Origin of the sequence: Massilia sp. CCM 8734 (assembly GCF_011682155.1) — a bacterium.
In the GTDB taxonomy this organism is placed as follows: Bacteria; Pseudomonadota; Gammaproteobacteria; order Burkholderiales; family Burkholderiaceae_D; genus Telluria_A; species Telluria_A rubra.
Map to the genome: position 1 here is coordinate 1 of NZ_WHJI01000055.1, position 41,849 is coordinate 41,849.

35 protein-coding genes are annotated in these 41,849 nt (G+C 64.6%); 15 read left to right on the forward strand and 20 right to left on the reverse strand.

The genetic code is table 11. The features are described 5' to 3' along the window. Positions 1-121: 121 nt before the first annotated feature. The 5 genes from F2P46_RS31875 to F2P46_RS31895 form a co-directional block, all read right to left on the reverse strand. Positions 122-1,267, reverse strand: coding sequence for a glycosyltransferase family 4 protein (locus tag F2P46_RS31875; RefSeq protein ID WP_166898025.1), 1,146 nt, complete (start codon positions 1,265-1,267; stop codon positions 122-124). 31 nt (positions 1,268-1,298) lie between these two features. Beyond that, entirely contained in the window at positions 1,299-2,432 is a 1,134-nt protein-coding gene (locus F2P46_RS31880; protein ID WP_368737983.1) for a glycosyltransferase family 4 protein, read from the reverse strand. Continuing rightward, on the reverse strand, positions 2,429-3,373 hold the full coding sequence (locus F2P46_RS31885; RefSeq protein ID WP_166898026.1) for a GDP-mannose 4,6-dehydratase: 945 nt from the start codon (positions 3,371-3,373) through the stop codon (positions 2,429-2,431). Before F2P46_RS31885 ends, F2P46_RS31880 begins: the two co-directional genes overlap by 4 nt. 1 nt (position 3,374) lies before the next feature. Then, positions 3,375-4,421, reverse strand: a complete 1,047-nt coding sequence (gene gmd, locus F2P46_RS31890; protein WP_166898027.1) for a GDP-mannose 4,6-dehydratase — start codon at positions 4,419-4,421, stop codon at positions 3,375-3,377. Between the two features lie 322 nt (positions 4,422-4,743). Continuing rightward, the gene (locus F2P46_RS31895; protein WP_166898028.1) at positions 4,744-7,056 is read right to left on the reverse strand and encodes an NADP-dependent malic enzyme; all 2,313 of its coding nucleotides are present in this window, start codon (positions 7,054-7,056) and stop codon (positions 4,744-4,746) included. A 310-nt stretch (positions 7,057-7,366) separates the two neighbouring features. On the opposite strand from F2P46_RS31895, the gene F2P46_RS31900 reads away from it, so the two are divergent. Continuing rightward, positions 7,367-8,572 (forward strand): hypothetical protein, encoded by a 1,206-nt coding sequence (locus F2P46_RS31900; RefSeq protein ID WP_166898029.1) that lies wholly within the window; start codon positions 7,367-7,369, stop codon positions 8,570-8,572. A 188-nt stretch (positions 8,573-8,760) separates the two neighbouring features. Continuing rightward, the gene (thiL, locus tag F2P46_RS31905) at positions 8,761-9,729 is read left to right on the forward strand and encodes a thiamine-phosphate kinase (protein ID WP_166898075.1); all 969 of its coding nucleotides are present in this window, start codon (positions 8,761-8,763) and stop codon (positions 9,727-9,729) included. A 78-nt stretch (positions 9,730-9,807) separates the two neighbouring features. Here thiL and F2P46_RS31910 read toward each other — a convergent pair whose 3' ends face one another. Genes F2P46_RS31910 through F2P46_RS31920 form a run of 3 tightly spaced genes read right to left on the reverse strand, consistent with a single transcriptional unit; the run spans position 9,808 to position 14,986 of the window. Beyond that, positions 9,808-12,393, reverse strand: coding sequence for an EAL domain-containing protein (locus F2P46_RS31910; RefSeq protein ID WP_166898030.1), 2,586 nt, complete (start codon positions 12,391-12,393; stop codon positions 9,808-9,810). Beyond that, positions 12,390-14,417 (reverse strand): ATP-binding protein, encoded by a 2,028-nt coding sequence (locus F2P46_RS31915; RefSeq protein WP_166898031.1) that lies wholly within the window; start codon positions 14,415-14,417, stop codon positions 12,390-12,392. The genes F2P46_RS31910 and F2P46_RS31915 overlap by 4 nt, the downstream gene beginning before the upstream one ends. Further along, positions 14,414-14,986: a YfiR family protein gene (locus tag F2P46_RS31920; protein WP_166898033.1), complete on the reverse strand. Its 573-nt coding sequence runs from the start codon at positions 14,984-14,986 to the stop codon at positions 14,414-14,416. The genes F2P46_RS31915 and F2P46_RS31920 overlap by 4 nt, the downstream gene beginning before the upstream one ends. A 305-nt stretch (positions 14,987-15,291) precedes the next feature. On the opposite strand from F2P46_RS31920, the gene F2P46_RS31925 reads away from it, so the two are divergent. The 7 genes from F2P46_RS31925 (at position 15,292) to F2P46_RS31955 (ending at position 25,141) form a co-directional block, all read left to right on the forward strand. After that, on the forward strand, positions 15,292-15,798 hold the full coding sequence (locus F2P46_RS31925) for a CinA family protein (RefSeq protein ID WP_166898035.1): 507 nt from the start codon (positions 15,292-15,294) through the stop codon (positions 15,796-15,798). 110 nt (positions 15,799-15,908) lie between these two features. After that, the gene (locus F2P46_RS31930; RefSeq protein WP_166898037.1) at positions 15,909-16,640 is read left to right on the forward strand and encodes a hypothetical protein; all 732 of its coding nucleotides are present in this window, start codon (positions 15,909-15,911) and stop codon (positions 16,638-16,640) included. 6 nt (positions 16,641-16,646) lie between these two features. Then, positions 16,647-17,162: a hypothetical protein gene (locus F2P46_RS31935; protein ID WP_166898038.1), complete on the forward strand. Its 516-nt coding sequence runs from the start codon at positions 16,647-16,649 to the stop codon at positions 17,160-17,162. A gap of 68 nt (positions 17,163-17,230) precedes the next feature. Beyond that, positions 17,231-17,548, forward strand: a complete 318-nt coding sequence (locus F2P46_RS31940; protein WP_166898040.1) for a helix-turn-helix transcriptional regulator — start codon at positions 17,231-17,233, stop codon at positions 17,546-17,548. Next, positions 17,545-18,570: a cation diffusion facilitator family transporter gene (locus tag F2P46_RS31945; protein ID WP_166898042.1), complete on the forward strand. Its 1,026-nt coding sequence runs from the start codon at positions 17,545-17,547 to the stop codon at positions 18,568-18,570. Before F2P46_RS31940 ends, F2P46_RS31945 begins: the two co-directional genes overlap by 4 nt. 179 nt (positions 18,571-18,749) lie before the next feature. Further along, positions 18,750-24,209 carry a PAS domain S-box protein gene (locus F2P46_RS31950; protein WP_166898043.1) on the forward strand — a complete coding sequence of 1,820 codons (5,460 nt, stop codon included), beginning with the start codon at positions 18,750-18,752 and terminating at the stop codon, positions 24,207-24,209. Next, positions 24,206-25,141, forward strand: coding sequence for a diguanylate cyclase (locus F2P46_RS31955; protein ID WP_166898045.1), 936 nt, complete (start codon positions 24,206-24,208; stop codon positions 25,139-25,141). Before F2P46_RS31950 ends, F2P46_RS31955 begins: the two co-directional genes overlap by 4 nt. 68 nt (positions 25,142-25,209) lie before the next feature. On the opposite strand, the gene F2P46_RS31960 is transcribed toward F2P46_RS31955, so the two are convergent. From F2P46_RS31960 to F2P46_RS31985, 6 genes are read right to left on the reverse strand one after another with little or no spacing between them, the layout of a single operon-like run. Next, positions 25,210-25,701 (reverse strand): hypothetical protein, encoded by a 492-nt coding sequence (locus F2P46_RS31960; RefSeq protein ID WP_166898046.1) that lies wholly within the window; start codon positions 25,699-25,701, stop codon positions 25,210-25,212. Next, positions 25,698-26,351 carry an SMI1/KNR4 family protein gene (locus F2P46_RS31965; protein ID WP_166898048.1) on the reverse strand — a complete coding sequence of 218 codons (654 nt, stop codon included), beginning with the start codon at positions 26,349-26,351 and terminating at the stop codon, positions 25,698-25,700. The genes F2P46_RS31960 and F2P46_RS31965 overlap by 4 nt, the downstream gene beginning before the upstream one ends. Further along, entirely contained in the window at positions 26,348-26,947 is a 600-nt protein-coding gene (locus F2P46_RS31970) for a hypothetical protein (protein WP_166898050.1), read from the reverse strand. Before F2P46_RS31970 ends, F2P46_RS31965 begins: the two co-directional genes overlap by 4 nt. A 45-nt stretch (positions 26,948-26,992) precedes the next feature. Continuing rightward, positions 26,993-27,925, reverse strand: coding sequence for a cysteine synthase A (gene cysK / locus F2P46_RS31975; RefSeq protein WP_166898051.1), 933 nt, complete (start codon positions 27,923-27,925; stop codon positions 26,993-26,995). Positions 27,926-27,953: 28 nt separating this feature from the next. Then, positions 27,954-28,532 (reverse strand): FKBP-type peptidyl-prolyl cis-trans isomerase, encoded by a 579-nt coding sequence (locus F2P46_RS31980; RefSeq protein WP_229509542.1) that lies wholly within the window; start codon positions 28,530-28,532, stop codon positions 27,954-27,956. Positions 28,533-28,592: 60 nt separating this feature from the next. After that, positions 28,593-29,444 carry a ThiF family adenylyltransferase gene (locus tag F2P46_RS31985; protein WP_166898053.1) on the reverse strand — a complete coding sequence of 284 codons (852 nt, stop codon included), beginning with the start codon at positions 29,442-29,444 and terminating at the stop codon, positions 28,593-28,595. A 248-nt stretch (positions 29,445-29,692) separates the two neighbouring features. Here F2P46_RS31985 and pdxH point away from each other — a divergent pair, with 248 nt between their 5' ends. Next, positions 29,693-30,907 (forward strand): pyridoxamine 5'-phosphate oxidase, encoded by a 1,215-nt coding sequence (pdxH, locus tag F2P46_RS31990; protein WP_166898055.1) that lies wholly within the window; start codon positions 29,693-29,695, stop codon positions 30,905-30,907. Positions 30,908-30,957: 50 nt separating this feature from the next. Beyond that, positions 30,958-32,193, forward strand: coding sequence for a cyclopropane-fatty-acyl-phospholipid synthase family protein (locus tag F2P46_RS31995; RefSeq protein WP_166898056.1), 1,236 nt, complete (start codon positions 30,958-30,960; stop codon positions 32,191-32,193). A 75-nt stretch (positions 32,194-32,268) separates the two neighbouring features. Here F2P46_RS31995 and F2P46_RS32000 read toward each other — a convergent pair whose 3' ends face one another. The 5 genes from F2P46_RS32000 to msrA form a co-directional block, all read right to left on the reverse strand. Then, the gene (locus tag F2P46_RS32000) at positions 32,269-32,625 is read right to left on the reverse strand and encodes a hypothetical protein (RefSeq protein WP_166898058.1); all 357 of its coding nucleotides are present in this window, start codon (positions 32,623-32,625) and stop codon (positions 32,269-32,271) included. A gap of 141 nt (positions 32,626-32,766) precedes the next feature. Then, complete coding sequence (locus tag F2P46_RS32005; RefSeq protein ID WP_208296859.1) at positions 32,767-33,270, reverse strand: hypothetical protein; 504 nt, start codon at positions 33,268-33,270, stop codon at positions 32,767-32,769. Positions 33,271-33,785: 515 nt separating this feature from the next. Beyond that, complete coding sequence (locus tag F2P46_RS32010) at positions 33,786-36,098, reverse strand: ATP-binding protein (RefSeq protein ID WP_229509543.1); 2,313 nt, start codon at positions 36,096-36,098, stop codon at positions 33,786-33,788. Between the two features lie 6 nt (positions 36,099-36,104). Then, positions 36,105-37,154: an HD domain-containing phosphohydrolase gene (locus tag F2P46_RS32015; protein WP_166898061.1), complete on the reverse strand. Its 1,050-nt coding sequence runs from the start codon at positions 37,152-37,154 to the stop codon at positions 36,105-36,107. 25 nt (positions 37,155-37,179) lie between these two features. Next, entirely contained in the window at positions 37,180-37,719 is a 540-nt protein-coding gene (gene msrA, locus F2P46_RS32020; protein ID WP_166898063.1) for a peptide-methionine (S)-S-oxide reductase MsrA, read from the reverse strand. A 143-nt stretch (positions 37,720-37,862) separates the two neighbouring features. Between msrA and F2P46_RS32025 the strand changes: the two genes are divergently transcribed. Both F2P46_RS32025 and F2P46_RS32030 read left to right on the forward strand, forming a co-directional pair. Further along, complete coding sequence (locus tag F2P46_RS32025) at positions 37,863-38,372, forward strand: flavin reductase family protein (protein ID WP_166898065.1); 510 nt, start codon at positions 37,863-37,865, stop codon at positions 38,370-38,372. A gap of 98 nt (positions 38,373-38,470) precedes the next feature. Then, positions 38,471-39,667, forward strand: a complete 1,197-nt coding sequence (locus F2P46_RS32030) for an acyl-CoA dehydrogenase (protein ID WP_166898066.1) — start codon at positions 38,471-38,473, stop codon at positions 39,665-39,667. Positions 39,668-39,757: 90 nt separating this feature from the next. Here F2P46_RS32030 and F2P46_RS32035 read toward each other — a convergent pair whose 3' ends face one another. After that, positions 39,758-40,066, reverse strand: coding sequence for a hypothetical protein (locus F2P46_RS32035; RefSeq protein ID WP_166898068.1), 309 nt, complete (start codon positions 40,064-40,066; stop codon positions 39,758-39,760). A 251-nt stretch (positions 40,067-40,317) separates the two neighbouring features. Here F2P46_RS32035 and F2P46_RS32040 point away from each other — a divergent pair, with 251 nt between their 5' ends. Both F2P46_RS32040 and F2P46_RS32045 read left to right on the forward strand, forming a co-directional pair. Then, positions 40,318-40,629, forward strand: a complete 312-nt coding sequence (locus F2P46_RS32040; RefSeq protein ID WP_166898070.1) for a hypothetical protein — start codon at positions 40,318-40,320, stop codon at positions 40,627-40,629. 61 nt (positions 40,630-40,690) lie between these two features. After that, a complete protein-coding gene (locus F2P46_RS32045; protein ID WP_166898072.1) occupies positions 40,691-40,891 on the forward strand; it encodes a hypothetical protein in 201 nt (66 codons plus the stop codon). Positions 40,892-41,849 lie beyond the last annotated feature (958 nt).

Below are 41,849 nucleotides of genomic sequence, written 5' to 3' on the forward strand. Positions count from 1 at the left end.
TGGGACGGTCCATATTTCGCCGCTTTCTCGGCCAATAGCTCGCTATTGGCACTGCGAAATCGTCAAAATCTGGCCTCGCCCAGCTATTTTTTCGCTTCGACTCCCCAAGTCCGACAGGCTGCTAGGCCTGCACCTGGGCCAGCGCCACCGTTGCGTGCCGCGCCACCAGTTCGTGATACAGCGCGGTATAACTCTTGGCCATCTGCTCGGCGGTAAACAACTCCCAGTAGCGCGCTTCGGCGCGCTTGCCCATCGCTTGCGCCAGTTCCGGGTTGTCCCACAGCTTGCGCATGGCCTCGCCGAAGGCTTGCGGATCGCTCGGTGGCACCACCAGGCCCGTTTCGGCATCGATATTGATATACGTCGTGCCCGTGCCGATCTCGCTCGAAATCATGGGTTTACCGTACATCGCCCCTTCCAGCAGTGAAATGCCAAACGCTTCCGAGCGCAAATGCGAAGGGAACACCAGCGCGTAGCACAAGGTCAGGAGCGCCACTTTGTCGGCCTCGTCGAGCGCGCCGACGAACAGCACATGCGTCAAGCCGAGCCGTTCGGCGTGCGCCTTGAGCTCGTTCTCGATCGGACCGGCGCCAACGATCACCACCGGATAATCGGTATTGGCAACCGCATCGAGCAAAATATGCAGGCCCTTGTAATAGCGCAGCACGCCGACGAACAAAAAGAAACGCTCGCCGATCCGGGTGCGCCATTTGTCCATGCGGGCCTGGTCCGGCTCGGGATAAATAGTCTTGTCGAGCCCGTAAGTGATCACGCGTGTCTTGTCGCGATAACGGTCCAGCACGGCAGACGAGGCCATGTAGTTCGGCGAGGTGGCGACAATGGTGTCCACACTTTGCAAAAAGCGGTGCTTGAGCGGCTGGTACAGGCGCAGCAATTGTTTCTGGCGCACGATGTCGGAGTGGTAGGTCACCAGGCTCGGCTTCTTGATGCGCGAAATAAAGTGCGCCAGGTCCATGAACGGCCACGGAAAATGATAATGCACCACGTCCGCATCTTCCGCCATGCGCGCCAGTTCGCGGAAGGCGGCCACCGAAAACCCGGTCGATGAAATTTCGAAGTCGAGCGGCAGCAGGCGCACCTTGTGGCCTTCGAACTCGACGTCGCGCTTTTCTTTCTGGCGCGTCAGGGTCAGCACTTCATTGCGCACGCCCAGGCGGCCGGTGCCGACGCACATTTGCCGGATGACCTGCTCGACGCCACCCACCGATTCCGGGAAATAGGTTTTATAGAAATGTAGGACACGCATAGTTTCGCAAATGGCAAAGGTCGACGTCAGATTATTGGGAAAGGACGGCACGATACACGGCGGCGGTCTGCAGCGCGGTGTCGTGCCAGGTCAACTGGGCTGCGCGAGCGCGGCCCGCCGCAATGCATTGCTGCCGCAGCGCGTCGTCGCGCGCCAGCGCCTGCATCGCTGCGGCGATCTCGCCAGTGTTGCCCGGATCGACGTCAAGCGCCGCGCCCCGGGTGACTTCAGGCAAGGAACTGCTATTCGAGGCCACCACCGGCACCCCCGACGCAAACGCCTCGAGCACGGGAATACCGAAACCTTCGTACAAGGATGGAAACACAAACACCCCCGCGCCCGCATACACATGGCGCAAGTCGTCGGCGCCGGTCAGCTGGTTCAGCCACACCACCTGCTCGCCATCCTGCTGCGCCGCGGCGATGCGCGCGATCAGTTCTTCGCAGCGCCAGCCGGCGCCGCCCACAATGACCAGCTGGCGTTCGGCGCGCAGCGCATCCGGCAAACTCAAATACGCACTGAGCAAGCGCTCGACGTTCTTGCGCGGCTGCAAAGTACCGACAAACAAAAAATAGCCCGCACGCAAGCCGTTCCGCCGCAGGGTCTGCGCCACGGCGGCCGCATCGGGCGCTTGCAGCCACGCCGCGTCGACGCCGTTGGGCACCACGCTGATGCGCTTTTCATCGACCCCGAAGCATTCGACCAGTTCACCGATCGCAAAGTTCGACACCGCGATCACATGTTGTGCCTTGCGCGCCGCTTTTTGCTGCATCCAGTTCTTGGCGCGCCGCATGCCGGGGCTGCACCACTGCGGATACTTGATCGGCAGCGCATCGTGCAGGGTCGCCACCACCGGGCAATCCATGCGCACGATACGGTAATCGGTCGCGTGAAACAGATCGGCCGGCATGTGCACCCGGTGCGCTGCCGGCGTGAGCAGGTCGGTCAGGCTGGCCGCTTCGAACGATTGCGGCAGGGGCCGGCCCACCTTGACGTCCGTAGCGTCGCCGCGCGCACGCGGATACGAGTAAGCGGCCACATCGCAGCCGGCGCCCGGCAAGTGCTGCAGCAGCGCCTGGGTGTAGACGCCGATCCCGTCCAGCCGTCCGCCGGTCAGGCCCGGTTCGATCATGGTCGTTCCCAGGCCGACGCGCAGGCGGCTCACGCCTGGTACATCCAGCGCAGCGTGTCGGCCAGCGGAATCGGGGACAGGCCGCCGATCGCGCCGCGCAGTTTTTCATTATTGCCCATCAGGACCAGCACATCCTTGGCGCGCACGAAGGCCGGATTGACCTTGACCTCGATCCGGTAGCCGGCGATCGACTCCATCAGCGTGATGACCTCGCCCAGCGAGTGCGCCTGGCCCGAGCAGATATTGAAGGCCTGGCCGGCCACGTCGGCCACCAACAGGCGGCGGTAACTGTCGGCCACCATGCGCACATCGGAAAAATCGCGCGCGATGGCCTGGTTGCCCAGTTCGATGACGGGTGCGGCCTTGCGGAAATGCGCGACGATCTTGGGCAGCAGGAAGTTCTCGTCCTGGCCGACACCGGTATAGTTGAAGGGCCGCGCGATGATGATCGGCAGCTTGTCGCTCCACAACTGCGCCATGTGTTCCATGGCCAGCTTGCTGACGGCGTAATCGTTGGCCGGTGCGGGCGCGAGCGACTCGTCGATCTGGCCGGCGCTGGCGTTGCCGTAGACATTGGCCGACGAGGCCAGCAGCACCGCCGATGGCTGGTGGCGCTGGGCGGCCAGCGCTTCGAGCAGGTTGCGGGTGCCGACGATGTTGACGCGGTAAATCAGCTCGGCGTTGGCATGCGCGACGAACGCGATGCCTGCCAGGTGCACCACGACATCGGGCCGCACCTGTTCGACCATGGCGGCCACGCCGGCGCGGTCGAGCAGGTCGACCGCGAACACATCGGTGTCAAGGAGGCTCTCGCCATGGCCCGGCACCACGGTGCCGAACACGCGATAGCCGGCGGCGGCCAGTTCGCGCGCCACGTAGCGTCCCGTGAAGCCGTGCAGGCCGGTGATCAGGGCACGCTTGCCCTGCCCTCTAGCGCCGGGCGCGGGAGACGTTTCCGTGACCATGGCCGTCATATCAGAACGAAAAACCCTGTTCGTTGCGGCGCATGTCGGCCTCGACCATCATCTGGCACAACTGCTCCAGGGTGGTTTTCGGCGCCCAACCGAGCTCGCGCAAGGCCTTGCCCGGATCGCCGATGAGCAATTCCACTTCGGACGGACGGTAGAACTTGGGACTGATGCGCACCAGCAGCTTGCCGGTATGGGCGCAATGGCCGGTCTCGGCCTCGCCCTTGCCCTTGTACTCGACATCGATGCCGGCGCCCTTGAACGCCATGGTGACGAAGTCGCGCACGGTTTCGGTACGGTTGGTGGCCAGGATGAAGGTGTCAGGCTGTTCGGCCTGCAGGATGCGCCACATGCCTTCCACGTATTCCTTGGCATAACCCCAGTCGCGCTTGGCGTCGAGGTTGCCCAGTTCCAGCACGTCGAGCTTGTTGAGGACGATCTTGGCGACCGAATCGGTAATCTTGCGGGTAACGAATTCACGGCCGCGCAGTGGCGATTCGTGATTGAACAGGATGCCGCTGGAACCGAAAATGCCATACGACTCGCGGTAATTGACCGTCATCCAGTGGGCGTACAGCTTGGCCACACCGTACGGGCTGCGCGGGTAGAACGGGGTATCTTCGACTTGCGGGATGGCCTGGACCTTGCCGAACATTTCGGAGGTCGATGCCTGGTAGAAGCGCGCTTTCGGGTTGACGATGCGGATCGCTTCGAGCAGGTTAACTGCGCCCAGGCCGGTAATGCTTGCGGTAGCGACCGGCTGTTCGAACGACACACCGACGAAACTCTGGGCCGCCAGGTTGTACACCTCGTCCGGCTCGGCGGTCTGCATCAGGCGAATACTGGAGGACAAGTCGGTCAGGTCGTATTCGACGAGGCGCAGGTTCGGATGCGCCTGGATGCCGAGCTCTTCGATACGCCAGAAGTTCACCGAACTCGTGCGACGATAGGTCCCGGTGACCTCGTAGCCCTTTTCAAGCAACAACTGCGCAAGGTAGGCGCCGTCTTGCCCGGTGATTCCGGTAATCAGGGCTTTTTTTGTTGTTTTTTGCATAATTCGTGATATTCGTGTGTAGTTGGAGTGCCGTAATCTGCACGTCCGACTCGCAGTTAACAACTCAGCATTGTAACAGAATCGTTTTGACTATTCTTTACGCAAAAGGCTTTCGTGCAATATGAACAACGACTTGCGTAGATATTATGCCTGTTTTCTACGCAGAAGGGCAGCGTCTTACGGATTGTTACGCCTATCTTGAGCTGTAATGAAATGTAGTAATACACCTCATTCCGCGCCAGTGTTACTACAAAAAACGGCCGCGATCCGTGAAGATGGCGGCCGTCCTTGGCGCAAAACGAAGCGCGGCCTTAGCTGCCGATCAGCGCTCCGACACCGCATCGACCACGCACAGCGCGGTCATGTTGACGATGCGGCGCACGGTGGCCGACGGGGTCAGGATGTGCACCGGCTTGGCGCAGCCGAGCAGCACCGGGCCGATCGCGATGCCGTTGCCGGCCGCCGTCTTGAGCAGGTTGTAGGCGATGTTGGCGCTGTCGATATTGGGCATCACCAGCAGGTTCGCTTCGCCCTGCAAGGTCGAGTGCGGCATCATCTGCTTGCGCAGCTTGGCATCGAGCGCCACGTCGCCGTGCATCTCGCCATCGACTTCCAGCTGCGGCGCCTTTTGCTGCACCAGCGCCAGCGCCGCGCGCATCTTCTGGGCCGAGGCGCTGTTGGCCGAACCGAAGTTCGAGTGCGACAACAAGGCCGCGCGCGGAATCAGGCCGAAGCGGCTCATCTCGTCGGCCGCCATGATGGTGATCTCGGCCAGTTGCTCGGCGCTCGGATTTTCGTTGACATGGGTGTCGACGATCGCCATCTGGCGTTCCGGCAAGATCAGGAAGTTCATCGCCGCATACACATTGGCGCCGTCGCGCTTGCCCAATACCTGGTCGATATAGTGCAGGTGCAAGTTGGTGGTGCCGAAGGTGCCGCAGATCATGCCGTCGGCGTCGCCCTTGTGGATCATCATCGCGCCGATCAGGCTGTGGCGGCGGCGCATTTCCAGCTTGGCGTATTCCTGGGTCACGCCTTTACGCATGGTCATCGCGTAATACGTCTGCCAGTAATCGCGGTAGCGGTCTTCGTGGTCCGGGTTGATGACGTCGAAATGCTCGCCCTGCTTCAAGCGCAGGCCGAATTTGACGATGCGCTGCTCCAGCACGCTCGGACGGCCGACCAGGATCGGACGCGCCAGTTTCTCGTCGACCACCACTTGCACCGCGCGCAGCACGCGCTCTTCTTCGCCCTCGGCGTAGACGATGCGCTTGAGTTCCGGCGGGGCCGCCTTGGCCACCGCGAACAGCGGCTTCATGAAGGTGCCGCTGCGGTACACGAACTGCTGCAGGCTGTCGGCGTAGGCTTCCAGGTTGGCGATCGGGCGCGTCGCCACGCCCGACTCGAACGCGGCCTTGGCCACGGCCGGGGCGATGTGGATCAACAGGCGCGGATCGAACGGCATCGGGATCAGGTATTCCGGGCCGAACGAGAGATTGCTGATGCCGTAGGTGGTAGCCACCACGTCCGACTGCTCGGCGTGGGCCAGGTCGGCAATCGCATGCACGACTGCAATTTCCATCTCGCGCGTGATGGTGGTGGCGCCGCAATCGAGGGCGCCGCGGAAAATGTACGGGAAGCACAGCACATTGTTCACCTGGTTCGGATAGTCCGAACGCCCGGTGGCGATGATGGCGTCGCCGCGCACGGCCTTCACGTCTTCCGGCAGGATTTCCGGGGTCGGGTTGGCCAGCGCCAGGATCAGCGGATTGGCCGCCATGGCCTTGACCATGTCCTGTTTGAGCACGCCGCCGGCGGACAGGCCCAGGAAAATATCGGCGCCCGGCATGACTTCGGCCAGGGTGCGCAACGGGGTGTCCTGGGCGAAACGCTCCTTGTCCGGGTCCATCAGTTCGACGCGGCCCTTGTAGACCACGCCGGCCAGGTCGGTCACATAGATGTTCTCGATCGGGAAACCGAGGTCGACGATCAGTTCCAGGCAGGCCAGCGCGGCCGCGCCCGCGCCCGACACCACCAGCTTGCACTCGCGGATATCCTTGCCGACGACCTTGATGCCGTTCAGGATGGCGGCGCCGACGATGATCGCGGTACCGTGCTGGTCATCGTGGAAGACGGGAATCTTCATGCGGCTGCGCAACTGGCGTTCGATATAGAAGCACTCGGGCGCCTTGATATCTTCCAGGTTGATGCCACCGAAAGTCGGCTCCAGCGAGGCGATGATGTCGACCAGCTTGTCCGGGTCTTGCTCGTTGATCTCGATATCGAAGACATCGATGCCGGCGAACTTCTTGAACAGCACGCCCTTGCCTTCCATCACCGGTTTGGACGCCAGCGGACCGATATTGCCCAAGCCCAGCACGGCGGTGCCGTTGGTGATGACCGCCACCAGATTGCCGCGCGCCGTGTATTTATAGGCGTTGCCCGGATCCTTGACGATCTCTTCGCACGGCGCGGCCACGCCCGGCGAATACGCCAGGGCCAGGTCGCGCTGGTTGAGTAACTGCTTGGTGGGGGTGACGCTGATCTTGCCGGGGCGGGGGCACTCGTGATACTCGAGCGCGGCGAGGCGCAATTGTTGGCGCAGTTCTTCCTTCTTCTCTGGTGACGAATCCATGCTGGTACGGCCTTCCTGTGTACTGTCGGGGACTGACGATTTTATCAGACGTGATCTTTCAACAAGGTACGTATTTTCACCAAGCTCGGGTCAATTGCCGTAAAACATGCCGTTTTTGCGGCAAAAAAAACGAAGCGAACGCTCGCTCGGCGTCACAAGGCGGTACAGATTGCCGACAGTTGATACAAATCCTAGACATAAACGCAATAGACCCCGGCACGCTCCCGGACCGAGAATGCCACATCGCGGCACTGCCGGCCGGAACCTCCGTCCGTGCGCGGCGCGCCCCAACCTGTCCGGAGACAATGCCATGAACGACTTCCAGAAATGCCTTCCCGCCGGCCTGATCGCCGCCACCCTGCTTACCGCCTGCGGCGGCGGCGGTGGCGACGCGGGCAAGCCCGCCCCGCTGCCGACGCCCGACCCGGTGGCCCGGGTCGACATCCTGATGAGTAACGAGCGCGGCATGAAGGCCGTCACCATCGACGACAAGAACGCCTATGTTGCGCTGACCAATACCGAAGCCGAGGGCACCTCGGTGATCGCCACCGCGCGCGGCGTGAGCGCCAGGTCGGCCTGGCAAAACGTGGCCCTGGGCGAATGCAAGCTGCCGGCCAGCGCGCAGGTCGAAGTGCGGCGCGCGGCCGACCTGAAGCAGGTGGATGGCAAGACCGTGCTGGTGCAGCCCGCCTGGGGCAGCGCCGACGAACACACTTTATGCGAGCTCGACCAGGCCAAGATGACCTTCGTTCCCAAGGACAAAGACTTCCGCATCTGCTACGCGACCTATTGCGAACGCATGGAGGTCAATGACATCAAGGCAGTCGGCAAGCGCTGGTTCGCCAACGGCGGCGCCGGCCAGAACGTGCAGGTCTCGAACGACCAGGGCCTGAGCTGGAAGCCCATCATGGGCAGCATGGACAGCATGAGCTGCACCCACCAGGCCTTCGAGGTGGCCGGTGGTCGCCTGCTGACCGGCGGCGAATGCCCGCTCGACATGGCCTACGTGCGCGCCTACAGCATGAACGCCGACAATTCCGCGCTGGCGTCCATGGTCCCGGTGCCGATCAGCGTGCCCGAGCTGGAAAACCGCAATGTGCACCTGATCACCAGCTTGGGCAAGAGCGAGCGCGTGTTCATCGGCGTCGAAGGCGGCCTGTTGCGCAGCGACGACAGCGGCAAGAGCTACAAGTTCGTGCTCAAGCAGCCCTTGTCGGGCGGGACCGGCTATCCCTACATCACCAAGCTGCTCTCGCCGGCGGGCAAGCCGAACGTGATCGTCGCCGCCGGTTTCGACAAGGCGCATGGCCTGCCCTACCTGGCGTGGTCGAACGACAACGGCGACAAATGGACCGACCTGTCGAGCCTGCTGCCGGGGTACAAGCGCACGGGGGCCGACGCCACCAGCGAAGTAACCTCGATCGCGGAAGACGCCCAGGGACGCATCCTGGTGACGGTCAATGAAGAGTTCAAGAAAAAGGGGCGCCTGCTCGAAGTTACCTTGGGCAAGCTGTAAGCACCACCCCCGGTGTCAGGTCTGACAAACGGACACGAGCTGGACTTTACTGAAAACCAATGGCTGGGTTCGTGTCCGAATGTCAGACCTGACACCGGGATGGGATGGCTGGGTTCGTGTCCGAATGTCAGACCTGACACCGGGGTGGGGGCACACCGGGGGCGGAGAATGCCGGAGTACAATTGCGCATGCTCTCCGAATTCGACCTTATCAAGCAATATTTCAAACGTTCCCGGCCAGGCCGGGCCGCGCTCGGCATCGGCGACGATTGCGCGCTGCTGGCGCCCGCCCCCGGCATGCAGATGGCCATTTCGTCCGACATGCTGGTCGAGGGCCGCCATTTCTTCGCCGGCGCCGATGCGCGCATGCTGGGCCACAAATGCCTGGCCGTGAATCTGTCGGACCTGGCGGCAATGGGCGCGCGGCCGGTCGCCTTTACGCTGGCGCTGGCGCTGCCGGCAGCCGACCCGGCGTGGCTCGGCGAATTTGCCGCCGGCCTGTTTGCGCTGGCCGACCTGCATGACTGTGAACTGATCGGCGGCGACACCACCAAAGGCCCGCTCACGATCTGCATCACCATCTTCGGCGAACTGGCGCCCGGCCACGCGTTGCGGCGCGCCGCGGCCGTCGCCGGCGACGATCTCTGGATCTCGGGCACCCTGGGCGACGCTCGACTGGCGCTGGCCGGGTACCGCAAGGAAGTGGCACTCGATGATGCCGCGCAGCTGCTGGCGGGCGCGCGCATGCACGCGCCGGCGCCGCGCGTGGCGCTTGGCCTGGCCCTGGCCGGCGCGCGCCTGGCTCACGCGGCGATCGATATCTCCGATGGGCTGGTGGGCGATCTCGGACACATCCTGGCCGCGTCGAAGGTCGGCGCTACATTGGATGTGGATGCGCTGCCGGCCGGGCCGGCGCTGGCCGCGCAGGCGCAGGCGCTGCGGCGCCAGTTCTGCGCCGCCGGCGGTGACGATTACGAGTTGTGTTTTAGCGCCGCGCCGGCGCAGCGCGAGGCGATCCTGGCCGCCGGCCTCGCCAGCGGCGCCGCCGTCACGCGCGTGGGGACCATCGATGCGGCGCCGGGCCTGCGTCTGGTCGATGCGCGCGGCCAGGCGCTCGACTTGCAATTGGCCGGGTTCGACCACTTCGCCAGCGCCTGATTTAGTACCTCCGTCGTTCCCGCGCAGGCGGGAACGACGGAGCTAAAGTCAAGCCAAGCGCAAACATGCTTAGTCTCCCTACTGCGCCGCCACCTGCCCGGCATCGACAAAGTGCGCATTATGCGGATCGTCCTTCGGCCCGTTCATCAGCCAGTAATGATGAAACGCCAGCCGCACGTTGTCGCGCAACTGCGTCTCGTCCCACGGCTTGGTGTAGAAGCGGTAGATCGCCCCCCGGTTGATCGAGTCGAGCACCGCTTCGAGCCCGGTGTAGCCGGATAAGATTATCCGGATCGTGTCCGGATAGAGCTCCTTGACCTTGCTCAAAAACTCGGTCCCGCTCATCCCCGGCATGCGCTGGTCGCACACGATCACCTGCACCGTGTGCAGCGCCAATTGCTCGAATCCTTCGGCCGGCGACACCGCCGTCAAGATCCGGTAGTTATCGCGCTTGAACAAGCGGTGCAGCGCCGAGAGCACATTGACATCGTCATCGACGATCAACAAGGTCTGGCGGTGATTGTCGGGCGACTCCGGCTCCTGCGGCTGCGTCAGGTTGGCCAGCACCATGGCGCCGAACTCCTTGACCGGCAACGGGCGGCTGAAATGAAAGCCCTGCACTTCGTCGCAGCGATGGCGCCGCAGGTAAGCCATCTGCGCCGCTGTTTCCACCCCTTCGGCGATGACCTGCATGTGCAGCGAGTGCGCCATGCCGATGATGGCCAGCGCGATGGCCGCGTCGTCCGGGTTGACCGTCACCTCGCGCACAAAAGCGATGTCGATCTTGAGTTTGTCGATCGGGAAGCGCTTCAGGTACGCCAGGCTCGAATAACCGGTCCCGAAGTCGTCGATGGCGATCGTGATGCCGAGCTGCTTGAGGTTGCCCAGCACCTTGATCGTATGCTCGGCGTTGGACATCAGCGCGCTTTCGGTCAGCTCCAGTTCCAGCAGCGACGGGTCGATCCCGTGCTTGCCGATGGCGGCGCGGATGTCGCCTTCCAGGTCGCCCTCGACGAACTGGCGGCTCGACACATTGACCGCCACCCGCACGTCGCCGGTCTCGCCGGCCGACCACTGCGCGATCTGGCGGCAGGCTTCTTCGATCACCCATGCGCCGACGCGCACGATCAAGCCGGTTTCTTCCATCACCGGCACGAATTCGGCCGGGAACACGAGGCCGAAGCCGGGCCGGTTCCAGCGCAGCAGCGCTTCGGCGCCGGCGATGCGGCCGGTGCGCAAATTGACCTTGGGCTGGTAGTACAGCAAAAACTCGCCATGCTCGAGCGCGTGGCGCAGCGCCAGTTCGAGGTCGAGCCGGGCCAGCACCTGCACGTTCATCCCGGCGGTGAAGAAGCGGTAGCCGTCGCGCCCCGCCTCCTTGGCGCGGCCCATGGCCGTGTCGGCATATTTGATCAGCGTTTCGGGATCGAGGGCGTCGTCCGGATACATGGCGATGCCGATACTGGCCGTAAGACCCGCCTGGCGGCCGTGCAGGTCGAACGGCGCGCGCAGGGTGTCGCGCACTTCGTTGGCCACGTTGACGGCGTCCTGCTGGTTGCGCGTCATGGTGAGGATCAGCGCGAATTCGTCGCCGCCCAGGCGCCCGACCGTGTCGCGGATGCGCACGCACTGCACCAGGCGCGTGCTGAACTGGCGCAGCAATTCGTCGCCCAGCGCCGAGCCGAGCGAATCGTTGATGGTCTTGAAGCGGTCGAGCGCGATGAACAGCACCACGATGCGCCAGTGCTTGTCCTGCGCCAGCTCGATCGCTTCGCGCAAGGTCTGGTAGAACAGGGTGCGGTTGGGCAGGCCGGTCAGGCTGTCGTAGCTGGCCAGGTGCTTGAGGCGCTGGCGCGCGGCCAGCCGTTCGCTGATGTCGCGCGCGACCGCGATCAGCATGCGCGTGCCGCCCACGTTCTGGGTCTGCCAGTAGATTTCGACCGCCACTTCGCGCAGGTCGGCGCGCGTGAGCTGGTCTTCGACCAGGTCCGGGTAGCGCAGCGCGTCGCGCGCAGGATCGGCCTGGCAGGCCAGCTGGCCGCGCGCGGCCAGGCCGTACACGGTGGGGTCGAGGCGCAGCAGTTCGTCGCGCTGGTAGCCAAGCATGCGGCAGGCGCCGTCGTTGACGTCGACCACCTTCATGGCGCCGATGTCGATCAGGAAGATGGCGTCGTCGGTGGCGTCCATGGCGCTGCGAAAGCGCTGCAGTTCGGCGGTGCGCTCGCGTACCGTTTGTTCGAGCAGGATGCCGTAGTTCTTCGATTCGCGGTGCAGCAGGCGCACCTCGAGCATGTTGCGGATGCGCGTGAGCACCTCGACCGGGTCGAAGGGTTTACCGACAAAGTCGCGCGCGCCGGCGTCGAGCGCGGCCAGCTTCTTGTCCGGTTCGGCCGTCACCACCAGCACCGGCAGGTAGGCTTCGGTTTCCATGGGCGCCAGCGCCTCCATCACCTGGAAGCCGTTCATGCCCGGCATGTGCAGGTCGAGGATGATCAGGTCGTAGCGGTGCTTCATGTGCAGCGCCGCCACCTCGCGCGGGTCGGTGGTGCTGCTGACGTTGGTGTAGCCGGTGGTCGTGAGCAGGTACTCGAGCAGCTGGACGTTGACCATCTGGTCGTCGACGATCAGGATGGCGGCGTGATGGATGTCTTCGAGGGCTGTCATGGATTTCGCGCTTTCTGCGCAAGCTGCCGCATGTCGGCGAATGCGAGGGTGGTGTCGATCGCCTCGTTGAATTCGTCAATGTTGATCGGTTTGGTGAGGTAACGCGCAAAGCCGCTGGCCAGCCCGCGCTCGACGTCGCGCGGCATCGCGCTGGCGGTCAGCGCGATGACGGGAATGTGGGCTGTGCGCGGGTCGCTGCGCAACTCCTTGAGGGCGTCGGCGCCGCTCACGCAGGGCAGGTTCAGGTCCATCAAAATCACGTCCGGCAGGTGCGCCTTGGCCATTTCGATGCCGAGGTGGCCATCGGGCGCGGTGAGCAAATGCAGGTCGGGCCGGTAGCGCACGATCTCCTGCACCAGCTTCAGGTTGGCCGGGTTGTCTTCGACGTACAGCAAGGTGTGGTCGGCGCGCGGCGCGCTCGCTTCCTTGGGCTCGAGCGCCAGCACGGTCGCCTCGACCACCACCGACGGCACCGGCTGGGTCAGTCCCAGCTCGATCCAGAACACGGTGCCCACGCCGACACTGCTCGAGACGCCGATTTCGCCGCCCATCAGTTCGACCAGGCGGCGCGTGACGACCAGGCCGATGCCGGTGCCTTCTTCGCTGCCGTTTTCCTGGCCCAGGCGGTTAAACGGCTGGAACAGCGAATCGATCTGCTCGGGACGCAGGCCCATGCCGGTATCCTGCACCGACAGGCGTACGCGGTTGGCGGTGACGACGCTGCAGTCGCACACCACCGCGCCCATCTCGCGGTTGTACTTGATGGCGTTCGACAGCAAATTGAGCAGCACCTGCTTGAGGCGCGTGCGGTCGGCCTGCACCACGGCGGGCGGCGCGTCCGGGAACAGCATGCGGATCTTGCGCTGCTGCGCCAGCGGTTCGGTCATGTTGCGGCACTCGACCAGCATGTCGGCCAGCGCCACCGGTTCCATCGACAAGGTCACGGTGCCCGATTCGACCTTGGCCAGGTCGAGGATTTCGTTGATCAGGGTAAGCAGGTGGCGCCCCGACTTGAGAATGTGGCCGGCGAACTCCTTCTTTTGCGGCAAGGTGGACGGCAGCGATTCGGAGGTCAATATCTGGGCGAAGCCGAGAATGGCGTTGAGCGGCGTGCGCAGTTCGTGGCTCATCGACGACAAGAAGGCCGACTTGGCCTGGTTGGCGTTCTTGGCCGCGGACATGGCCACTTCCAGTTCGGCGTTGGTCAGTTCGAGCTGCATGGTGCGTTCGTGCACCCGCACTTCGAGGCGCTCGTTGAGGTCCATGATTTCCTGCTGGGCGCGGGCGCGTTCCTCGGCTTCGCGCGCAATCGCATGGTGCGACGTTTCGAGCGCGCCGGTGCGCTGTTCGATTTCGCCCAGCATGGCGTTGAAGGAGTCCACCAGTTCGCCCGCTTCGTCGTCGCTGATGCGCGGGGCGCGCCGCGAGTAGTCGCGCGTGCTGACCACTTCGCGCGCGGTTTCGGTGAGCGCCACGATCGGCGCGGTGACGATGCGCCCGAGCCGGCGCGTCATCAGCCAGGCGATCAGCATGGCCAGCGCGATCACGCCGGCGGCGATGCTCAGGTAGTCGACCGCGCGCGCGACCAGCGTGTATTCGGCGCGCAGGTAGACAGTGCCGAGCAGTTCGCCGTTTTCGACCACGCGCCGGTACAGCAGCAGGTCGTCGCCGGAGACGCGCAGGTCGTCGGTCTGCGGGCTGACCGGGAAGGCCTGCTGTTCGCCCGGCGCGCGGTAGGAGGCGAACAGCGCGCCCTTGGCGTCGTAGATGGCGCCGGCCCGCACCGACGGGCGGATGCGCAGCAGCGCCAGGTTTTCGGTGGCCAGGCGGGCGTCATCGAACGTCAGCGCGGCCGAGGTCATGTGGCCGAGCAGTTCGGCCTGGGTCGCCATGTCGCCCAGCAGGGCCTTGTGGTAGTTGCGCAGGTCGTAGGCGATCACGGTGCCGATCGACACCAGCAGCGCCGCCAGGGTGGTGAACATGACCACCGTGACCAGTTTTTCGCGGATCGAGCGCACGATCATGTGGCCCCCTGCACACGGTTGGCGGCGGCCAGCATGCGGGCGCTGATGCGCAGGCGGCTGGAGTTGACCTGGCCGAGGGCGACGTCGAAGCGCAGCCGGTCCTGGGCCACGACGAAGGCGATCATGCAGCCGAGCGCGATGCCGTCCTCGGCGTCGGAGACGGTCAGCACCGACTGGCCGCGCGCGGCGGCCAGCATGTCGATCACGGCGGCGCGTTCGCCGGCGCCGATGAAGAGGATGTGGACGCCGCCGACGGGGTCGCCGCGGCGCAGTTTGCGCACCTGCACGGCGTGCCCAGCGACGGTGCGCCCGGCCACCATTTGTTCGAGCTGGTCGGCCAGGCCGTCATTGCCGGAGACGCCGATCTGGAGCGGGCTGTCGGCGCGCGCGAAGCTGCCGTCGGGCCACTCGACGAAACCGGCGAATTTGAACAGGTAGGCGGCCTTGACCTGGTTTTCGACGCTGGGCGGCGACTGGGCCGCGCCAACGCCGCTCCAGGCCAACAGGGCCAGCACGATGGGCAGCGCCAGCGCGCGCCGGCGCAATGCGAATCGGCTCAGGCCCGCCATGGCAGTTCGGCCAGCAAGAGAATCGGGGACATGGGACTCCAATCCGGATCAGACAAAAAGCAAACTCAGCGGTGAAGGCCAGCATAGCAGAGCAACAGGCCAGTGGCGCACGGCAGGACGATTTCCCCAGGTCCACTCTACGCTTTTTTAAGTCTCTTGGATATCCCTTGTGAAACATTGCAACAGGGTGGACGAACAGTGTTGCATACGGCATGGTAAAGTAGAATCGCAGGGCCGCGCCGTCGCGCGCACCCTCCCCCGATCTGTATTTCGATCTGAATTTCGATACGCAATCCGATCCTCCCATGACAGCCCAAAAGGAGCAACACGTGACGAACGACATTCTCGAACTTTCCGCCAAAGTCGGCCGCGCGCTGCAAGCGAAAGGTTTGCTGCTGGTAACCGCCGAATCATGCACCGGCGGCGGGGTGGCGCAGGCGGTCACCGAGGTGGCCGGCTCGACCGCCTGGTTCGATTGCGGCTTCGTGAGCTATTCGAACGCCTCCAAGACCGAGCTGCTCGATGTGTCGGCCGCGCTGATCGCGCAGCTGGGCACGGTCAGCGAGGAAGTGGCGTCCGCCATGGCCACTGGCGCGTTGGCGAACAGCAACGCGCATGTGGCGCTGTCGACCACCGGCATCGCCGGCCCGAGCGGCGCGGTGCCGGGCAAGCCGGTCGGCACGGTCTGCTTCGGCTGGGCCAGGGGCGACACGGTCCAGACCGAACGCCTGGTGTTTGCCGGCGACCGCCAGGCGGTGCGCGAGCAGACCGTGCTGCATGCGCTGCAAGGCTTGCTGCGCATCATCGAATAGCGCGAACACGACGCCGATGGCGCTGCGGCGCCATCGCCATGTCCCCCTCCGCTTGACAGCGGCCGGGCCGGCACGCGCACCGGCGCCGGCGATTTTCTGGAGCAAATTCGATGCACAATACGGTTCATTTCATCCTGCAGGGCAAGGGCGGCATCGGCAAGACCCTGGTCTCGACCATCCTCGCGCAGTGGCTGGCGGGCAAGGACGAGGAGCGCCCCCTGCGCTGCTACGATACCGATCAGGAAAACGCCACCTTTTCGCGCTACAAGGCGATGGACGTGAAACACGTGCCGGTCATGACCGATGCGCGCAACATCGACCCCAAGCGCTTCGACGCGCTGATGATCGACCTGCTGGAAGAAGAAGGCAACTGCGTCATCGACAACGGCGCCAACACCTTTTCGCCGCTGATGGGCTACCTGCTGGAAAACGATTGCTTCGACCTGCTCAAGGAATCCGGGCGCAAGGTGTATATCCACACCATCGTCGGCGGCGGCGACACCTTGCACGATACGGCCATGGGTTTCGTCTCGACCGCCAAGTCGACCACGGTGCCGCTGGTGCTGTGGGAAAACGAGCACTTCGGCCCCTTGCAATCGGCCACCGGCAAGGTGTTTACCGAGTCCCAGACCTACTTTGATAACGCGGCGCGCGTGTGCGGGCGCGTGGTGCTGTCGCAACGCAACGCCGACACCTTCGGCGCCGACATCAAAAAGATGAATATCGCGCGCCTGACCGCCCAGGAAGTGCGCGAAAGCGATAAATTCAACGTGATGGAAAAGCAGCGCATCAAGGTGGTGTTCCGCGACCTGTTCGAACAACTCGACAAAGTGCAGTGGTAAGCCGGCATGGACCAGCAAAAACTGCGCACCCTCGTCTTTGAAAAAACCGGCGTGCGGATCGATATCGACGATCCGATTTTCGCGCTGGTGGCATTGAACGAGGCGGTGCTGGCCGAAGCGGTCGAGCGCCACGTGGAATTGCTCGACGACGCTACTGCCGACCTGGCCGACCAGGTGCGGGCGCTGCAGCAGAGCGGCTACCTGGGCAACGGCGGCACGCCCGCCCCGCGTCCGGCGGCACTGGTGACGGCGGCGCCAGGCCCCGTCCAGGCTGCCGCGGCGCAGGAAAAACGCGCGATCGCCATCGCCGGCGGCGCCGCGCTGCTGTGCGCGTTCGTGGTGCTGGCCGGCCAGGCGCTGCTGTTGCGCCCGGCGCCTGCCCCGGCCCCGGTGATGGTGGCCAAGGAACTCACGCCAGAGCAAAGCAGCGCCCTGCGCGATGGCGACAAGCTGGCCAAAGCCGTGGCCAAACTCGATCCCAAAACCCGTGCGGCCATTGCCGCCGAGATGCAAAAGCCGTAATTTCCAACAAGCGCAGCCATGTGATCCGGATATGCGCTATCATATCTACATATCTTCACATGTTAACCATGAAACCTTCTCCCGATAACGACGCCTCGATCGCCCAACTGGCCGACCTGTTCCATCTGCTGGGTGACCCGACCCGGCTGCGCATCGTATTGTCGTGCTTGCCAGGGCCGATTGCGGTGGGCGACATCGCGGCCGGCCTGCAATTGAGCAGCTCCCTGGTCAGCCACCACCTGCGCCTGCTGCGCGCCGCGCGCATCGTCAAGGCCGAGCGCCAGGGCAAGCAGGTGTTCTATTCGACGGCGGATGCCCACATCAGCGGCGTGCTGACCGACATGCTCGAACACATCGCCGAACCCACCAATGGAATCGACCCATGACCAGCGCCCACGACCACGACCACGATCACGACCATGACCACGCCGGCCACGCGCACGCGCCGGCCAAAGCGGCGGACAAGCACGACCACGGGCATGACCATGGGCACGGGCATGGCCACCATCATCACCAGCTCGATCCGAACGGCAACGGGCGCGCCTTTGCGCTGGCGATCGGCCTGAACACGGTATTTGTCGGCATCGAATTCTTTTATGGATTCCTGGCCAATTCGACCGCGCTGATGGCCGACGCCGGCCACAACCTGTCCGATGTGCTGGGCCTGATGCTGGCCTGGGGCGCGGCCATGCTCACCCGGCGCGCGCCGAACGGGCGCTACACCTACGGCCTACGCAGTTCCTCGATCCTGGCGGCGCTGCTCAACGCCCTGCTGCTGCTGCTCGCCTGCGGCGCGATCGGCTGGGAAGCCGTGCACCGCTTCGCCAATCCGGCCCCGGTACAAGGCATGACGATGTCGGTGGTGGCCGGTATCGGGGTGCTGGTCAACGGCTTTTCGGCCTGGCTGTTCATGGCCGGCAGCAAGGACGACCTGAACATCCGCGGCGCCTACCAGCACATGGCGGCCGACGCCGCCATTTCGCTGGGCGTGGTGGTGTCGGGCGTGGCGATCATCTTCACCGGCTGGACCTGGCTCGACCCGGCAGTCAGCATCGTGATCGTGCTGCTGATCCTGGTCACCACCTGGGGCTTGCTGCGCGAATCGCTCGACCTGGTGCTGGCGGCGGTGCCGGCCAATGTCGATGCCGGCGCGGTGGGCGACTATCTGCTGGCGCAGCCGGGCGTGGCCGGCATGCACGACCTGCATATCTGGGCCATGAGCACGACCGAAACGGCCCTGACCGCGCATTTGGTCATGCCCGCCGGCTACCCGGGCGACGCCGCGCTGGACGCCATCGTGGCGGCGCTCAAGGCCGATTATGCAATCGCCCACTGCACCTTGCAGGTGGAACTGGGGACGAGCGAGCACAGCTGCGTTCTGCATGGGGAAGCGGCCAGGCCCGCCTAGGTTCGACGCCAGCCGGAGGCGACGTGGTTTTTTTGCCGAACCCATCCGAATCGGGTCGAAAGCCGGAAGCGATCTTGTATAGTCGGCTAACAATTTCGTGAAAGACATCTTTGCCGAGTGCCACCGGTGGCGAGGGACGCCGGTGACCCGTTGCGGCCATCCATGGCGGAAAGGCTTCAGTGTTGACATTCTCACAGCTTCAACGATCGCTTGGGGCATTGCTGATGCTGCTGGGCGCTGTCGTGATCGCCGGCTGGGGCCTGCGCCTGCGCGATCTGGTGCAACCGCTGCCCGGCGCGGTCGCGATGGTGTTCAACACGGCGCTGTGTTTCATACTTGCCGGTATCGCCCTCGCGATTTCCGACCGGCAAGCGCCGCTGGGGCGCGCCGTGCGTGGCGGGGCCTGCGCGGCCATGCTGGGCGTGGCGGGCCTAGTCGGCCTGCAAAACCTGACCGGCATCGACCTCCATATCGACCAGCTGTTCGTCGATGTGTGGCTGGCCGACCCCAACCCCCATCCCGGACGCATGTCGCCGCTCACTTGCCTGGGTTTCTGGCTGGCCGGCGCCGCTCTCTTGCTGCAGGAGCGGCAACGCGCGACACGCGTCGTCGGCTGGACCGTCCAGCTGCTGTGCCTGGCGCTGGTATCGCTCGGGATCGTCGGCATGACCGGCCACTCGCTCAAGCTGGCGCTGCTCTACGAAGGGTATCAATTCGTCGGGATGGCGCCGCACACGGCGTTCGGCGTCCTGTTGCTCGGCAGTGCGCTGTGGCTGCGCTGGTACCGCACCGTCAAGGAAAGCGGCTTCAGGCGCGAGCGCGGCGACAAGCGCATCACCGCGATCGCGACGGTCATCCTGCTGTCGATGGCGCTGACGGCCGGGATGATCAGCTCGGTCATGTCGGCCCACCGCACCGAGGCGGCCTTGCACCTGAATATGCGGGCGGCGCATTCGAATCGCGCCCAGTTGTTGAACTTCGTGCTGGAAAACACCCGCTTGCAGGCCCGTTCGCTTGCCAGCGACCCTGCCCTGCTCAAGGAATACGCGCGCGCCGCCGCCGCCGGGCCGGCGGCCGATGAGACCGAGCTGGAGCATCACTTGCTCAGCGACGGCTACTCCTCGGTCGCCGCACTGACCGGCAAGGGGAGCGCGCTGCTGCGCGCCGGCGCGCCCGCGACCAGCGCGTCCGTCACCTTGCGCTTGAACAATGAGCAGGAACTTTCCTGGTCGACTGTGCCCAGATTGAAGATAGCGGTGCCGGTGCACACGGGGGCGACCGTCATCGGCACCATCGTCGCCGAGCGCAACTTGCCCATCGTACAAACCCTGCTGGCCGATGCCGCGCTCCTGGGAAAAAGCGGCGATATTGCGATTTGCGCGGCCAGCGGCAGCGGCCGCATGAATTGCCTGCCGACCCGCCTGCACCCGGGCGGTTTTACCGGGGCGCTGCGGATACGCAACGGAGCCAGCCTGCCGATGAGCCTGGCACTCGATGGCCATACCGGACTGACCGTGGCAAGAGATTACCGGGGACGGATGGTGGTCGCCGCCTACGGGCCGATCGGCGCCACCGGCCTGGGCCTGGTGGTGAAAGAAGACGCCGTCGAATTGTACGAGCCGATCCGCACGCAAACAACGTATATGGTGGCGGTGCTGGCCATACTCTTTATGTGCGGAATGTTTCTTTTACACTGGCAAGTGTCCCCGCTGATCTCGGCCCTGCTGGCGGCCAAGCAAAAGGCACGCGCGGGCGAGGCCAAGATCCAGGCGGTGCTCGACAATATGGCCGAGGGTTTGCTCACCATCGACGAGCATGGCCGCATCAAGTCGATCAATCCGGCCGCCGCCGCCATGTTCGGCTATGCGGCGCCGGAGGTGCTCGATACCGCCCTGGCCGGGCTGATTCCGGCCGGCCCGCCCGCCATCGGGCAGCCGGGCGGACCGGCGCGGCACGACAGCGCGCGAGGGATGCAAGTGCACGGCAAACGCAAGGATGGCAGTCTGTTCCCCCTGCACATTGCCGTTCGCGAAGCGCTGCACGAAGGGGGACGCTTGTCGGTGGCAATCCTGCGCGACATCAGCGACGAGCGCCGGGCTTCCGAAGTCAGTTCGCGCTTTAGCGCCTTCCTCGACGCCACCCCCAACCTGGTGGCCTTCGTTTCCGAAGAGCAGAACATTTTGTATCTCAACGGCGCCGGGCGCGACCTGCTTGGCATTGCGGAACACGAAGACTGCGACGGCCTGTCGATGGATCAATTCGCCTGCCCCGGGAGCGACAGCGGCTATTTGCAGGATATTTTCCGTGAAGCATCGCTTGCCGCCTGGCGCGGCGAATTTGCCTTGTGCACGCGCAGCGGCAACGTGGTCCCCTTCTTGTTTTCAGTGGTGCGCATCGAGCACCTGGAGGGCGAAGCCGGTTCGTACGCGATGGTGGGGGTCGATGTCAGCGAGCGCAAGCGCGCCGAGGACGACCTGCGCAAGACGCTGGACCGTTTCAACCTGGTTGCGCGCGCCACCAACGATACGGTGTGGGACTGGGACTTCGCGATCGACGAGATCTGGTGGAACGCGGGCATTGCGCACACCTTCGGTCACGAGCTGGCCACGACGGCAACGCCGGCCCAGTGGTGGGTCGACCAGATCCATCCGGACGACCGCGATTGGGTCACGCGCGAAGTCGAGCATGAAATCCACGCGGGCGGCCAGTACTGGACCGGCGAGTACCGCTTCCGCCGCGCGGACGGCACGTTTGCCTATGTCCACGATCGCGGCTACATCATCCACGACGCGCACGGCGAGGCAGTGCGCATGATCGGCGCCATGATGGACATTAGCGAGCGCAAGAATGTCGAAGAACGCATGCACCAGCTGGAAGAACGTTTTTCCAAGATTTTTAGCATGAGTCCGGTTGCGATTACCGTCAGCAGCATGCCCGATGGCGCCTTTTTGGAAGTCAACGATGCATTTTGCGCACTGATCGGACAGGAACGCAGCGCGCTGCTGACCCGTCCCGCCGCGCCGCTCGATGACTGGTTCGCGCCGGCGGCCCATGCAGCCATGATGGAGCGGCTGCGCCGGGAAGGCTCGATCAGCGACGTGGAAGCGGCCATGCGCACCGCCGATGGCGCCGTGATCAGCGTGCTGCTGTCGGCCGATGTGGTGGAGCTGTCCGGCGCGCCCCATCTGCTGTGCTTGTACAACGACATCACCCACCGCAAGCGGACCGAAGACCGGCTCAGGTTGAGCGAGGAAAAGTTCCGCTCGATCGTGGAGACCACCAAAGACTGGATATGGTCGCTCGACAGGGACGGCCGCATCCTGTATTCCAACCCGGCGGTCGAGGCCATGCTCGGCCACGCGCCGGATGAACTGACCGGCAAGGGCATGCTGCGCTATGTCCACCCAGACGAACGGGCCGGCGTCGCCGCCACCATCCTGCATCTGCAACAGAAAGGCGAAGGGTGGAACAGCTGGCTGATACGCTGGCGCCACCGCGACGGCAGCGATCGCTATCTGGAATCGTCGTCGGTACCGGTGTTCGACCCCGACGGCACGTTCATCGGCTACCGCGGGACCGACCACGACGTCACCGCCATCAAGAAGTTTGAAATCCAGTTGCAGGAAGCCAAGCACAAAGCCGAAGCGGCCAATGAAGCGAAGAGCGAATTCCTGGCCAACATGAGCCATGAAATCCGCACGCCCATGAATTGCATTATCGGCTTCACGCGGCTGGTGCTGAAAACCGGGCTCTCCGACCAACAGCAGGAGTACATGACACTGATCGAATCGTCGGCCGACTCCCTGCTGCGCCTGTTAAACGATATCCTCGACTTTTCCAAGATGGAGGCCAAGAAACTTGTTCTGGAGAAAACGGCATTCGACCTGCGCGAAGAAATCGCCAATATCTTCCGCACCCTGGCGGCGGGCGCGGCGGAAAAACGCCTGGAACTGGCCTTCGACATCGCACCCGAGGTACCGCGCATGATCGTCGCCGACAAGGGCCGGCTGGCGCAGATCCTGATCAACCTGGCCAGCAACGCGATCAAGTTCACCGCGCGCGGCGAAGTCGTGCTGACGGTCGCCCTGCAGTCGCAGCATGACGGGTGCGCCGAACTGCTGCTCGGCGTGCGCGACACGGGTATCGGCATTTCACGCCAGCAGCAGGAGCATATTTTCGAGTCGTTCGTCCAGGCCGACGCCTCCACCACCCGCCAGTACGGCGGTACCGGGCTGGGACTGGCCATCGTCTCCCAGCTGGTGAACCTGATGGGAGGCCGGCTGTGGGTCGACAGCGAACCGGGCATGGGCACGCAATTCTATTTCACGGTCTCGGTCCAGCTCGCGCAGCACCCGGCAGGGCTGGAGTCGGTTCCGGGCCACGCCGGACTGCAGTACAAGCCGGTACTGGTGGTCGATGACAACGCCACCTCCGGCCAGATTATCGTCAACCTGCTGCGCAGCTGGAAAATGCTTCCCACCCTGGTGCAAGGCAAGGCCGCCCTGGCTGGCCATCTGCAACTGGCCGGCGGCGCGCCGGCGGCGGAACCGTTTTGCGCCGCCATCTGCAGCGCAACGCTGCTCGACGACGGCGCAGCCCTGGCCAGCGCACTTGGCGCCGCCGGGCTGACGCCGGCATCGCTCATCGCCATGCTGCCGCTGCGGGACGGCGGCGCCGCGCTGCAAGCCTGCGTGGAGGCGGGGGTGACGGAATTTATCAAAAAGCCCGTCAGGCACTCGGAGCTGTTCAACGCCCTGTTGGGGATCGTCAAGGGCAAGGCCGACGGCCCGCTGCCCGCCTTGCAGGCGGGGGCCTCGCATAGCGCCTCGCCTGGCGCGCAGCCACCCGCGCCGCCCCTGCAAAAGCGCTTGCGCGTGCTGGTCGCCGACGACCATCCCATCAACCAGATGCTGATCAGCGAATTGTTGCGTAGCCGTGGGCACGCCTTCAGCGTGGTCGGCAACGGCGTCGAGGTGTTGCGGATACTCGAGAGCGAAGACTTCGATGTCATTCTGATGGATGGCCAGATGCCGGAGATGGACGGCTATCAGACCACCGCCGAAATCCGCCGCCGCGAAGCGGTGAGCGGCGCGCATATCCATATCGTGGCGGTGACCGCCCATGCGATGTCGGGCGACCGCCAGACCTGCCTGGACGCGGGCATGGACGACTACCTGTCGAAACCGATCGAACCGCTCGATCTGTACGCCTGCCTGGAACGCCCATGGACGGCGCCGGCGGCGGCCCCGGACACGGCGCCCCCGCAAGCGGCCATGGCACCCGCCGCATGCGTCTTCAACCACGACCTGGCGCTCGAACGCGCACGCGGGAAACGCAATTTGCTCATTCTCATGGCAAGATCCTTCATCGACACCGCACCCGAACTGGTGCGCCAGTTGCACGGCGCCCGCGACCGGCCCGATGTCCTCCTGCTCGAACGCGCGGCGCACCGGGTCAAGGGTGCGGCCGCGACCTTGGCCGGCGAAGCCACGGCGCAGGCCGCGGGAGCGCTCGAAGTGCTGGCGCGCCACGGCAAGCAGGCCAGCCATGAGGAACTCGACAGTGCGGCACGCCGCCTGGCGCAGTGCATCGACGAACTGGCCGCCACCCTTGCCACGACCCTGGAACTGAACCAATGAAAGTACTTGTCGCCGATGACGATCCGGTCTCTGTCTTCTATCTGCAGGACGTGCTCTCCGAATGGGGCTACGAGGTCGTGGTCGCCACCGACGGTCTGGCCGCCGAAGCGATCCTGCGCCAGGAGGACGGCCCCTTGCTGGCGGTGCTGGACTGGATGATGCCGGGACGGGACGGCATCGACGTCTGCCACAACATCCGCCAGGCCGGCATGGCGCGCTATGTCTACATGATCATGCTGACCTCGCGCACGGAGACCGAATTCATCGTCGCGGCCATGAACGCCGGGGCCGACGACTATATCGCCAAGCCCTTCATCGCCGAAGAAATGCGGGTGCGCGTACGCGCGGGGCGCCGCATCGTCGACCTGGAACATGAATTGCGCAGGCAGGCCACGCGCGACGCCCTGACCGGCATCTTCAACCGTGGCGCGATCCTCGACCTGCTGCAAAAGGAAATGGCGCGCCAGGCCAGGGCGTCCAATTGCCTGTCCCTGATCTTTGCCGACCTCGATCACTTCAAGCGCATCAACGACAGCTACGGCCACCTCGCGGGCGACGAGGTGCTGCGCGAAGCGACGCGCCGCATGGCATCCACGCTGAGAAATTACGACGCGTTCGGACGTTACGGCGGCGAGGAACTGCTCGCCGTGCTGCCCGACTGCGATCCGCAACACGCCCTCTTCGTCGCCGAACGGATGCGCGGCGTCATGGCCGACACCAGCGTGCCGACCGCGTATGGCGTGATCGCCGTCACGGTCAGCATCGGCATCGCCTCGGTGAACGCCGCCAATGCGATGGACATGACCGAACTGCTGCATCGCGCCGACAGCGCCTTGTATGCGGCCAAGATGCAGGGACGCAATTGCGTCATCGCGGCGCCCTGGCCCGGAACCGAAAAACAGGCGCCCGATGACGGGATACCGGAACGGTGAAGATGCTGTTCCGAATGGCGAAAAAGCACCTTGATGGCGCCGCCTTTGCGTTCCGGGCTGCTGATTGCTTAAAACAGGTGCGCGGCCAGGCTCAATTGCTGGTCGGGCTCGCGACCAAGGAAGCAGTCGCGCGCGATGGTTTCGCCAAAGGCCACGTTGTAGATCACTTCGGCGTATTCCTGGCCGATGTACGACGCGTGGCGGCCGTTGAGCACCAGGCGCGCGGTCTGGCCGGGCGCGAGCCGGATGGCCGAGTTGCTCGCGCAGCGGCGCGGCTGGCCTTCGGACGGTTCCCATTTCAAGCCGAGCGCCAGCGAGCCATCGTCGCGCGGGGACAGCACCAGGCTGCGCTCCTTGAGCGGGGCATGATCGACCTGTTTTTCTTTCTTCAAGACGGCGGCAAAACCGTCGCGCTCATGCATCAGGTAATATTGGTAGCAATACGCCGCGCCGGTCTGCAACAGCGCAAAGGCGCGTGGCAGCACCGCCCGTTCGTTGGCGCGCGGGGCGCCACGGGTGGCTTTGGTCCAGCGGATTTCGATGACTTGCACGGCGATCATCGCGCGCCTTCCGCCTTCAGGCGCAGGTAGTCGAGGAAGTGGGTGGCGTACGGCCCTACGCTGGCGAGGCTGAACACCTCGTCATCTTCTTGCACGATCTCGTACTCGCCGTTGTCGTACAAGCCGAGCAAGCCTTCCAGGAAGTGTTCCAGGCTCGCGCCGGCCCGCACGCGCGTGAATTCGCGGCACCCGAACGAGATCACCTGGCCGGCGCTGCCGGCTGCGTCCGGGTCGAGGTCGATGCCCAGATACGCGCCGCCGCCGTCGTCGGCCAGCGGAATCCAGGCCCTGCTGGCGGCGCACTGGCGAATGGTGGCGGGCGGCAGGCAGGTGTAGTCGGCGGCAAAACTGGCGAGTTGCTCATCCGTACACTCAGCGAGGATATCCGTGTCTCTCTTCCAGTGACGCAAGGCGTCGTCCAGGCTCAGGAATGGCAGCCCGAAGAACAGACCAGGCACGTAGTGGCCGCCCTTGTTGGCAGTGCCGTCATGCCAACGGTAAAGTGCGCGCACGGATGCTGGCAGCGGCCTGCCGATGGCGCGCTCGAAGGCGTCGATATCGGCCTCGCCGGCGCCCTGGTTCAGGTTCGCCGCCATGGTGGGGAAACGCGAGGCGATGCAGGCTTGCAGACGGTAGAGCAGCTCATTCATTGTGATGCTCCGGTTGGCTGGATCGTGGAAGGTGGAAAGGCGCGGCGGCAGGCTTGGGTCGCCTCGATATCGACGTCGTCCAGGCGCAAGGTGCGCGGGCTGTATTCGAACCAGGGCAACACGGGCGACTGGCGCTTGAGCGTGACTTCGTAGGCCGGTTCGCTGGTGTCGCGGTCTTCAACGACATCGACGTAGCAGCGCAGGCGCGGCGCCAGCTGTTCGGCATGCCGCCCAGTGATCTCGGCCACGGCGCCCATCAGTCCCATCACGCCAACGGTGGCGAACAGCAATCCGGCGATGCCGGGAACCGCTGCAACGGAGCCAAGCAGGTAGGCGAGCGCCCTGGGGCGAAGGCGGTAGGCCGACATGCCGAGCACCGCGAAGGCCAGCCAGGCCACAAGCCACAAGAGCGCATTGAGCGCGACGCTCGCCGTGGACAGGCCGAGCGCCAGCGCCCCCACGACCACGACCACGCTGGCGGCGAGCAGCGCCAGCGTGCGGCGCTGCACCAGCGGCGCTTGCCGCGACAGCCACCACGCCGCCACCGGGCTGGCCAACGGCGTAGCGAGCAAGACGCAGAAAAACAGCCAGAACACGCAGCGCCCGCCGGGCGTCAGACAGCGCCAGCGCCGCTCACCACCTCAACCCGCCAGGTTGGCAAACAAGGGCGTGGACAAATAGCGCTCGCCGAACGATGGAATAATCGTCACGATCACTTTGCCCGCGTTTTCTGGACGGCGCGCCACTTCGATCGCGGCCCATAGCGCCGCGCCCGACGAAATGCCGACCAGCAGCCCTTCTTCGCGCGCGGCTGCGCGGGCGGTCTCGAAAGCGGCGTCATTGCTCACGCAAATGACTTCGTCAAAGGCCGCGCGGTTGAGCACCTGCGGCACGAAACCGGCGCCGATGCCCTGGATCGGGTGCGGACCTTTGGTCCCTTTGGACAGCATGGGCGACGCTTCCGGCTCGACCGCGATGGCCTGGAAGCCCGGCTTGCGCGCCTTGAGCACTTCGCCCACGCCGGTAATGGTGCCGCCGGTGCCGACCCCGGCCACCAAAATATCGACCTTGCCGTCGGTGTCGCGCCAGATTTCTTCGGCCGTGGTGCGGCGGTGCACATCGGGATTGGCGGGATTGTTGAATTGCTGCGGCATGAAATAGTTGGGATTGGCCACCACCAGTTCCTCGGCCACCTTGATGGCGCCGAGCATGCCTTCAGGACCCGGCGTGAGCACCAGCTCGGCGCCATAGGCGCGCAGCAGCATGCGCCGCTCGCTGCTCATGGTGTCGGGCATGACCAGCTTGCAGCGGTAGCCGCGCGCCGCGCACACCATGGCCAGCGCGATGCCGGTGTTGCCGCTGGTCGGCTCGACGATGACGGTGTCCGGGCCGATCTTGCCGGCCGCCTCGGCCGCTTCGACCATGGCCAGGCCGATGCGGTCCTTGACGCTGTGGGCCGGGTTGTAGAACTCCAGCTTGGCGAGGATGTCCGCGCCGGCGCCCTGCGCCAGTTTGCGAATCCGGACCAGCGGGGTGTTACCGATTAACTCAGTGACGTCGTTTGCGATTCTCATGCTCACTCTCCCGCTGTCATGGTTGGACTTACTTGACGTTGACAAGTTCCACGTCGAAGATCAAATCAGCATCCGGCGGAATGCCGCCGCCCGGCGCGCCGCGCTTGCCGTAGGCCAGGTAGCTCGGGATGACCAGGGTGCGCTTGCCGCCCACTTTCATGCCGAGTACGCCCTGGTCCCAGCCCTTGATCACGCGGCCGGTGCCGAGCACGAATTCGAGCGGCGCCCCGCGCGAGAGCGAGGAGTCGAACTGGCGGCCGCGCTGGCGGGTCGCCATCGGCTTGTACAGCCAGCCGGTGTAATGCACGAACACCTTGCTGCCGGCGGTCGCTTCGGCGCCGCTGCCGACCTTGATGTCGGTGGCGACCAAGGGATCGAGCACCGGCTCGGCCAGCAGCACGGTGCCTGGCGGCGTGGCAGGCTGGGCTTGCGCGGGCGGCTGGGCCGCTGGCGCCGGCGTGACCGGGGCCACCGGCGCGTCAGCGGCGGGCGGCGTGGCCTGGGTCGCTGCCGGCGGCGTCTCGGGTGCGGGCGGCGTCTGGCCGGCGGCCTGGGCCATCGATGCCGCGACGGCGCACATCAGGAATACGGAAATAGGACGACGCATGAGGTGATCTCTTTCAGTAAGATTCAGTGAACAACGGTCAAACTGGGTAATTCTGCAACGCTATGATAGCAAGGCCTCGGGCGCCTGCACAGAAGTCGCGTCAATTGCACCGTCGGCAAGCCGGCGCAGCACGTGGCCGGCGGCCACCATGCCGAAGGTCGCGGTGACGACCATGCTCGAGCCGAAGCCGGCGCAATTGAGGCCGGTGATGCCGTCGCCATCGACCTCGCAACTCTCGCCTTCGGGCATCCTCAACGGTTCCATCGAGAACACGGCATCGACGTTGAACTTGGTTTTCAGGCTGCGCGGAAAGCCGTAATCGTTGCGCAAGCGCTTGCGCACCAGTTTCAGCAACGGCTCCTGTTCGGTTTTGGACAGGTCGCGCAGTTCGATGCGGGTGGGGTCGGTCTTGCCGCCGGCGCTGCCGATGATCACCATCGGCAACTGGTGGTCGCGGCAATACGCGATCAGCGCGGCCTTGGCCTTGACGTTGTCGATGGCGTCGACCACGTAGTCGTACTGGTGGGCGCCGATCATCTGGTCGAGGTTGTCGGGATCGATGAACTCTTCGATCAGCTTGACCTTGCAGAAGGGATTGATCTGGGCGATGCGCTCGGCCAGCGCGCCGATCTTGGCCTGGCCGACGGTATCGGTGAGGGCCTGGATCTGGCGGTTGATGTTCGATTCGGCCACGTTGTCGAGATCGATCAGGGTGAGCTGGCCGATGGCGGAACGGGCCAGCGCCTCGACGATCCAGGAGCCGACCCCGCCGACGCCGATCACGCACACATGGGCGGAGCGGAAACGCGCCAGCGCGGCGGCGCCGTACAGGCGGCCGATGCCGCCGAAGCGGCGCTCGAAGTCGACCTCGCTGGTATCGGGGGGAAGTGAGGGGGTGGTGATGGTATTCATGCCGCCATTTTAACGGACGCGGCCGGACAGACTGCTCTAAAATGAGCAATATGTTCCCGATGGCGGTGACGTCACTGCGTCGTTCCCGCGCAGGCGGGAACCCAAGTTCGTTGCGCAGCCAGTGGCGGTTCGATAAAACTTGGGTTCCCGCTTGCGCGGGAACGACGGTTTTGAGTGTAACGAATAACGCGAAAGCGCGTGTCAACGCCAACAGGGTATTTGCCACCAGCCACAAGCGAGAAATCTCCATGAGCTACGCCCTGCCCGACAGCGCCCCCGGTTTCGACCAGCCGATCGCGGTGCTGAAACACTGTCACGACCGCATCCGCAAACAGTTGGCCACCCTGGAAAAATTGTTGCCGCACCTGGCCAGCCACGGCGCCGACGACGAAGCGCGCCAGGCCGCGCGCGCGGTGATGAAGTATTTCGACCAGGCCGCGCCGCTCCATCACGAAGACGAAGAACAGAACCTGGTGCCGATGCTGCGCAGCACGGCCAGCGGCGCGGACGCCGAGCTGCTGGCCCAGCTCGTGCCCGGCATCCTCGACGAGCACCGCCAGATGGACGGCATGTGGCAAGAACTGCACGAGCAACTGTCCGCCATCGCCGACGGCAGCGCCGCGCTGCTGCGCGAGCACGACGTGCAGCGCTTCGCCACCATGTACCGCGCCCACATGGAGCGCGAGGAAGGCCATATCGCGCCGATGGCCAAGCGCCTGTTCAGCGCCGGGCAGATGGCGACCTTGGGCCAGGCCATGCAGCAACGGCGCGGCATCGCGCCGGGCGCCCCAAGCGCCGCGCCGGCGCCGCAGCCGGCATCGACCGGCGACGCCGTGGCCAGCCTGCGCAAGGATTACGGCCAGGCCAGCCTGAACGAGAGCGACGTGGCGGACGATCCGTTCGTGCAATTTACCACCTGGTTCGAGGAAGCGCTCAAGGCCCAGGTCAACGAGCCGAACGCGATGAGCGTGGCGACCGTGGACGAACAGGGCCGGCCGAGCTCGCGCATCGTGCTGATCAAGCAGTTCGATCCGCGCGGCTTTACCTGGTACACCAACTACAACAGCCAGAAGGGCCGCCAGCTGGCCGGCAACCCGCATGCGGCATTACTGTTCTTTTGGACGGAACTCGAACGCCAGATCCGGATCGAAGGAAGGGTAGAGCGCACTTCTGCGGAAGAAAGCGACAAGTACTTCCACAGCCGTCCGCTGAAAAGCCGGCTGGCCGCGATTGCTTCCGCGCAAAGCGAGCCAATCGCCAATCGTGGCGCGCTGGAACAACACTACGGCGCTGTAGCCAAGCAATACGGCGAGGAGCCGCCACGTCCCGACAACTGGGGCGGCTTCCGCCTGGTACCTGAACGCATCGAGTTTTGGCAGGGACGCCGCTCGCGTTTTCACGACCGCATCGTGTACACGCTGCAAAGCGACGGCAGCTGGGCGCGCGAACGGTTGCAACCCTAACCGGCCGGTGTGCGCGCACAGCGGCCGGCAACGATTGTCCGGAGGTGTGCGTGTTCAACCAGATCAAACTGAAGGCCTGGAGCGAAGGCCTGCGCAGCCAGCCATCGCTGCCTTTGCGGGTGGAGTTGTGGAACGGCCAGCGCTTCGATTTTTCGCCCGATCCGCCGCGCGTGACCGTGCGCGTGCCGCGCGCCAGTTCGCTGCGCTACCTGCTGTCGCCATCGCTGTACAAGCTCGGCCGCGCGTATGTGGAAGGCGCGATCGACGTCAGCGGGCGCGCCAACGACATGATTGCCGTGGTCAATGCGCTGGCCAGTCATTCACTGGCCAGCAAGCTGCCCGCACTCGGGCTGGGGCGCCTGCTCGGCGCGGTCGGCGACGCGCTCGGCGGCGGCCACACGCGCAAGCACGATGCGCAAGCGGTGCGCTATCACTACGACGTGTCCAACGAATTCTACGGCGCCTGGCTCGATCCGGACATGGTGTATTCGTGCGCCTATTTTGAGAACGGCAACGAAACGCTGGCCGAGGCGCAGCTCAGGAAGATCGACCATATCCTCACCAAGATCGGCGTGCGGCCGGGACACCGCCTGCTCGACATCGGTTGCGGCTGGGGCGCGCTGGCCATCCGCGCGGCCCAGCGGCACGGGGCGCGCTGCGTCGGCGTCACCCTGTCCGATAAGCAGGCGCGGCTGGCCCGCGAGCGCGTCGAACGGGCCGGCTTGACAGGGCAGGTCGAGATCCGCCTGCAGGATTATCGCGATGTCGGCGGCCAGTTCGACCGCATCACCAGCGTGGGCATGTTCGAGCATGTGGGCGTGCGCCAGCTGCCCGCGTACTTTCGCCGCATGGCAACGCTGCTCACGCCCGACGGGGTGGCGATGAACCACGGGCTGACCACCACCAATCCGGACAGCCATGGCGTGCCGCACGGAGGCGGCGACTTCATCAGCCGGTACGTGTTCCCGCACGGCGAGCTGGCGCACCTGGGCACGGTGGTCAAGGCCATGCAGGAAGGCGGGCTGGAGGTGCGCGATGTGGAAAACCTGCGGCGCCATTACGCGCGCACGTGCGCCATGTGGACCGAGAATTTCGAGGCCAATGCCGAGCGCATCAAAGGCTTGACGGACGCGCGCCGCTTTCGCATCTGGCAGGTGTACCTGGCCGGATGCACGCATGCGTTCACGCACGACTGGATCAGTTTGTACCAGATCGTGTGCGGCAGGGCGGGACGCGATCCGGCCGCGCTGCCATGGTCGCGGCGCTACATGTACGCGCAGGCATGAAGCCGTGCCCCCCTGAAAACAGTCCTGGCGGTGCCCGGCAAGAGTGGCGTGGCGCCACTCCCATCCCGGCGCCGGTTACTTTTGTTTGAGCTTGGCGTTCTTGGCAGCCTCGTCGTCGCCCTGGTGCGTCATCGACCTGGCATCCCTGCCAAACGACGATCCGCCATGCGATTCGCGTCCGATGTCGTCCGGCAGCGCCCGCAACGACTCGTCGTGCGCCCCGAATTGCTGCCGGGCGCCCTCGTGCACGACCAGGCAGGCCAGTCCCGGCACCACATCAAGCGGCTGGTAGCCATTATTTCCCGCCAGTGCCACGACGTTATACACGGGAATGGCGCTGACATCCTTGCCCAGCACCGATTTGATCTGCGCCGACTGCTCGCTGCTCAGGGCCAGCCATCCGGCCGGAAAAAATACCTCTGATGAATTCACAATAAAGCTCCCTTGTTGACTTTGTGGTGGTGAAGAAGAACCTTGCTGACACTCGCCGCGCGGCTCAGCGAGAAGCTGGAAAAATAGCCTGGGCAATGCCAGATCACCCAAGCCATGGGGAAGCGCCGCTACCGGGTCAGCTTAGTAGCGCTGATATCCTTGCGACCCCGGGAAGCCCTGGAAGCCCTGGCCGGGGAAGCCCTGGCCCTGGAAGCCGAACGGTCCCTGGAAGCCCTGCCCACCTTGGTAACCGAAGGTGCCCTGGGGTCCCTGGTAGCCCTGCTGCCCGACGAAGCCTTGGAATCCGAGCGGCCCGACGAAGCCTTGCGGCCCCTGGAAGCCGAACACCGCCTGCGGCCCCTGGTAACCTTGCTGTCCCTGGCTGCCCTGGAAGCCGAACGGGTTGAAAAAGCCTGCCGGTCCCTGCGCACCCTGGAAACCGAACGGTCCGAAGAAACCTTGCGGCCCCTGGAAGCCGACCATCGCCTGCGGCCCCTGGAAGCCGAACGGCCCGACCGAGCCCTGGAAGCCGAGCGGGCCGATGACGGCCTGCGTCCCCTGGAAACCGCCGGAAGCCTGCGGCCCCTGGTATCCCTGTGCGCCCTGATAGCCCTGCACCGACTGCGCGCCCTGCACTCCCTGCACGCCAGGGAAGTCGGGGACGATCCGGATCGACGTCATCCGTTGTCCGCTAAGGGCGTGAATTTGCCGAATCTGATCTTCGTTCAGCGCTAACACCAAGCCTTGTTCATTCATGTCCGTGCACTCCTCTGGATTTGAAAAAAAATCAACAATGACGCGTTGAAAAAAATTGCTTGCGACCGGTGGCGCGGCCGACTGGCGGGGGCCTCGACAAACCGTAACGAGCGGCGCAAGTGTCGTCCGGCAAGCGCAGCCGTACGAAGGTACGGCGGGCATCGCAGGGCGACAATGACGCCGCGCGGCAGCTTGTTGGGGTTCCCTGGGGTCGGCAACGATCAGCAGTCGTGACCCAGCATAAGCCGAGCGCCATGACGGAGTACCTGACGCTTCGTATAGGGCCTCCCCTATCCGAATCGACAGGCGACAAACGGCGGCGGGCAGCATCGACACGCGGACCGGCCATCGAAAAAATGGGAAGGGGAATCAGGAATTGATGCAGGCAATCTGCCGGCAAGGCCTCAGGCGCCGCCCAGGTGCTGGCCCAGCGCCGCGTAGACGTCGTGCAGGGCGGCGGCCAAGTCGTGCATCAGCGCAGGCGCCAACAGGCCTGGCCCGCCGTTGCGCAGGCGCGCGGCCAGCCGTTCGGTGCAAGCGATGGCGCGCTGCGCGCCGAAGTTGAGCAGCACGCCCTGCAGGCTGTGCACGGCGCGCTGCGATGCTTCCTGATCGCCCGCCGCCAGCGCCCGCTCGAGCGCGTCCAGCAGTTGCGGACCGTCGCCGATGAACAGCGCGGCCAGTTCGAACAGCAGTTCGCAGTCGCCATCGAGGCGTAGCAAGGCGCCGTTCCAATCGAGCACCGCGCCGGCCTCGCGGCCATGAAACCGCGCCACCACCTCGCGCAGGCGCGCGCTGTCGACCGGCTTGGACAGGTAATCGTCCATGCCCGCCTCCAGGCAGCGTTCACGGTCGCCCTGCATCGCGCGCGCCGTCATCGCCACCACCGGCAGGTGGCCGCCCTCGGGCGCCGACGCTTCCCACTGGCGCAGGATGCGCGTGGCCGCCAGGCCGTCCAGGGCGGGCATCTGCACATCCATCAACACCAGGTCGGCGCCGCCGTGCAGCGCGTGGTCGAGCGCGTCGACGCCGTTGTCGGCCAGGGTCACCCGATGGCCCATTTTTTCCAGCAGGCGCAGCGCCAGGCGCTGGTTGACCGGGTTGTCTTCGGCCAGCAGGATGTGCAGGCGGCCCGCCTTCGACACCGGCGGCGCGCCCGCCGCCGGTGCGGCCACGGCTTGCGGCAGCGCGCCGCGCACCTGCGGCACGGCGTGCGCCATCCGCCCCAGCGGCACGGTAAAGCGAAATACGCTGCCGACGCCGGGCTCGCTGCTGACGGCGATATCGCCCTGCATCAGCATCACCAGGCGGCGGCAGATGGTCAGTCCCAGGCCGGTGCCGCCGTACTGGCGGGTGGTCGAGCCGTCGACTTGCGAAAAGGCGTCGAAGATCAGTTTCTGCTTGTCGGGCGCGATGCCGATGCCGCTGTCGCGCACCGCGAATTCGACGTCGCAGCGCTGTTCCAGCACGCGCCGCAGGCTCACGCCAAGCGTCACGCCGCCCTCGCTGGTGAACTTGATGGCGTTGCCGAGCAGGTTGATCAGCACCTGGCGCAGCCGGCCCGGGTCACCCTTCATCGCCGGCGGCAGGTGCGGCGGCAGCTGGCAATCGAGCGTGAGCCCTTTGCGGCGCGCCGGCAGCGCCAGCGAACGTACCGTGTCGCGCACCAGCGCGCACAAGTCGAAGGGCACGTCTTCGATTTCGAGCTTGCCCGCTTCGATCTTGGAAAAGTCGAGGATGTCGTCGATGATGGTCAACAGCGCGTCGGCCGAGCCCTTGACCAGCGCCAGGTCTTCGCGCTGCTGCGGTTCCAGCTGCGATTCGAGCACCAGTTCGGTCATGCCGAGGATGCCATTCATCGGCGTGCGGATTTCGTGGCTCATATTGGCCAGGAACTCGCTCTTGGCGCGGCTGGCCGCCTGCGCCGATTCGACCGCGTGCTGCATGGCGTCGCGCGCGGCGCGCTGTTCGCTGACGTCGATCGAAAAGCCCAGCAGGTACGGCTCGCCGCCGCTGCGGATCACCACGCGGTTGACCACCACGTCGAGCGGCCGATCGCGCTGCGCCAGGCGGCGCTCGCTGGTGACCATGCGCCCGCTGCGCCAGGCGCGTTCATCTTCCTCGTGGGTCAGGCCGGCCCAGGTGCGCGGGCCGATGTCGTCGATGGTGCGGCCCTCGATCTGGTCGCGGGTGCGCTGCGCGAACTGCTCGAACTGGCGGTTGCAGCGGACAAAACGCCCCTGGCGGTCTTTCAGGAACACGGGGATGGGCAGCTGGTCGAGAATCTGCTCGGTCAGCTCGCGCGCGCTTTCGCGCTGCCGCACCAGTTGCTCGAGGGCGCGGGTGAGGCCGAGCAGGTCATCATCGTCATCGGCGGTGGCGCCCTCGTCACCCGTGAAGGCGGACGGCATGGCCAGGCGTCCCAGGCTCGCTTGCAGCGAGCGCAGCACCTCGCCCTGGCGCGCCGCTTCGGCGCGCAACTGGTCGTTGGCGCCATTCAGTTCCGCCGAGCTGATGTCGAGCATGCGGGTGCGCACCTGCAGGTCGCGCTCGGCGTCTTCGTAACTGCGCGAGACGGCGTCGAACAAGGCGCTCAAGCCCTCGGCCAGGGGCGCGTCGCCCAGCGCGCGCAAGCCGCCCAGGCGCTCCTGCAAGGCGCGTTCGCTGTTGACGCCGAGCGCGCGCCGCAGTTGGCGCAGCAGTCGCTTGTGCCGCATGGGCCCTTACGCCGCGTCCTGGCGCGCGCAATCGCGGAAGCGCTCGCGGATTTCGAGCACCCCCGGCCAGCGCCGCAGCAAGGCGTCCACGCATTGCGGGTCGAAGTGACTGCCGCTGTTGTCAAGCAGGTAGGCGCGCGCGGCGTCCAGGGTCCAGGCGTTTTTATACGGACGCACGCTGGTCAGGGCGTCGAACACGTCGGCCACGGCGACGATGCGCCCGACCAGCGCAATGGCCTCGCCCTGCAAGCCGTTGGGGTAGCCCTGGCCGTCGAAGCGCTCGTGGTGGGTGTGGGCGATCACGGCGGCCAGCTGCAGCATGCTCGCTTCGCTGGCCTTGAGGATGTTGTAGCCGATTAGCGCGTGCTGGCGCATGATGTCCATTTCGTCGGGCGTGAGGCGGCCCGGCTTGAGCAGGATGTGGTCGGGCGTGCCGACCTTGCCGATATCGTGCATGGGCGCGGCGTTGAGGATGCAGGCCTGCTCCTCGTTCGACAGGCCCAGTTCGGCCGCGATCAGGCAGGAGTAATGGGCCATGCGCTGGATGTGGGCGCCGGTTTCGGGGTCGCGGTATTCGGAGGCGCGGCACAGCAGCAGGATGGTTTCCTGTTCGCGCGCGCGCAGTTCGGCGGTGGCCTTGCCCACTTCGCCCGCCAGCGTGCTGGCGCGGCTTTGCAGGGCCAGGGTGGCGCGCCGCAGTTCGAGCATGTTGCGGGTGCGCGCCAAAAATTCGATCTTGTCGATCGGCTTGATCAGGAAATCGTTGGCGCCGTTTTCCAGCGCGCGGTGGCGCACTTCCACCTCTTGGCTGGCGGTGACCATCAGCACCGGCGCTCGCTCGCGCGCCTCGCCCCCGAGCGCGGCGATGAAATCGAGCCCGTTCAGGTCCGGCATCATGTAGTCGAGCACCAGCAGGTCGCAGGGATGGGCGCGGCACCAGGCCAGCGCTTCGGGCGCCGACTGGAAGGCCACCGTGTCGACGTCCGGGAGCTTTTCCAGCAGGCGCGACATGAGCACCAGGTTGATGTGCGTGTCGTCGACGATCACGACCTTCATCGGCGTTCCCGGGTGGCGGCGACGCTCATGCCAGGCGCCCGCCGAAGGTGGCCAGGAACTTGCTGACCTTGGGCGCCACGACCAGGGCGCAATAGCCTTGCAGCGGATTGCGGCTGAAGTAATTCTGGTGCTCGTCCTCGGCCTTGTACCAGGTCGACGCCGGCTGCACCTCGGTGACGATGGGCGCGTCCCAGACGCAGGCCATTTGGGCGATCACCTGGCGCGCGGTCGCTTCCTGCTCGGGCGAATCGACGAAAATGACCGAGCGGTACTGGGCGCCGACGTCGTTGCCCTGGCGGTTGGGGGTGGTCGGATCGTGGATCGTGAAAAACACTTCGAGCAGGTCGCGGTAATCGACGGCGTCCGGATCGAACACGATGCGTACCACTTCGGCGTGGCCGGTGGCCCCGGCGCACACCTGCTCGTAGGTCGGCTGCTCTTCCTGTCCGCCCATGTATCCGCACTCGACCTTGAGCACGCCGCGCGCTTCCAGAAAGACCGCTTCCAGGCACCAGAAGCAGCCGCCGCCCAGAATGGCCACCTGGGTCGCAGATTGGTTTTTCATTGCTCCCTCCGGTTACGGATAGATATATGAATCACTGTAACGCAAAGCGCCCCCGCATGCACCTGCAATCGATGCGGCCGGCTGCGTCGGAAAAGCCCGATGGCGCCAAAATTTGGCATAATGTCATAAACCACAGGGCAACAATGAACACTAGCTCACCCCGCGCCGATTCGCGCGCATTCGACACGGCGCAGTTTCGCCAGGCACTGTCGCAGTTTGCCACCGGCGTGACCGTGATTACGACGCGCCTGGCCGACGGCACTTTCCGTGGCCTGACGGCCAGCTCCTTCAATTCGGTCTCGCTCGACCCGCCGCTGGTGTTGTGGAGCCTCGGCAACGTTGCCAACAGCTTGCCTATCTTCAGCGGCAATTCGCACTACGTCATCAACGTGCTGGGCGCCGACCAGGCGCACCTGGCGCAACGCTTCGCCAAGCGCAGCGAAAACCCGTTCGGCGATATCGAATACGAGCTCTCGCGCACCGGCCAGCCCATTCTGAAGGGCGTGTCGGCGTGGTTCGAGTGCCATAACCGCAGCCGCTATCCCGAAGGCGACCACGTGATTTTCGTGGGCGAAGTCGAAGAATGCGCGGTGCATCCGCAAGCCTCGCTCATTTTTCATGGCGGGCAATTCGGCAGCACCCAAACGCGGTAAAATCCGGACACCCAAAAAGCAGTCTATACAAGTTTGGTTTATCCAGCCATTCGCACCATTTTCCAATTTCCAATACTAAAACAGAGACAGGAACCGCCATGACCCGATCCGATGCGCCGAGCAAAGCCAAGTTTCACTGGGACGACCCGCTGTTGCTCAACCTCCAGCTGAGCGATGATGAACGCATGGTGCGCGACGCCGCCGCCGCCTACTGCCAGGACAAGCTGGCCCCGCGCATCCTCGAGGCCTTCCGCCACGAGCGCATGGACACGAGCATCTTCCGCGAAATGGGCGAGCTGGGCCTGCTCGGCCCGACCATTCCCGAACAGTACGGCGGCCCGGGCCTGAACTACGTGGCCTACGGCCTGATCGCGCGCGAAGTCGAGCGCATCGATTCGGGCTACCGCTCGATGATGAGCGTGCAGTCGTCGCTGGTGATGGTGCCAATCCATGAATTCGGCACCGAAGAACAGCGCCAGAAATACCTGCCGAAACTGGCCACCGGCGAATGGATCGGCTGTTTCGGCCTGACCGAGCCGAACCACGGTTCCGATCCGGGATCGATGATCACCCGCGCTAAAAAGGTTCCCGGCGGCTACGCCCTGAGCGGTTCCAAGATGTGGATCACGAATTCGCCGGTGGCCGATGTGTTCGTCGTCTGGGCCAAGGACGATGAAGGCGCGATCCGCGGCTTCGTGCTCGAGAAAGGCATGGCCGGTTTGTCGGCGCCTGCGATCCACGGCAAGTTCGGCCTGCGCGCCTCGGTCACCGGCGAGATCGTGATGGACAATGTGTTCTGCCCGGAAGAAAACGCCTTCCCGGACGTGCGCGGCCTGAAGGGTCCGTTCACCTGCCTGAACTCGGCCCGCTACGGCATCGCCTGGGGCGCGCTGGGCGCGGCCGAAGCGTGCTGGCACATCGCGCGCCAGTACACCATGGACCGGGTGCAGTTCGGCCGTCCGCTGGCGGCCAATCAGTTGGTGCAAAAGAAACTGGCCGACATGCAGACCGAAATCACGCTCGGCCTGCAAGGTTGCCTGCAACTGGGCCGCATGAAGGATGCCGGCACGGCGGCGGTGGAAATTACCTCGATGATGAAGCGCAATTCCTGCGGCAAATCGCTGGACATCGCCCGCGTGGCGCGCGACATGCTGGGTGGTAACGGCATTTCGGACGAGTTCGGCGTGATCCGCCACATGGTGAACCTGGAAGTGGTCAACACCTACGAAGGCACGCATGACATCCATGCGCTGATCCTGGGGCGTGCGCAGACCGGCATCCAGGCCTTCCAGTAAGTGCACCGGCGAAGCCGCGTCGGCGACGCCGCGCCCGCCCCGCCAGCCGGGGCGGGCGCTTACCCGGCCACCAGGGGCGCCCTGCCCCTGCTATGCAAACATCACCATCGCTCCCATCAGGACGATGGCCGACACGATCACAATCACGATTCCCAACACACCGCGCTGCCAGCCCTGCAGGCTGTCCCACTGCGTCGACACCTGCTGGAACGGCGCGCCGGTCACCAGTTCGATCAGGCCGGCCAGCAGGAAAGCACCCGGGACCGCCACGGCCATCATCTTCAGACGCGATCCCGTACCGGAATCGCCCAGCCCGTTTTTCAGGAGGGTCGCATACAAAATGGCAAAGCCGATCGCGCCTCCCACCAGCTTCACCATGGCTTTTTCGCGAACGTTCATCTCAATCATCCTTCATTTCAATAGGGCAAAACGATCGATGATACGTTATGAAGTGCTCGCAAAGCAACATAAATGATTCTTGTGTAACATTATTGCACCAGAAATCGTTGACCCAGCCGTGCCGTCGTCCTGCCGGCCACCTCGCGTCATGTGGACGCAGCGTGACGCAGGTTAAGCGCTGGACGGCGTGCTTTTCTATGATTTGCTATCAGGGCCGTCCCGGCTGACCTGAACATTGCAATGGAGTAGATATGGACACGATGATTGCCAAAAAAGATGCCCTGGAACGCTTGCACGGCCTGCGCTTCGACGAGAAATACCTGACCATCTGGGTCACATCGACCGGCTGCACCGACAAGAAAGACTTTGAAATCCGCTTTACCAAAGGCACGGCGGGAAAAATCACGCTGGCCCTGGAAATCTTGCGCATTGCCCCGGACCTGTGCAAAACCACGACGCACGTTGTCGAACTGAGTTTCTCATGGGAAGAACTTGGGATTGCCGTCGAGCTCTTGAAAAGTGCCTCGGTCAAGGTGGCGAACCCGTTTGGCGTGTTGCGATAAACATGGTGGCGCCGTAAAAAACCCGCCGCAGCGGGTTTTTTGCGCTGCCGAGGCGCCAGCCATGGAATCGAAGGAAGAAAACGATGACCTCACGGTCCGCTTATCCGGCGCTGAGGCACCCACATTGCAGGAAGCGGCGGACAGGCCGGGCATTGCCCTGAATAATTTCATTATCCGCGCCGCGCGCGAAAACACCCACATCCTTCTTGATCCTGAACAAACGATCTTTTCCCCCGGACGATGCAGAAATGCTCATCAATAACTGTAAAAAATAGGTCCGCCCCTTTACCGCACGCTCTGATATCGCACAAATTCTCAAGGCTTCAGCAGCCTAATCTTACCTATGCAGCCAGGCGCGGTAAGCGATCGAGGGATCGGGCGCTTTGTAGCGTAACAGTAATAAAGAGGTATTCGTAGCAGGAATTTTTTAGGGGTAACATCATGAAACTGACAATAAACCACCTTGCAAAAACGATGGCCATATGCGGGGCGCTGTTAGGCGCAACAGCCACCGTTCACGCGGCTAATCCCCACTTTGTTGGGCAAGTGAGGTCGACGCTGATCGGAACCAACGCGCAGGTGTGCTTCAAAGTAGCAGGATTGGGAGAAAATGCGTCAATCAGCATCACCGCTAAGGCTATAGCAAGCGCGACCTACGTTTGCCAAACCAAAAGTGGGCAATGCCCCAACGCGGCAAACAAGACCACGGTCAATGCGGACGTCTCGACATCCGCGCAATTCACAAGCGATAAGAACGGCACGGTTTCAGACTGTCTTATCCTCACTGCTCCAGGTGCCGGCAACTTTACCTGCCCATCTGGACAGAACTTGGTCCTGTCGAACGTCACTTTCTCAAATATCACGGTCCAGTCCGTCCCGACGGGGTCCGCAACTGCGAACCCACCGCAACTAAGCGCCGGCTTCGCGGTCTGCACTCGCCGATAAGCAAGTTTTTCACAGCATGCGGCTCGCTCGCATTCGACCTGCTTCCGGGTGAGACCCGCCCGCGTAAAACGCCAATCCATGTGGGTTGGCGTTTCTCTCAGGTGACACCAGGCTCTGAAATCATCGTTGACGGCGCTCGCATGCTCAAGGGCTAGCAGCCTGTCGGACTTGGGATCGTCGGCTGCAAAAATACCTGGGACGGCCCATATTTCGCCGCTTTCTCGGCCAATAGCTCGCTATTGGCACTGCGAAATCGTCAAAATCTGGCCTCGCCC

What these genes read in the sequence shown, in the direction of transcription:
- F2P46_RS32040 (WP_166898070.1), top strand. Translation starts at nt 40,318, where the DNA reads ATGGACACGATGATTGCCAAAAAAGATGCCCTGGAACGCTTGCACGGC.
- F2P46_RS31940 (WP_166898040.1), top strand. Translation starts at nt 17,231, where the DNA reads ATGAAACCTTCTCCCGATAACGACGCCTCGATCGCCCAACTGGCCGAC.
- F2P46_RS31875 (WP_166898025.1), bottom strand. Translation starts at nt 1,267, where the DNA reads ATGCGTGTCCTACATTTCTATAAAACCTATTTCCCGGAATCGGTGGGT.
- msrA (WP_166898063.1), bottom strand. Translation starts at nt 37,719, where the DNA reads ATGAAAAACCAATCTGCGACCCAGGTGGCCATTCTGGGCGGCGGCTGC.
- F2P46_RS31985 (WP_166898053.1), bottom strand. Translation starts at nt 29,444, where the DNA reads ATGAATACCATCACCACCCCCTCACTTCCCCCCGATACCAGCGAGGTC.
- F2P46_RS31945 (WP_166898042.1), top strand. Translation starts at nt 17,545, where the DNA reads ATGACCAGCGCCCACGACCACGACCACGATCACGACCATGACCACGCC.
- F2P46_RS31960 (WP_166898046.1), bottom strand. Translation starts at nt 25,701, where the DNA reads ATGATCGCCGTGCAAGTCATCGAAATCCGCTGGACCAAAGCCACCCGT.
- F2P46_RS31920 (WP_166898033.1), bottom strand. Translation starts at nt 14,986, where the DNA reads ATGGCGGGCCTGAGCCGATTCGCATTGCGCCGGCGCGCGCTGGCGCTG.
- gmd (WP_166898027.1), bottom strand. Translation starts at nt 4,421, where the DNA reads ATGCAAAAAACAACAAAAAAAGCCCTGATTACCGGAATCACCGGGCAA.
- F2P46_RS31935 (WP_166898038.1), top strand. Translation starts at nt 16,647, where the DNA reads ATGGACCAGCAAAAACTGCGCACCCTCGTCTTTGAAAAAACCGGCGTG.
- F2P46_RS31980 (WP_229509542.1), bottom strand. Translation starts at nt 28,532, where the DNA reads ATGCGTCGTCCTATTTCCGTATTCCTGATGTGCGCCGTCGCGGCATCG.
- F2P46_RS31965 (WP_166898048.1), bottom strand. Translation starts at nt 26,351, where the DNA reads ATGAATGAGCTGCTCTACCGTCTGCAAGCCTGCATCGCCTCGCGTTTC.
- F2P46_RS31910 (WP_166898030.1), bottom strand. Translation starts at nt 12,393, where the DNA reads ATGACAGCCCTCGAAGACATCCATCACGCCGCCATCCTGATCGTCGAC.
- F2P46_RS32010 (WP_229509543.1), bottom strand. Translation starts at nt 36,098, where the DNA reads ATGCGGCACAAGCGACTGCTGCGCCAACTGCGGCGCGCGCTCGGCGTC.
- F2P46_RS31885 (WP_166898026.1), bottom strand. Translation starts at nt 3,373, where the DNA reads ATGACGGCCATGGTCACGGAAACGTCTCCCGCGCCCGGCGCTAGAGGG.
- F2P46_RS32030 (WP_166898066.1), top strand. Translation starts at nt 38,471, where the DNA reads ATGACCCGATCCGATGCGCCGAGCAAAGCCAAGTTTCACTGGGACGAC.
- F2P46_RS31915 (WP_166898031.1), bottom strand. Translation starts at nt 14,417, where the DNA reads ATGATCGTGCGCTCGATCCGCGAAAAACTGGTCACGGTGGTCATGTTC.
- F2P46_RS31925 (WP_166898035.1), top strand. Translation starts at nt 15,292, where the DNA reads ATGACAGCCCAAAAGGAGCAACACGTGACGAACGACATTCTCGAACTT.
- F2P46_RS32035 (WP_166898068.1), bottom strand. Translation starts at nt 40,066, where the DNA reads ATGAACGTTCGCGAAAAAGCCATGGTGAAGCTGGTGGGAGGCGCGATC.
- F2P46_RS31930 (WP_166898037.1), top strand. Translation starts at nt 15,909, where the DNA reads ATGCACAATACGGTTCATTTCATCCTGCAGGGCAAGGGCGGCATCGGC.
- thiL (WP_166898075.1), top strand. Translation starts at nt 8,761, where the DNA reads ATGCTCTCCGAATTCGACCTTATCAAGCAATATTTCAAACGTTCCCGG.
- F2P46_RS31955 (WP_166898045.1), top strand. Translation starts at nt 24,206, where the DNA reads ATGAAAGTACTTGTCGCCGATGACGATCCGGTCTCTGTCTTCTATCTG.
- F2P46_RS31895 (WP_166898028.1), bottom strand. Translation starts at nt 7,056, where the DNA reads ATGGATTCGTCACCAGAGAAGAAGGAAGAACTGCGCCAACAATTGCGC.
- F2P46_RS32025 (WP_166898065.1), top strand. Translation starts at nt 37,863, where the DNA reads ATGAACACTAGCTCACCCCGCGCCGATTCGCGCGCATTCGACACGGCG.
- F2P46_RS31900 (WP_166898029.1), top strand. Translation starts at nt 7,367, where the DNA reads ATGAACGACTTCCAGAAATGCCTTCCCGCCGGCCTGATCGCCGCCACC.
- F2P46_RS32045 (WP_166898072.1), top strand. Translation starts at nt 40,691, where the DNA reads ATGGAATCGAAGGAAGAAAACGATGACCTCACGGTCCGCTTATCCGGC.
- cysK (WP_166898051.1), bottom strand. Translation starts at nt 27,925, where the DNA reads ATGAGAATCGCAAACGACGTCACTGAGTTAATCGGTAACACCCCGCTG.
- F2P46_RS32015 (WP_166898061.1), bottom strand. Translation starts at nt 37,154, where the DNA reads ATGAAGGTCGTGATCGTCGACGACACGCACATCAACCTGGTGCTCATG.
- pdxH (WP_166898055.1), top strand. Translation starts at nt 29,693, where the DNA reads ATGAGCTACGCCCTGCCCGACAGCGCCCCCGGTTTCGACCAGCCGATC.